We start from the raw sequence: 57,232 nt of genomic DNA on the forward strand, positions 1-57,232 counted from the left end.
ATTTCCACGATGGCTTTCAACTTGAACGGTTTCAACTTCAACCAATCGATTATCGACTCGCAAGGTCGCGTCATCAATACTTGGGCTGATGTTATCAACCGCGCTAACTTGGGTATGGAAGTAATGCACGAGCGCAACGCTCACAACTTCCCGCTTGACTTGGCTGCTGGTGAGACAACTCCTGTAGCAATGGTTGCTCCTTCCATCAACGGCTAAGTTTTAGCTTGAGATAAACAAAAAGCGCTCCTAGAAATAGGGGCGCTTTTTGTTTAGGGATTTTTTTTGAGAGACTTTATTCTGATATTTATTCTGGTAAAATAACGGTTATCCGGTTTGTAGTTATATCAATTCCGGTAACACCGGAATGATATAGAGGAGACCGCGAGTGCCTAAGTCCCTACCATGATTAATTGTAGGGACTTAGGCACTCGCGGTGTCGAAAGCTGTGAGTAATATTAATAATTCCGAGGCTACCGGATTTGATATTATATCCATTCCGGTTGCAATCATACATGATAGGCCAGGTCGGACACGGCAATGCCGTTTCCCTACGCCAAAACAATCCATCACGCTCGCCAGAGATTTAACTATCGCCCGATTAATTTTAGGGAGACGGCAGTGCCGGGTCCTGACTGTGGGTAATATTAATTCCGATGCTACCGGATGTGATCTGAGGACTGAAGTCCGATGCTGCGAACCAATTTTATTCTTGTGGTTCGACGTGCAAATAAACTGGGCTACGGGGAGGGCTGGCGCTTCTTCTCAATATACTGCTGGTGGTAATCCTCTGCCATATAAAACTCACCAGCAGGTTTGATTTCGGTGGCAATATCTTTGTCGTATTTACCGGAAGTTTGCAATTTTTGTTTGGAGGCGCGAGCCGCTTTTTCTTGTTCCCAATTGTGATAAAAAATCACAGACCTGTACTGTTCGCCTCTGTCGGGGCCTTGGCGATTGATTTGGGTAGGATCGTGACAGTTCCAGAATACATCTAGCAGTGTTTCGTAACTGATTTGCGATCGATCGTACTCTAGCAGCACTGATTCAGCATGACCGGTGACTCGGGCGCAAACATCCAGGTAGCAGGGATTCGGCCAGTGACCTCCTGTGTAGCCCGCCGCAGTTGAGACGACACCCGCAACGGCGCGAAATTTGTGTTCGACTCTCCAAAAACAACCGGCTGCAAATGTGGCTTTTTCCATTGTGTGACTCATCGTATTGGGATAAAACTTGGCACTCTTATTATGCTTGACAGATTCCCATTAGCGTGCATTCCCAGACCAATCGCGGCTGCACGTAGTTTAGCAAATATTGCCGCGCTTTTTCCAAGGGCTCTAAGGGCGATCGGCTAATTCCCCCTGCTAAAAATTGCTGCCAGTAACAGTGCTGTAAATAATCGATCAACCACAACTGAGATTCAGTATCTAAAGTTTTATCAATTTCCTTGGCCAATTCCAAAGCAGAGCGCAGATTTTGAGGCAACTGCTTCACCTTTTGCAGCAAATCATCGGGTATTGATTGCAGTTGCTGCCAAATAGCAATTGCTTCCCCCGGACTTCCCTGAGCCATCCCCATTACCTCGGAATGTGACAAAATCTCCCCGAATCCCGCTTGCTGCAAAACTTGTGCCATTGCTTCGGGATTCAACCGAGAAAACTGGATTTTTTGACAGCGGGAAATCAAAGTAGGCAGCAAAGCTTCCACAGTCGGAGCAATTAAAATGAGCGCTGCTTTTCCAGGTTCTTCTAAGGTTTTCAACAAGCCGTTAGCTGCTCCCTCGCCCATTGTTTCTGCCTGTTCCAAAACTACGACTGAACGCGCAGCTTCTAGGGGCGGCCTGCTCAGAAATTCACCGATTTCTCTAACTTGTTCTAAGCGAATTTGTGGCGGTGCTTTCCGCTTTAAACCGGCTTCTTCTGCTTCTTTTGTCGAAAGCCGTTTGCCTTGGTTCATGTAAGTTGGTTCTACCCAGAGCAAGTCTGGATGATTTCGCTGCCGCACGCGATTTTGCACGGCGGTGATTAGTCTGGTTTCGGGAAGATTGGCTGAGAATAAAAGCTCAATGAAACACCTCGCTGCTAAACTTTTGCCGATACCGTTAGAGCCGATAAATAAATAACCGGGAGCAATTCGGTTTCGCTCGACTGCTTGGGTTAGTAATTCTACGGCTCGTTGTTGTCCGATTAATGATGTAAAATAATCCATGTTGGTTAATAATATCAAAACATTATTGTGTTTTAACGGACTGCTAAATAATTGTTTTGAGTTAAGAATGTTAAATTGTAAATTCCCGGAGCCGGACACGGCATTGCCGTGTCCCTATAGATTATGTCACCCTATTTTTCAGAATTGATATTATTTGAATATCCCCAATCTTCTAACTTGCGAGTTACGATAGCTTGAATTTCCTGAGCGACCTCATATTCGGTACGATCGGCATTTATCCGCACAATTCGAGATTTATTTTCCCGGGCTAAGTCCGCAAAACCTTGCTGTACAAGGCGGTGAAACTCCAAATCAGCTTGCTCGATCCGATCGCGCCCTCCCCGATCTCTTACCCTCACCAAACCCGCCTCCACATTAATATCCAGCCACAAAGTCAGATCGCTTTGCAAGCCGCCGGTGGCAATGTCATTTAACTGCTTAATTAAATTTAAGTTAAGACCGCGGCCGTAGCCCTGATAAGCAATCGTAGAATCAGTAAAGCGATCGCACAAAACAATTGTTCCCTTCAATAACTCGGGTTTAAGAAAAGTTTCGACGTGCTGAGCGCGATCGGCCGCGTACATGAATAATTCTGCTCGATCGGATACAGATTCGCCCGCATCTTGTTTCAGCAGCAAATGTCGCAGTCCCCTTCCCAACTCCGTACCCCCCGGTTCGCGAGTAGCCACCAACGGGACTTTCAGAAAGCAAGTTGCTTGCAGCAAATGTATCAACCGCTGCATTTGCGTAGTTTTACCCGCACCTTCAACCCCCTCAAACACGATAAGTTTGCCTTTCATTGCCCTAACTTTCCACCTGAATAAAATAAATCCATATTGTTCTGTGCATCTGTTCTAGGTTCGGTATGATAATAAAGTCTAAATGCCTCACGGCTGGAGTTATCTATGGCTCGCTATACTGGTTTTTTTATCGTTGCCGTTCCGATCGACCGTCTCCGTCAGTCCCTGATTGAAATTTTAGAGTCATGCAATCTTGATATTATCTACAATACAGGAGATTCCCTCATGGCTCGCGAAATTCCCGGTCAAGTTTCGATTCCCAAACTTGTCACCGCAGAAGTCCTAATCGAGAAAAACACGGCCAGCGACTCAGAGGTTCGCATGAACTTCGTGATTAAAAACGAGGAACTGCCCCTGCAAACCAACAATCACTGCCGTCAAATGTTCGAGCGAGTCAGTCGTTCAGTTATGAACAACAATAATTGGCGGCTCTTGGAAAGTATGGCACTTTAGCCATCAGTCAGTCAATTTGAGGTGTGAGATTTTCGATTGACTCTACAGATGAATCAGGGGGTTCTAACTAACGTCGAAACTTCTTGGCTCTCGACTTCTGGTGTGAGGGGTTTGTCACCCTCTTGGGATGAGGTCATAAGTCATTAATTCCTAACTAATGACCGATGACCTCCGACTTTTATCTGTCATCCATACATTTAAGCTCGAAATCCCCGTCGCAGCAGCAAAGAATTTGTCACAACGCTAACAGAACTAAACGCCATAAATGCACCGGCCGCCGCAGGACTGAGTAGAATTCCGGTTGCAGGCAGCAAGATACCCGCTGCGATCGGAATTCCCAGAGTATTGTAACCAAAAGCCCAAAATAAATTTTGGCGAATCTTGTTGAAAGTAGCCCGTCCCAGCTCGATCGACTCAACAACATCCATCAAAGCATTTCGCATCAGCACAATTTGAGCAGTCTCAACTGCCACATCCGTGCCGCAGTGCAAACCGATACCGACATCAGCTTGAGCCAAAGCCGGGGCGTCATTGATACCATCCCCCACCACAGCAACTTTACAGCCTTGGGCTTGCAAAGTCGCGATCGCCCGAGCCTTACCCTCCGGCCGCACCTCGGCCAAAACATCAGCCGCCGCCAAATCTAGCTGCTGCGCCGTCGCCGCCGCCGCCGACGCTGTATCTCCCGTCAGCATCATCACCCGCAATCCCATGCCCCGCAAACGTTCCACCGCCGCCTTAGCATCCGGCCTCAGACTATCTTTTAGCCCGATTACCCCCAGCAAAACGCCCCCAGAAGCCACGTAAACCGCCGTTTTGCCTTCCAAAGACCCCAAAAGTTCCGCAGCCACAGCGACCCCCTGCTCCTTCATCCACTCGGCATTCCCCGCGAACACCCGCCGGCCCTCCACCAAAGCAGAAACCCCGAATCCCGGTTCCGTGCAGAAATCCTCAGCAGCTAGCAGCGGCAAACCTTGCTGTTGAGCTTCCAGCAAAATCGCTGCGGCGATGGGATGACAAGCGCCCCTTTCCACCGCCGCCGCAATTTGCAGCAGTTTTGAGTCAACCCTGCCAGAAACTCCATCAATTGTGGAACAGGCATCTTGCCTGTTGCCAGAAACCCCATCAATTGTGGAACAAACATTTTGTGTTTCTCCAGAAACCCCATCAATTGTAGAACAGGCATCTTGCCTGTTGCCAGAAACTCTATCAATTGTGGAACTAACATCTTCTGTGTTTCCAACATTAATATCTGAGTTCAAATCCCACTCCGAATTCTGGAAAATCGGCAAATAATCTGTGAGTGTGAGATTTCCGGTTGTCAAAGTGCCAGTCTTGTCAAAAACCACCGTATCTAATTGATGCACCCGTTCTAAAACATCGCCACCGCGAATTAAAAGTCCGCGCTCCGCCCCGATGCCAGAACCGACTAAAATTGCTGTTGGGGTAGCCAGTCCCAAAGCGCAAGGACAAGCAATAACTAAAACTGCGATCGCCAATTTCAAACTTAACAGCAAAGGCGATTGATAATGGATAATAGGCAATTCATTTCCCATGCCCAATGCCCAATGCCCAATGCCCGATGCCCATTGCCCCATATTCATTGCCCCGTGTCCCATATCCATTGCCCCGTGTCCTAAAAGCACAGAAGGCCAAATATGAGTCCCGGCAAAATACCAAAATAGGAAAGTTAAAAGCGATATCCCCATTACCCCATACACAAAATATCCCGCGACAGTATCAGCTAAATTTTGAATCGGCGCTTTGCGAGTTTGGGCTGCCTGCACCAAAGCCACCATTTGAGCTACAGTTGTTTCCTTACCGGTGCGAGTTGCCCGCATCACAACTGCCCCGGATTTATTGATAGTTCCCGCCGCAACTGTATCTCCTGGTTGCTTCAAAACCGGCATTGATTCGCCAGTCAGCATCGACTCATCTATGGTTGTTTTGCCTTCGCAGACTTCGCCGTCTACCGGTATTTTTTCCCCGGGCAAAACTTGCAGCCATTCTCCCACTCGGACGCGATCGGCTGGAATTTCAATGTATTGTGGATCGTAGACCGCAGATGTCGAGTTTAAAGGCAATTCTTCCGATCGCAAATCTAAACTCGAAAGTTTAAAATCAACTAAGCGGGCTTTCGCCGGTTGCAATGCAATTAAAGCTTGCAAAGCTGATGCAGCGCGCCGTCTGGCTTGCTGTTCGAGAGTTTTGCCCAACAAAATAAAGCCCAGCAGCATCACCGGTTCGTCAAAAAAGCACTCCCATCCCATCCGTGGAAACAGCAGCGCCGCGTTGCTAGCGGTGTAAGCTGTAACAGCACCTAAAGCTACCAAAGTATTCATGTTGGGTGCATTTCGCCACAAACTGCGGCACCCGTCAACGATAATCGGGCGGCCCGGTAGCAGCAAAGCTAGGGTGGCGAGTCCCCAGTGAAACCAAATATTGCTGAGAATTGGAGCTTTTGTGCCGAGTACGTGACCTAAACCGGATAGAATAATTAGGATTAGGGCGATCGTCAATTGCTTGATTTGCTGTCGAATTTCTTGCCGTCGCCGTTCAATTGTTGTCGCTTCTGCTTCCTGCTGATTTTCACCTGAACGAGACTGAGAGGGAAATCCATTATCAGTCAACTTTTTCGCTAAAGCTTCTGCATCGACAGTCCCCGGTTGACACTCAACCGTCGCGACTTCTACGGCCAAGTTAACGCAAGCTGAAATTACGCCTGAATACTGCATGAGTTGGCGTTCCACAGCTTTCGCGCAGCCGGCACATTTCATCCCGCCGACATCGAAAGTAACAAGTTCTGGCGGTGATTCGTTAACTGGTATGATTTCTGATTGAATTTCGGGGATTGTTTTGGGCAAAAATTGCATGGTTTTTTTGGTAGGGATTAGAATATTTCGCCACTTCTGAAAGGATTTAATGCACTCTTCAGACAAACGTCTATATTTTTATCATAAATAAATATTGTGGCATCTTCCGAAAGTGTTAGTTTTTTTTAATTCTTATTAATTCCCGGCGGTTAAATCCGCAGTCCGGCAGGGGTTGAAACCAATGTGGGACTGCGGGTTTAATGCTAAGACAGGCTTTGGGCACGGTAGTGCTGTTTCCCTATTTGATATAATGAGCAAATTGCCTAGTTAGTATCCAGCTTTTATTTGACGAATTGAGCTATGACAGAAACACCCAAATTTTATATTGTCAAACGTCCTGCCGGTAATTGCGAGATTTTGCCGTTGGCGGAGCCCTCGCAGAGGAGCGCGCAACTCGAACAACAAAACCCCACTATTATTGAAAAGTGGGGCCCTTACGATTCGCCCGAAGATGCCATAGCCCGCCGCATCGGATTAATTCGCGCCGGCAAATGCCAGCCGCAATGACGGATTGCCAAAAATAGCGAAGCATTCGAGTTTAAAATCTTGGCTTTTAGCCGTAATTCTTCCCCCGAATGCTTTTTTTTAACTGAAACCCTACACAGGTTTTCTACCTAGATTTAGAAGGTGCTGCACTCGGTTTGGCTTGCGCCGCATTCGGTTTAGGTGGCGCTGCATTCGGTTTCGACTCCGCCTTATTGTTCCCTGTTTTACCAGTAACTTGCTGTGTCAAAACTTCCATAGCTTTTGCGTACTGCGGATCGGCCGCTGTAGCAATTTTATCGCGATCGCGCCTCAATTCCTGTTTTTGAGCGTCGGTGAGTTCTACCTTAAAATCCGGTTCAATTCCCAAGTGGTTGATATCGCGCCCGCTGGGAGTAAAATACTTGGCAATTGTCACCGCCAAACCGGAACCATTTCCCACGCCGCGTACTGACTGCACCAAACCCTTACCAAACGTCTTTGTTCCCACTAAAACCGCGCGCTTGTTGTCTTGTAAAGCACCGGATAGAATCTCGCTAGCACTTGCTGAACCGCCGTCTACCAGTACAACTAATGGTTTGTCTGTGATCTCTGCCTTGTTTGCAGTTTGTCGATCGGCTTCACCTACTCGATCGACCGTCGAGACGATCGTACCTTCTTTGAGCCACATCCGAGCAATTTCAATACTTCCGTAGAGCAACCCGCCGGGATTGGAACGCAAGTCTAAAATATAGCCCGTCACCTTTTTCTGTTCCAAATCCTTAATTGCCGATCGCATTTCCGATGCAGCATTGGCACTAAACTGATTTAAGCGAATATAGCCGATTTCGCCGATCGGGCTTTTCTGCACCGACTTCCGCACGGGATGAATTTCAATTTTAGCGCGTTTCAGCTTAAATTCTATTTCCTTTTTGTCGCGCAAGATAGTCAGAGTCACCTCAGTATTCGCCTGGCCGCGAATCAAACTTACCGCTTGATTCGTATCCATGCCTTCGGTGCTCTTGCCGTCAATCTTACTAATGATATCTTTTGCTAGAATGCCAGCGGTAAAAGCAGGGGTATCTTCGATGGGAGAAATCACCACCAACTTCTTAGTTTTTTCATCTTGAGTCAACTGAATCCCCACTCCTGTGAGTTCTCCAGAAGTTTCAACCTGCATATTCTTGAACTCTTCAGGGTTCATAAACCGCGTGTAAGGATCATCAAGCTTCTTCAGCATTTCCCGAATTGCTTTGTAAGCTTCATCGTCGCTGGTATAAGTGCGGTTCAAATAATCATTTCGCACCGCTTTCCAGTCAACCTGGTTAAAAGTGCCATCAACATAACTTTTGTCAATAATCTGCCAAACTTCATCAACCAATTCTTTAGGACTTCCCCGAAAAGAAGCCAGAGATTTAGAACTGCAACCAGTGTTGACAAGAGTTACAGCAGTGAGTGCAACTGCTGCAGCACTTAGAATAAGGCCTCGTTTTGTTATAACCATTTGTCTGACACGCCGGAGCAAAAGATTTCAGAATAATCACGCCCAATCTAACACAGGCAAGGCTTGGTCGGATTTTGGATACATATTTATTCAACTTTGCCGAGTTGTATTCCCGAAGCGGAAGCTGCCGCGCCTGAACGCGGACGCGGGTGTAGGAAGTTGATTTGCGAATGCCTAAAATCCTTTGTCTGCTGTGTATTCGAGGCTAGATCCCCCTAAATTTCCCTGAAAAAGGGGAACTTTGAATACTCTTGTCCCCCCCTTTTTAAGGGGGGCTAGGGGGGATCTGGCCTCAGATAGAAGCGAGATTTTTCAAAAGTTGGAGTCTTTGTGTTGACACCAATCGCATCGTGCCCGCCCCAAACCTACTCAGGTTCGACCCAGCGATCGTCCGACTTAATCAAATCAATCAATTCTGCCACACCCTGAGACTCAGGAACCTTCTTAATCTCATCCCGGCCGCGGTACAGAGAAATATAACCCGGTTGCTTCCCGACGTAGCCGTAATCAGCATCAGCCATTTCTCCAGGGCCATTGACAATACAGCCCATTACTGCTATATCCAAACCCGTGAGGTGCTTCGTCGCCTCTCTCACTTTGTGGAGCACTTCCTCTAAATTAAACAAAGTGCGACCGCAGGAAGGACAAGCGACATATTCAACCATCGTTTTCCGCAGTCCCAAGGCTTGCAGAATGCTGTAGCAGACGGGAATCTCCTTTTCCGGCGCCTCTGTCAGCGAGACGCGGATGGTGTCGCCGATACCCTCAACTAACAGCGGTGCGAGGCCTGCGGTGGATTTGATGCGGCCGTATTCGCCGTCTCCAGCTTCCGTGACGCCCAAATGCAGCGGGTAATCCATGCCGAGTTCGTCCATCCGGTGCACCATCAAACGGTAAGCAGCAACCATGACGGGCGCGCGCGAGGCTTTCAGGGAAAGTACGATATTTCGGAAGTCGAGGGATTCGCAAATTTTGATGAATTCCAGGGCAGATTCTACCATGCCTTCGGGGGTGTCGCCGTAGGTAAAAAGCATCCGTTCGGCGAGGGAACCGTGATTGACGCCGATTCGCAAAGCTTTGCCTTGGTCGCGCAGGGAAACCACCAAAGGTTCCAAGGTTTCGCGGATTTTTGCGCCAATTTCCGCGAATTCGCTGTCGGTGTATTCGGTTCTGTCGGCTTTCGGCTTCTCGAACACGTAAAGTCCGGGATTGATTCTCACTTTGTCTACGTGTTTGGCGACTTCCAAAGCAATTTTCATACCGTTGTGGTGGACATCGGCCACGAGGGGCACGGGTTGGTAGGTGGCGTGCAGTTTTTGCTTGATTTCGGCTAAAGCTTTGGCGTGGGCCATGCTGGGCACGGTGACGCGGACGATTTCGCAGCCAATCTCGTGCAAGCGCCGAATTCCTGCGACTGATCCGTCGATGTCGAGGGTGTCTTCGTTGATCATCGATTGCACGACGATTGGGTAGCCGCCGCCGATGGTGACGCTACCGACTTTGACGGGACGGGTTTTGCGGCGTTTGATGGTGGTGTCGAAGGTGGGTTCGGTGGTGAGGGTTTTAGTGGGGTTCGGCAGAGTTTGCATAACTGGTTGCTAGGGTTCTGTAATTAGAGTTTATAAAATTGTGTCTGCTGTTTTTTAGGTTTGCACAGAAAGGGTCTGTTTGGGCAATGAGGTTTTGGGATTTAGGATTCTTAATGAGATTGCTGCGAATTTGTCGATCGAATTATGTCGGAAAAGGGCGATCGAACTAAAAGCCAACCATCACCGGGAAGGCGAACTGAAGTTGGGCTGGTGGAACTAAACCCAACCTACAAAATACAGTTAAAATACAGGCTAGGCCGAGATAAAAATTAATATTGGTTGGCGGTGAGGAGAATGGTTTGGACACTGGGGCAGGGGTTAAATGGCGATCGGTATATTATTGAGCGCAAGATAGACAAGGGCGAGGGCGGTTTTGGGGCCACGTACCTAGCGCAGAAGGCGCAAAACAGGCAGCGGGTTGTCATCAAAACGCTGAAAGACGACTTATTGAGCGATCCAAATTTTGGCTGGTATCGGGACAAATTCCGGGATGAGGCGCTACTGCTATCTTTGTGCAAACATCCCAATATTGTGCAAATAGACAACTATTTCATTGATGGTGATTTGCCTTGTATTGCGATGGAATATGTGGCAGGGAAAGATTTGTGGAATTTGGTAGAAAAGCGCGGTATCCTGTGGGAAACAGAAGCTTTAAACTACATCCGCCAAGTGGCAGAAGCGGTAATAGTAGTTCACGAAAAAGGTTTGCTACATCGGGATATCAAGCCACAAAACATTATGGTACGCGACAATTTTGATGCAGTTTTGATTGACTTTGGTTTGGCACGGGGTTTTATTCCAGATCGCACTCAGCAAATGACTTTGGGGCTAACACACGGTTTTGCACCTCCCGAACAGTACGGGGAGATTGGCAGATTTGCTGAGTATACAGATGTTTATGCTCTGGCAGCAACGCTATACTATTTGCTAACGAAAACACCACCAACTCCTGCATTTATGAGGGCTTTAAATTATCCTTTAAAGCCGCCGTTTCAGATTAATCCTAATATTAGCGATGGGGTGCGTCGGGCAATTATGAAAGGGATGGAAATGGATGCAACAAAGCGCCCTCAGTCGGTTCAAAAATGGTTGGCTATGCTTCCCCAATCCCCCGGCAATCGGGGGCAAAGAGGGGGTGTTTCACCAACGATTCCTAGCCCGCAGCCACCGCCACAACCTGTAAAATTGATTTCAGCAAAAGGAGTTGATTATCGTCAACTGGATCGGCTGTTAGCTAGCGGAGAATGGAAAGAGGCGGATGGGGAAACGGCAATAAAAATGCTGGAAGTAGCGGGGAGAACAAAGGATGGCTGGCTGAGGGCTGAAGATATCGATCGATTCCCCTGTGAAGACTTACGAACTATTGACCAACTTTGGGTACAATACAGTAACGGACGTTTCGGCTTTTCGGTGCAGAAACGCATCTATGAAAGTCTGGGGGGAAGCAGAGAATATGATCGGAAAATTTGGGCAGCTTTTGGCGATCGGGTAGGTTGGCGTGTGAATAGTAGTAAATGGTTGCACTATAATGATCTAAAATTCAACACCAAAGCACCTATAGGACACCTCCCGTGTGTGAAGGGAAAGTTAACTGATGGGGTGGTTGGTGGGGGGCTTGTTGTGGGGCGTTCTCTTCTCTGGCGTCGAGACTTGTAGAGTGTAACATCTAAGCGTCGAGCGAGTTTCGTGAAGATTTATAACAGAGGCTTTAACCACGAAACCGCGCCTGTTCTACGTTTCCGATACCTGGCACATTCAATTTACCAAATTACTAAAGAGTAGAAACTAGCTATTTTTTGATCGGCTGTAATAATAGCAGCTTGACTTCTTTTGGCAACTGCTACAACCACTCTATCTGCTGGATCTCGGTGTTCCCATTCTAATTTGACACTTTCTAGCCAAATGTCCTCATCAATTGGAACGATCCGAATAACATTAGACTTTTTTAAAGTAGCGATATAGTCATCAATACTTACTCCTAAATCTAACTTATGATTTTTGTTCTTGATAGCTATTTACCAGATTGCCGTTGATGGAACTAAACCATTTTTTTCTTGTTCCATCTGCTGACAAGCATCTTTTGCCGATTGAGAAAGTTTCTCTGGATCTAAACTCCACCAGATGAGAGCGCAGGTATCAAGGACAACTGTCCTACTTCCTGCTATTCTTCAGTTGTTGGCCTAGTTAAATCTTCAAAATATTTTACTTTCCCCCGCATATCCTTAAATAATTCTTCAGTTGAAAGAGACTTTTCATACTGAGAAATTATCACAAGTGGTTTAGTCCCATCCATCACTAAAATTTCTTCGCCTTCAAGCTCGACAAGTCGCAAAAATTCTAGTAATTGAGCGGTTAATTGACTTTTGTCTATGGTTTTCATAGGACAATGATTGGTGTTGTGTTAAAACTCTATTATATCTTAAGACGATTCACTTAGCTAAGCGTGTCATTGTGCTACGGGAAAGCAATCGCCGAGACTTTGCTCAGTTCTCAATTAGCTGAGGTTCGCGATCGAGTAATTACTTTTTTAAGTCAATCATATTGTGTTACAATAAATCAACCTGAGTGTTAACATCGCAAATGTATGACAGCTAAAATACACATCAGCAAATTAGGTAATTCCTTAGCTTTGCCAATACCAGACTACATAGTAAAGTTTCTCAACCTTAAAGCCGAAGATTCAGTAATTTGCAGCATAGAAAATGGGAAACTGGTTATAGAGCCTGTAAATAATAAAATATCAAAATATACCCTAGATGAATTATTGGCAGGCGAAATAGAATCTAGCGAAGAAGTCTCTTGGGGAAAACCAGAAGGAGAGGAAGTTTGGTAAACTATATCCCCGAACGAGGTCATTTTATTCGCCTCAATTTTGACCCTCAATCAGGACACGAACAAATGGGGACTAGACCTGCACTGGTTGTGAGTCAAACTAAATTTAACCTAAAAATGGGGTTTGTGTTTGTTTGTCCCATCAGCAACACACAACGCAAAAATCCGTTTTATGTTCCCATTCCCGAAAGTGAAGCGATAACAGGTGTAATTATGACGGATCAACTCCGTTATGCAAGATTATCGGGCAAGGCAAGCAAGTTTTCTTAGTGAATGTCGATCAGATATAATTGAGGAAGTTTTGAGGCGAATTCAACCTATTTTGTTTGAGAATATGAATGTTGATGAATAGTTAATCAAATTATAAACTAGATTTGTAGTTGGCATTAAGCATCAAGAGTATCCAGAAATCTCTCTCGCGGATGATGCGATCGCCCCTCCTCCCCAGCAAAACTGAAAAATGTACTTGCAAATCTCTTCACAGGCTACGGCTCAGCATTTAAAGGATGTGAGGTTTTCTATTGGACGATCGCACAAACTCACCAGCCACCGCTGTTAACAACCGCCGACCTCTAATTATCGCAGGAATTCTCCTCGGTATCGGTCAATCCGGCTTTTTTGACGGCATTGTGCTGCACCAACTCCTCCAGTGGCACCATATGTTTAGCAGCGTTAAAACCGATGCTACTGTGGCCGGTTTAGAATTAAATACCCTCGGAGATGGATTGTTTCACGCTGCGGATTGGTTGGTAACAGTGGCGGGAATCTTCTGTTTGTGGCGTGCAGTGAAGCGCAAAGATGTTCCTTTGTCAACTCAAACTTTTTTCGGTTCAATATTAATTGGTGCTGGATTGTTTGACTTTGTTGAAGGCATTGTTGACCATCAAATTTTGGGAATCCACCACGTCAAACCCGGTATCAACGAGTTAGCTTGGGATTTAGGATTTCTCGCTCTCGGTCTTATTTTAGCCCTGTTAGGTTGGATGCTGGTACAGAGGGAAGTTTCCGCAGATACTAAAGTTTAAATGAATGCAGAGATTGAGAATTATATCAAATCCGGGCTTAAAATCCTTGACTGTCTGTTTAACTCCTCAGTTCATCCCGCCGACTCCAACCACGCAATCAAATCCTCTTGACTCCTAAAATCCAACAAAGCTTCTCCCAAATCATCTAACTTTTCCCCAGATAACCCCTGGATGCGAGTTTGAACTTCCTGTGTAACATCACCCACCCGCCGCACTATCTGACGCATAATTAATCCTATTTCCCCCTCAATTTTACCCCTTTCGATTCCCTGTTCGATTCCTTGTTGTATTCCCTGTTCAATTCCTTGTTGTAGACCAATTTCTATCCCTTTCATCACAGACCCGATTTGGTCTTGGATAAACATTTCTCGTTTGTCTACATCATTCAATTCGTCTAGTGTCAAATTTGCTCGGTTGGCAATTCCCAGCGCGGTATTAATCTCTTCAATAGACCCCAATGTATCTGGTACTACTTCCAAAGAGGGCGCGTTTTTCATAAAGTAAATCCATTTTTCCGGCAGAGTTTCAAGTTCGTTTAATTCTTTTTTAAATTTTGGTAACTCGACAAACACTAACTTTAACTCGCAGTTGGGATAGACAAATTTCTCTTCGGTTTCTGTGAACTCAAAGTTAGAGATTAGTTTTTCGGTGTTTTCAAATAAAATAAAGTCGGTGATGGTTAAAGCAATAACCGGATTTAACTTTAAATAACCTTCTCCAGCTTTGAGTTGAGTAGAATAGGTTTTGGCTGCATTGTACACTACCCGTTTTTCAAAGGCGGCGACGTTGAGTACCTGCATTTCCACAATCACCGTTTTGTTGCCGGTAATCTTGGCTTTGACATCCAGGTAAGTGTCTTTCAATCCTGTAACGCTTCCGGCTGAATAAGGGTCAATGATTTCTATTTCTTGGATGGTGGGTTCTCCGTTATACAGCATTGCATTTAGGAAGCTGATGAGAATTTCTGGATGTTCGGAAGAAGCGAATATTTTTTTGAATGCAAAGTCTGTTTTGGGGCTGATGAAACGCATATATTTTATAGGAGTTTTTGTGAAATTAACCGCAGAGGGCGCTGAGGACACAGAGGAGGAGAAAAGAGAGGAAGATGGAGATTGACAAATATTGGAAGGGTTGGGTTTTGTTTTCTCAACCCAACCTGTTATCTGAATGCTTTTATCAGCCTGTGGCTTGAGTAGTTGCAGGTGACATAACTAGCTTTCCAGCTATATCCATCGTCGCCAGCTTCAGCACTTCATTAAAAGCTAAACCCCGAATTTTGAGTTCCCACCGAATGCCTTTTGCTTTCATTCGCTTGGCTTTCCGCATATCGACATCACCAGCTTTTTGATGCAAGAGCAAATATTTCATTGCTGCTGTAGCTTCTACTTTTGTGGGAAATGCAATATAGGTGATAAATCCGCCCTCCCAGTGATTGGCGTTGCGGACGCTGCTGATAGTCGCCACTCTCGGACTAAAGCGGTTCCAGTAAAAGTCGCTGTAGGCGATCGACTGTGTATTGACTTGGAGTTTATTTGCCATTTGACTTAACTCCTCTAACCTTGTATGCGGGGGTAACAGCAGGGCTTTGATTCTGCTATTTATATTATAGCATTGGGAAGTGGGAATTTGGAGCGAATGCAGGCTGTTGTTTTACTTCCCTGACTGCTTCTGTGAAGTCGCGAAAGTAAAATTTCTCCAATACCTTTAGTTCTTTTTTGTCTCGAATACAACTGCATCAAAAAGCTCTACAAGCTTTAAGTCTGAATAAACCGATAAATACAAATATTTTTCCAGTTTCTGCCGATTTCTAGGTAAAAATAAACCTAAACCTGATAAATTTTTATACTTATGTCTAATTCTTGAGTCAAATAATTCACCATTCTGTTGCACTCTCTGAATGAGAAAATTATTTAAAAATAACAATAAATCGTTACAAGCTGACGGACTTGCACCTGATAATTGGGTAAGTTGTTGTAAAAAATTTGCGAAATCCACAAAGGTTTCTCCAGAACTCTGATAAACTACTACAGTATTGTTATTGGGAAAATTGACTTCAGGCGATAAAATTGAGGATATAAAAACTTTCACAGGCGCAATGTCTGCTTGCAAAATAGAATCAATTACAACATTAACTTTTTCGGAAAAATAGCGAAAATAACGATTGTTAGTCAATGTCAAACTATGGTACATATCCGGTCGTTCATAATCCATAATCTTTTTAGCTAGCTGAGAACCATCAATGTCTGGATAATCGCTCAAATCACTTAACAATTTCTCGTAATAGTAATTTGGCGCTCCAAGTTGGAGTTGAGATGAAAGCGTATACTTAGCAGTCTTTTGGAAGGTATGGTGTACTTCAATATTTCCTTTATTACAATTTTGGAAAAATAATAATTCTAGATTTCCCTTTACAGATTGGTTAAAATTAAATATAACTTGATTGATTTTTTCAAGGTTCATCCATCTAATTTCTGAAATTGAAGGGGACGTGGGATGTTCGTCGGGGCTGATTTCCATAAGCGTTCCACTATGACCTAAAAACACAATAGCCCAGCGTTTGGCTTGAAATTGAGATTGTGCCCAAGTCAGATACTCAGCCAAGACTTCTGCACTACTACTATCTGCTGTTTCTAAGTATTGGGTATCCACTTTATCTTGGCTAATGATGCTTCTAGAAACTTGTGCTGCTCCACTAAAGTCTGATTGTACTACTACTAAAACTTTGTCATTTTTTACACCTTTACTTAGCATTTGAATAATGGGTTGCCCGAATCTTGAGAGATTATTGTCATAGGGCATCCAGTATAGTAATATCCAGTCATAATGATTTTTGACCGTACTTCCAAGCATATATTGGTCTCCCGAGTATATTGTCTCTATTAAAGAACTCATGCTTACTGTTATCAATTTGAGTGCTTTTCTTCTTTTCACATTCTCTGCTCCTGATTGAGGATATTCAGCTTTTTGTAGACTGTATTTTTTGCTAACTAAAACCTCAATTCATATTCCGCAGTGACGCGGTTGTCTCCTTGAAAATTACTTGAACTTCTGAGTAAAATTTTATCGCTCAATCGATAGCGCACAGTAAATTCAGTCGGTTGATTGGCTGACAAAACTCGAATGATTGATGCTGAAATATTGCGCGTGATGTCAAACCCAACTTCTAAACCTAAACCGAGAGAACCCGCAGCAGAACTGGAACTAGCAGTTTGTGCTTCGTTGCCTCTAATTCGAGTGGGAAATAAGCGAAATTCGCTCAATCCCGTGGCGTTAGTAACCGCAGATTGAAGGTTGTTCAATAAACCCGCACCGGCTAAATTTGCGATCGCCAGTGTACTGTCTCCCTGTCCCAAAGTCTGCACGAAACTGCCGCCCAATAGCGCTACAATCTCTGTGGACGATCGACTCGGAGAGCTCCTCAACTCCAGACTTTCGGCCAACTGAGAAGCCCTTCCCTGCACTAACGCTTGAATTCGGACACTCCGCACGCTGCCGAAACTTGTCGGTTCGTCTGCTATTTCAGAGGCTACAGATGTGCCGGGAGTGCGGAACCTCGTTACTTCCTGCACCGAAGTTGCTAATCTCACATCCAGCGTCGGATCGAGTCCTTGTCCTGGTACAAAGGTAGCAGTCTGCGGGTATCCTCGATCGAGTCTAAACTGCGTTGTAAACAAATTCACCGACCCGGAAGTCAACCGAATCGTACCCTCCGGGCGAAGGTCATCTAAAGTTCCGTTCACCGTCAAGCCCCCAGTCGCCTGAAAACTCAATATCGGCGCACTCGTTACCCGAATTCCCCGCCCCAAATTCAGCCGCAAATCGTTCAATCCAACTTCAAAGGAAGGGGAAGGAGAAGTCGGAGTCGCAGGAGAAGAAGCAGAAACCTCAGTTGTAGGGGAAGCAGAAACATCAGTCGCAGCGGAAGGAGAAGATGTGGAAGCAGAATCAGAAGCAGAAGAGGCAGAAGCTAACTCAGTTCTGCCGCCGCCGGCACTGGGCAGAAATACTTCGCCGTTGTACAGTTCAATATTACCGCTCAACTGCGGGCGCCTAGCCGTGCCCCTTGCTTGCACTTGACCGACAACGCCGCCGCTGTACAATCCTTTGAGATTTAGGGCTAACTTGTCGAGATTTACAGCCAGGGGATTAGCCGCATCGACATCGCCCTCCGCGAAGGGCACAGACAGCGGAATCACGCCCTGGGCCACAACTTGTCCCTGACTCAACTGTCCCCGAATTCCTTCTACCCGAATACGATCGCCCTCAAAGCGCACCGTCCCAGTCAGCCCTGTCAGCGGTTCTGGGAAGGCGATCGCCCGGACGGTTGCATTTTCAAAATTCGCAATTCCTTGCGCTACAGGGTCTTGCAGCGTTCCTCCGACGCGAATTTGCACCTGTCCCTGACCGCTGACCCACGCAACTTGCGGAGTCAATACATTAATAATTGCTAAACCTTCATTTTTCAAATTCGCCCTCAAATCGATTCGATCGCTGTCAGCCTTCACCGCTGCAAACGGCAACTCAAAAGGCAAACTTCCGGCGACCTCAATCGGTTCAGTTTGAGTTACCAAAGCGCTGCCGCCAAAATTCAAGCGGGCATTGCTGTAACTGAAACTGCCGTCGGCTTGTTTAATCGGTTCTCCGTTTAGCGTACCTTCCAGCAAACTCAATTCCCCGGTGGCTTGCGGGTTTTCCAAACTGCCGGCCAAATTCGCCCGCAAATTCAAATTTCCCGTGACATCCACAAAAGGCAATTCCACCAGTTTTGCTAACTCTTCCACCGGCACATTTTCTACCCGCAACTGCCCGGATTGAGCTTTTTGCCCGAGTTGTCCCGAAAAGCCGATCGCACTTTTGCCCGATCGAATTTCCAAAGGCAAAACAGTTAAAATCCCGTCCTGAAAACTGCCTTCAATGCTGAACTGTTCGGCGACATATTTTCCCCACTGCCAGTTATCGCCTTTGACGTTAAATTGAGCTTGCACGCCCGTTTGCAAAGAACCTGCGACAGCAATTTCCCCGCCAAAAGTTCCCTGCAATTGAGATAAGGGAGGCAATTTTTCCGAGGTTTTAACTGCCTGCTGCTGCTGCAAAATTACTTCGATTTCTGCCAAGCGGCGCAACTGTTCGATTAGCGGGGCCTCCGGTTCTCCGACTGCTACAGTTTGCACGTCGCCACTGTCACCGTAAACAGGAGTTTTTATGCCTCGGGCTAAATCGCCTAAATTGAAATACTGCAAAGCGGTTAAAACTTGCTGCAAATTGCCTTGCTGGATGTTAACTTTCCCGGCAAATTCTGGGTTGGCGCCTGTTTTAACATTGCCGGAAATTAAGTATTGACCGCTGCCTTGGCGGAAGATGCCGTTGGTGAGAGTGGCGCTGCCGTTAGCGTAGCTGAATTCGGCTTGGAAACTGTCACCTTTAATGTAGCCGATCGCCGGTTGGGCGATCGCAATTTGTCCGGTTGCTTGCAAAGTCGCCGGATTTAACGGCATCTTCCAACCGGGCACGTTCACTTGTCCCGAAACCGTGCCAGTTATCGGCCCCAAACCAGCATCTTTACCGGGTGATAGATTCAAAGCAGCTAGGGGAAAATCGCTTAAATTGACTCGCAAAGTTTCGCCCTCTGTTTGGCCGCGGGCTACCGATTCCCCGCGTTGAACTAAGAAAGATGTCGGCAGGAACGATCGATTTAAAGCTAATTCGATTTTGTCGCTTGCGCCGGCCAAACGCAAATCTACACTTTTGTCGGAACTCGCAGTCACTTTCCCCGCCAGTACCGGGTCAAAAGCGATTTGATTTACTGCTAAATTCCGCACTGCCACGTCGCCAACTAAGCTGAGGGCGGCGAGGGTTCCGGTGAGGCTGCCGGTAAAATCGACATTGCCGCGCAGGGGAAGATTATTCTCTGAAGCATTTTTGAGACCCATGGGTCTCAAAAATGCTAGTTGTTCTGCCGGCAAGGCTTCCAGGTTAAAGTTGGCGAGTTTGACATCCAAATCTAAATTGGAAATTGAGGGCCCTCCTTTACCTGCGAGTTCGACGTTAACAAAGCCGTTTGCCGTCAAACCGGGAGTTGTGGCGTTCTCAATTTCCACCCGTTTGCCGTCCCAATTAAATACTGCCTCAAAAGGTTGTTTCAAAAATGGCAATTCCGAGATGCGGAAACTGCCGCCGGCGCGAACTGTTTGTGGGGAAGCGGCAATCGGGCCGGATAAATTGATATTGCCGTTAAACAGTCCTCGAAGCTGGGGGAGATTTTGGGTACCAGAGACTAAACCTTGGCCTTGCAAGCTTTGGCGCTGGGCTTCAAAGGCTTGCTGGAAGCGACTTAGAGCAATTTGCTCGCCCTCGATAGACGCGCGCCAATTCCCCGATGCGGCGCTGCCTTTAGCATTGACAATTCCTCCGCCGTTGGCGAGTCGAATTTGTCCGTCGCCGTTGGCGGTGATGCCGTTGGCGGTTAGATTATCTACTGTTCCCAAAATGCGGACTTGGCCGTCGAGGGTTCCGTTAATTTCTGGCGGTAAATCCGCTGTCAGCAAACCTGTTTGTTTGAGGGTTTGTTCTAAATTACTGACGGCAATTCCGTTCGTTTCCAGCAAAGCTTGCAAGTTGCCGTTTTCCAATTTTGCCGTAGTGTCGATCGCCCCGAGTCGATCGACCAAAATCCGCCCTTCTCCGCTAGCACTAATTCCCTTCGCTGTCAAGTTATCCAAACTGCCCGCTGCTTGGAATTGGCCGTTAACTCTGCCGTCAAATCCTTTAGGCAAAGTCGCCGTTAGGGTAAACAGTTGGAGATTGCGAACAGTTTGTTCTAAGCGGCTGAGAATAACTCGATCGGCATCGGCGAAAGCTTGCCAGCGTCTGTCTTCTAATTTACCTTTAAAAGCAACAGTACCGTCGGCAATATTGAGTTTGCCGCTGCTGTTGACAGAAATATCGGCGGCGGTTGAATTATCTAGATTGCCCCTGGCTTGAATTTGATTCGATATTTGTCCGTCAAGCGATTTTAGATTTTGGATTTTGGATTTTAGATTGTTGATATTGGCGACTGTTTGGGGATTGTCAGCAGTGAAAGCCAAGCCAACATCTAACAGCGGCAATCCTAAATCTACTAAACGGCTGATGGAAGTGCGATCGGTTTCTGCTGTTGCTTGCCAGTTTCCGGCTACTAATTCTCCTTTAAAATTAACATTGCTGCCGGCAAGATTGAGTCTGCCGCTGCCGCTGGCATTGATGCTGCTAGCAGTCAAATTGTCAAGACTTCCCGATGCTGTAAATTGACTCGATAGCTGTCCGTCGATCGATTTTAGATTTTGGATTTGGGATTTTAGATTGTTGAGATTGGCCGCTTGCTGATTTTCGGGATTGAATGCTGAAGCCACATCTAAAATCGGCAGTGTCAAATCTACCAAGCGGCTGATGTCAGTGCGATCTGTTTGTGCTGTTGCTTGCCAGTTTCCCGCTACCAATTCTCCTTTGAAATTGACATTGCTGTCGGCAATATTGAGCCGACCGTTGGCGCTAGCATTGATTGCGCCAGCAGTCAAATTGTCAACATTTCCCGCAGCTTGAAATTCACCTGCTAGCTGTCCGCCGAGCGATTTTAGATTTTGGATTTTGGATTTTAGATTTTCTAGATTTGCGGTTGAAGTGTTAGAATTAGCACGTTCTAAAAACGGCAAGCCAATATCAATTAATTGATTTACAGCTACTTTTTCAGTGTTGCCAACAACTTGCCAGTTCCCCGATTCTAGTTCGCCATTAACATCAACAATACTGTCAGCAACATTCAGCGTTCCTTTGCCCGTCGCAGCGATCGCATTTAAACTCAAATCGTCGAGAGTTCCCGCAGCTTCGGCAGTTCCGCTGAACAAACCCGCTAGTTCAGGAGGCAAATTAAGCCCAGGCACGACTTGCTGTAAAGTGTTTAGGGCCAAGCGTTCGCCCTCGATCATAGCTTGCCATTGACGGTCTTTTAGCGCAGCATCCACCTTAACAGAAGCGTCGCCAATTTTCACAACTGTATTTTGCAAATCCGCCGAATTGCGATCGGCTCGAATTTCGCCCGCTGCGGGGAAAGTACCTTGCGGTGCTTGCCATTGAACTCTAGCTTGAATGTTGTCTAACGGGCCGAAAATTTGAGTTTTTGCGGAGACATTGCCAATTTTAACAGTAGCAGGAATCTGGAGAGCGTAAATTTGGGCGAGGTTATCTGCGGGCAAGTTTTCAGCTTGCAAATCAAACACCAAACCCGATCGCGAATTCTCACTTCCCAAAGCAATATCAACTTCACCTTTCCCGCCAATTTTACCGCCCGCCGCCGGCACTACCAAAATATCGCTCAAAGTCAAAGCTAAAGAGGAAAACGGGGGAATAGAAGATTGAGCATTGGGATTTGGGGTTTGAGCCATTCTCCCCCGTTCCAATTTGAAATTAGTGCTAATATTGTTTAATTGCAGTCGATCGACCGTAGCGGGTTTTGTCGAGGCGATCGTACCTGTCAGCACCGGCAAAGCAAGGGTTCCAGTCAGCTTAGCATCCGCCTTCACTTCCCCCGCAACAGCAACCGGCAATACTACTTTCTGCCCTAACTCTGTCTCCACCGCACTGACAACACTTGCAAAAGCGACTGGTTGCACGTTAGTTGTGAGATTGAAGCTAGCTTGTTCGAGATTAAAATTAGTTCCAGTTGCAACTGTTCCTGCTATTTGAAGGGGAATTAGACCGTAATTTGCCGTCAAACTATCGACAATCAAATTAGTTCCCTGAAACCGCAACTGACCGCTGCTATTTTGTACGAGCTGTTTCAGCGGATTGATGCTTGCCTGCACTCCGGCAAAACTAGCGGTTCCAACAATTCCCGATACTTTATTGTCTCGCAATTGCACGGTCAAATTGCCATTAGCCAGACCTTTTTGTAAATAAATTCCGGGAAGTTTCAGCAAGCGAGCGAGGTCGGCTAAAGGCAAATTTTGACCGTGCAACTGCACGTTAGTTTGAGCCGCAGGTAACATAGAATCAGCTTTAACTATAAAATTATCGCTAGTCGTAAACTGACCGTTTAGTTCGTAGAGAACGCGCTGATTTTGGTCGCGAAATAGAGCGCTGCCATTTTTCAGACTTACAGAAATCGGAGCCGAATTTTTCTGTCCGACTGCGGGACTCGGTACCAAAACTGCGGCGACATTTTCAACTCGAACTGCATCAACTTCAGTTTTAAATAAACCAGGAGGTTTTTGCTCGCTAGTGGGAATATTAATCCAGCGGCCTTGAGTATCCTGTTCGATATAAGCGCTGGGTTTAACTAAGGTAATATCTAATTTGAGAGTGCGGTTGAACAGCAGTTGCCAGATTGAAAATTGTACTTCTACTGCTTCTGTAGAAGCATAATCTGGATCGGTAGCAGTTGCAGGTACGGTCGATCGGCCAAACCGCAAACTCGTCGGAGAAAATCGCTCCAAACGTCCGATTTGCACGGGCCTCTTCAGTGTCTGACTGACCTCAGATTGCACAATCGGAGCTAACTTGTCCCGCACCCACGCCTGAGCTGCCACCGCCCCAACCAAGGCGAGAATGCCCGCTCCCGTACCGCTAAGCAGCAGCAGACGCCACCAGCGGCGGTGGGGGCGGGGTGGGAGTTGATTTTTGTCATCGTCCGAGTTAGTCATGGGTGTTTCTCAAAAATCAGAGAATTCAAGAATTAAGGGAATCAGCCGATTTTAGACAGGTATAATTTCTGTGATTCGCCGCTTCGGGCCTTCTGCCTTTAGTAGACTCAGAAGTGATGCCCGAAGTGCCGATCGCGCGAAGCGCGAAGCTTGCAGCAGAGGATCGAACGAAAGCTGATTCACGCCTCCCACTCCGGGGCAGACTCCAGAAACCTTTACCAAAATTAATCAAAACACGCGACACCACCTAAAACCAAGTCCTCCAACTCCCCCAAATCCTTTCGATCCCGCCAGTGCAGGATCGGTGGTCAATCTAAAATCTAAAATATAAAATCTAAAATCGGTTGCCCGATCGCTTCTAAGATAAAAAAACGGTGGTTAAGAAGGTCTTTAAAACTTATGCGAGTGTTCGTCTTACTCTTCAATGCCCGCACCGAGAATGAGGGAATTCATACCATTCAACTCGGCGATCGCAACAAAGTTCTGATGTTTGAGTCAGAAGACGACGCCACCCGCTTTGGCGTGATGTTGGAAGCTCAGGATTTCCCCGAACCCACTGTCGAGGCGATCGACGATGAGGAAATTAAGGAGTTCTGCGACAGTGTTGACTATGATTGGGAACTTGTGCCGGCGGGCGCGCTAGCCATCCCGCCAGAAGACAATGTAACACAGACTCAGTGGCAGGCCCAGGGGGAGCCGGAGTCGGAGCCGGATTCTGACGTTTCCCAAAACGAACTGGATTCTATTCGCCGCCGACTCGAAGGACTTTTGTAATTGGGCATGGGGCATGGGGCATGGGGCATGGGGCATGGGGCATGGGGCATGGGGAATCGGAACCAACAAATAACCAATAGACATCTCCTAAAAAGCCAGCTTTGAACAGGCAGGATGCCTGTTCCACAAGAATTATGGGAGATGTCTAATTACCAATTCCCAATTCCCAATTACCATTACCCGTTACCAATTCCCAATTCCCAATTACCCATTACCCGTTACCGATTCCTCATTCCCAATTCCCAATTACCAATAACAAATAACAAATAACAAAGCATGAAGAATTTAGAAGAACGGGGCCATCTGCTGACGGAACAGGTGAATGCCAACAGCGAGAATTTAGACCAACTCAGTTCGATCGAATTAGTGGATTTGTTCAACCGGGAAGACGCCCAAACCTTAAGCGCGATCGCCCGCGCCCGCGAACAGTTGGCCCGAGCGATCGACATCGCCGCCGAGTCTCTGCGTCAAGGAGGCCGCCTGTTTTACGTCGGTGCGGGTACTTCCGGGCGTTTGGGGGTGCTGGATGCGGCCGAGTGTCCCCCCACCTTCTGCACTGCGCCAGAACTCGTACAGGGCATAATTGCCGGGGGTGCGGGGGCTTTGGTGCGGAGCTCGGAGGATTTGGAGGATCGGGCTGAGGATGGGGCTGAGGCGATCGCCCACCGTCACATTACCAACTTAGATGTGGTTGTCGGGATTACGGCTGGAGGTACGACGCCCTTTGTAGCCGGTGCTTTGCACGCAGCGCGCCAGCGGGGGGCGAAGACTGTGTTTGTGGCCTGCGTACCCGTCGAACAAGTGAGTTTTGAGGCTGATGTTGATATTCGCTTGTTGGTTGGCCCGGAAATAGTGGCGGGTTCGACGCGCTTAAAAGCGGGTACAGTGACAAAAATGGCTTTGAATATTCTTTCGACTGGGGTAATGGTGAAGCTGGGGAAGGTATACGGAAATCGCATGGTTGACGTGGCGGTGACAAACAAGAAATTGCGCGATCGGGCTGTGCGGATGTTGCAGGATTTGACTGATTTGAGCCGGGATGAAGCGGGTTTTTTGCTCGAAAAAAGCGGCAAGTCTGTAAAATTAGCTTTGATGATGCACTGGACTAATTTGGAGAAGGAAGAGTGCGATCGAATTTTGGGCGAATTTCAAGGCAATTTGCGATCGGCTGTAGCATCAATTAGTCAGTAGTCTGCACCGTCAGCAGTCATTAGTCAGTTGTTATTGGTTATTGGTTATTGGTTATTGGTTATATAGCAGTCCTAAATCAGTCGCAAAATCGATCGAGATCAGAATCCTTGTAGTGCGAGCATCTTGCTCGCGTACTATTTTTCAAATCATTTAGGATTGCTATATCATGGACGGTTGCATCGGAATAATATATTTGAATGATATCAGTGCGAGCGTCTCGCTCGCGAGCGAGACGCTCGCACTACATAATTCCGATGCTGCGGATTTGATATTATTCCCATTCCCCATTCCCCATTCCCCATTCCCCATTCCCCATTCAGTTGTCAACTGTCATTTGCGATATCGATTCCAAAAATTGTGCAATCTCTTTAGTGGATCTGATGTGATAAACACTTTTGGTATTTTGAGCGCGATCGACATACTCCCGATATCTGGGAGTCAAATACTTGTGACACAACCAAAGAGCGCGGTAACTATTAATTGAACTCTTCAATATCGGACTGTTTTGGGGCCAGCCTTCTGGCGGTATAAAGCTACCTGAAATCAGCCGTTTAGTCACCCACCAAAAATGCACGTATAGCGGTAAATCGACAAAAACCAGACTATCGGCCTCATTGAGTCGCGGCCAGAGGGTTTCCATGCAACCAAACCCGTCAATAATCCATCGATGGGTAGCTAAAATTTGATCGTGGGTACGCTTGTATTCTGCATAGGGAACTTCAGCACCCCCAGATTGATATTGAATCTTATCCAAGATGTAAAGTGGCAAACCAGTGATTTCCGATAATCTCTTGCTGAGAGTTGATTTACCGCCTCCAGCATTGCCAAACACGGCTACTTTTTTCATAGTTACCCTTTTAGTAATTTAGTTATTAGTCATTAGTCATTAGTTATCAGTAGCGGACTAAAAGCTGAAGGTCTATCTAATTTGTAGCTTTCAAAAAAGTCAATTTCGGTGATTTTGGGTGCGATCGTTGACGTTTTTGAGAAAGGCGATTAGGGTCAGTATATATACTTGTTGTTTGGCGATCGCTTGGATATTTTATCACACAAGCGATCGCGGCCGGGTATTGTCGATCGATTTGTAAAATATCGGTCAAATCTAAGGCGATCGCTCCTTAGTTAAAAAAGCCGTTTCTGAAGCCAACGCACTTAGTACGAGACTGCTGGATACTTTACCAACTTTAAATTCTCAAACCGAGTCCTATGCAACCAAAGCCTAACCTTAACCTATACTCATCCTTGGGGCATCTCCCCTGGCTGAAAAAAAGCTACACTGCCAAAATTATGGTGGTTGCATTTTTAGGCACGCACGTTCCTTTGCTAACCTTAATGGTCTGGTTTCTTACCTCAAACGCTTACTCTGTAGAGACATCAGTCCGGGTTCTGCTGGTTGCTCTGCTGGCGACATTAGCGGGTACGGCAGCAACGCTTTATACGCTACGCCACCTCCTGGTTCCGGTAATCTTAACCTCGGAGGCTCTACAAAACTACCTCGATACAAGAACATTGCCGAACTTACCCACAGAGTTTGATGATGAAGTCGGTACGCTGATGGCAAATTCCTCACAAACGCTTTACAAACTAGATGAATTGATTCATTACATTACCCACTACGATGAACTGACTGGATTGCCAAATCGTGACTTATTCTGCGATCGCCTGAATCAAACCCGATCTCAAAATCACTCACCCTTGGTCGCAGTTCTGGTATTGGGTATCGATGATTTCACAGGGATGCGCCATGCGTTGGAGCCTGGGATATGCGCCTTACTAATTAGAGCCGTTTCCCAACGGGTGGTACAGTGCATGGATCGGTCAGATATCTTGGCGCGTTTGGGCGACGGTGAGTTTGCGATCGCTCGCAGCGAACTCTCCTCGCTGGAGAGTGTGGTCAAGCTATCCCAAATGCTGCTGAGTACGCTGACCAAACCTTTCTCTATCAAGGGCAACCCGATCCACATCACCGCCAGTCTTGGCATTACATTGAACCATCTAGAAAATACGAATTCTGTAGAGAAACTTCTTCAGCAAGCCGACCTCGCACTTCATCAGGCAAAGCAGCAAGGGCGGAGTCACTATCAGTTTTATTCACCCGAAATGAACGTTCAGTTACAGGAGCGACTGGCCCTAGAAAATAGCCTGCGCGGAGCGCTGGAGCGTAACGAACTACTGGTTTACTATCAACCGCTGATCGACCTGCACGGCGGACGGGTGACAGCAACGGAGGCGCTGGTTCGCTGGCAGCATTCTACAGAGGGTTTGGTCTCTCCGGTAAAATTTATTCCGATCGCCGAAGCCAATGGCGAGATCGTTCCCATTGGTGAATGGATCTTGCGAACGGCTTGCGCTCAAACCCGTAGCTGGCAACTGGCTGGGCTGCCAGCGCTGCGGATTTCGGTGAATCTGTCGGCTCGACAATTTGAGCAGGCGAATCTGGTTGAGATGGTTCGCCAAATTTTGGCCGAGACGGAACTCGAAGCTGCGTATTTAGAACTGGAAGTGACTGAAAGTGCCTTGATGACTGACATTGAGCGATCGGTCAAAACCTTAACGCAACTGCGAGAACTTGGCGTGTCCCTCGCCCTAGACGACTTTGGCACAGGTTATTGTTCCCTCAACTACCTGCAACGGTTTCCGGTTAACATGCTCAAGATCGATCGATCCTTTGTCAAAGATGTACTGTCTAACCCGGACAGCGCCACCATTACTGATGCCATCATTGCTCTGGCAAAAAGTCTGCGGTTAACGCTCACCGCAGAAGGCATTGAAACCAAGGAGCAGCGTGACTACCTGCAAGCGCGAGGCTGCGATGAAGGTCAAGGGTTTTACTTCAGTCGCCCTGCTAACGCTGACACGATCGCCAAACTGCTAAACGAGTCCTTTCAGTCTGAGGCCGCACCTATCCCTCTTGCCAGCCACTTTTAAGCGGAACCATTGGCTGTTACTGGGAGCGCGATCGCAAACTCGGTACCCATGCCTGCGGTTGAGTTGACGGCGATCGTACCGCCGTGTTTTTCCACCACAATTTGACGGGCGATCGCCAATCCCAATCCCGTCCCTTTCCCCACACCTTTGGTCGTAAATAAATGGTCAAATATCTTTGATTTGACTGATTCATTCATCCCTTTGCCGTTATCTGTTATGGCAATTTTTACTTGCTCATCTTCTCTGAAAGTTGTCATTGTAATTCGGTTGGGATTTGCTTTAATTTCGGCAAAACTTCGCCCAATGTTTGATTCATCTATTGCATCGATCGCATTCGCCAGAATATTCATAAATACCTGATTCAGTTGACCGGGAAAGCACTCAATTGGCGGTAAATCACCGTAGTTAGTAACCACTTCAATCGCCGGACGTTGTTCGTTCGCTTTCAGGCGATGCTTGAGAATTAAAATCGTGCTATCGATACCTTCATGGATATTAAATAGCACTTTTTCATCTCGGTCGGCACGGGAAAAAGTGCGGAGTGAAGTGCTGATGTTCTTCAAACGTTCGCACGCCATTGTCATGGAATCCAGCATTTTGGGCAAGTCTTCTAAGCTATACTCCAAGTCAATTTCTTCGGCATGGTCGAGAATTTCATCACTGTTGTTGAGGAGACTTTCTTGATATAGTTTTAAGTGGTCAAAGATGTCGGCAACAGTCGGTTTAGCTTGTTCGATACTGGCAGCTATAAAACCTAAAGGATTATTCATTTCATGAGCGACACCTGCAACTAGATTGCCCAAGGCTGACATTTTTTCACTTTGCACGATTTGTAATTGTGCTTGCTGTAAATCAACCAATGCTTGCTGTAAATCCAGAGATTTTTGCTGTAGGGCAAGTTCGGCTTTTTTGCGATCGCTGATATCCAACAACAATCCATCCCAAACCATTGAGCCATCAGCACGCTGTTCGATTCGAGCTTCTCCATAAATCCATTTCACAATCCCAGAAGGTGTAATAATTCGACCTGACCACTGCCAAGGAGTCAGTGTTTGAATTGAATCTGCAATAGAGTCTTGGTGACTTGCAGTATCATCTGGATGTATTATTTCCAAAATCAACTGCACATTAGCGATCGCTTGCTCTGAATGAATTTCGTATAGTTCATAACATTCTCCACTGATGTAGGTGAGAGACGTTGCACCATCAGCAGATATCTGATACTGATAAACCACCCCAGGAACATTATCTACAAGTTTCTCAAAGCGAGAGTTACTCGCACTCAATTCGGCAAACGATCGCTCTAACTGTTGGGCATATTCTAAGGAACGTTCATAAAGTTGGGCATTTTCCAGAGAAATAGCCGCTTGAGAGCAGAGTAAGTTAAGTAGTTCAACGCGATCGCTTGTAAATGCCCCCGTTGCTAAATTATTCTCTAGATATAAAATGCCCATCAACTTACCTTGATGCAAAATCGGACTACACAAAATACTCCTAGGTTGCTGACGGATAATATAGGGATCGTTAACTAAGGTGGGATCTGCTGTTGCATCCACTAAAACAACAGTCTGATTGTTGTGCTTGACTTTGTAAATGAGCTTCAGAGGAATGTCCTGGCTTTCCTCAACGGGAATCCTTTGTAACACTAATGGTTGCGTTCCCTGGATAATTGAGCCTTTAATTAGCAGGCGATTGTCTCGCAACAGCATCAACACGCATTTATCAGCCCCCGCATTTTCGATGACGATAGAAAGCAACGATGAAAGCAGTTTTTCCAGTTCGATTTCACCAGAAAGAGTTTGGGAAGCTTTGAGAATCGCTTTTAAATCTAGGCTATCTGAGACACTACTGCTAGAAGTGGCTCCACTGGTGGAAGTGACACTCCCCAAGGCGAAGACAGTTTCATTAGTTGAGAGGGGAGAACGGGTTTGCTGTAATATGGGAGCAAGTAGTTGGGGATAGCGTCTTTCCAAGTCAGCAACCTTGGCTTTCGCACCCCAGCGAGAGTATGCGTAATAGGCATTCGTCATGTATTCCCCAGCTATACGCTGTTTACCCCAACCTAAGTAAAATTTAGCCGCCAGTTCGTTAGCAAGTGCTTCTTCTTGGATATATTCGTTGGCTTTGGCTCCAGAAATTGCCTTGTCATAAAACTCAATTGCTTCGGCTGTTTTTCCTAACACTCGATATTTTTCGGCTTCTACCAAATCAACTTTATGTTGATAATTCATCGGGGCATGGTGCGCCCAAAATTGTAATTTAGCTTGATTTTCTTGTACTCGCTGTTGTTGTGTTGCCAACTCAGTTTGAGACTCAGCCTTAGTAGCTAAGGCAATGAGGGAGTCATAGAAATCCACAACTTGGACAATTGCTCCTGCACCTCCCGCTATATATTTTTTAGCTTGCACAACATCGGCGTTGGCTAAATCAATATCTCCCAGCAGAAATTTCAAAATTGCCCTACAGATGTAGAACGTAAATACTCGCATCAAATCGTTAGCAGATAAAGCCCGATCAACTAATTGCTCCTCATAACTTGGCTGTTCAAATAACAGTTTTTTCTGCTCTGGATTACCTAGTAATAACAACATTGTCTCCCAATAAATTGCACAATAATTTGCCGTTGTTAATTGGTTGAGATCGAGCAAATGCTGATAATAAATGTGGATTTTGGGTGCTAATTCTGCTAAAAGTTGACCGCAACAGTAAGAACTCAAACAAAATCCATGTGCGTTGTATCCGACATACTCTAAGTTGCCTGTTTCTAATCCAGCTTCATAGCCAGCTTGAAAAATAGCTAAAGTCTCCTGTAAATGGGATTTGTAATGGTGTAACGATAAGCCAATAATCACAAAAGTTGCCGGACGAATATGTTTGCTATCTGCTTGTGAAGCTAGACGATAAGCTAAATTACCCCACTGAGTAGCCGCCGTCATATCTTGTAAAATAGCGATCGTCATAGCGCCATAAATTCCATAGCTGAAGGCAGAAGTGGGGCTATTGCCATACTGGAGAGATAATCTTACTTGGAGAGCGATTACTAGCACATATAATGGTGAACCTACTAGATGACAAGCTGGGAGAATGCTTGCTGCTACTTGCATTATGGCCAGCTTTTTGGAATCTACCATTGCTGGCCGATCAAATAATTCTTCAATCGGTCGATTTACTGTCAAGGCGTTAATTTCTTGTACAGCCTGCTGAATATCATCGAAGGTTGGGGAATCGGGAAACTGAACTCCCAATTCATCAAGAATTGACTGAGCAAGAGATATTGCTTCTAAAAGCTGATTTTGTGAAGTTAATACCTGAATTTTAATCATATAAACCCCTGCTCGTTCTTGGGGAGTTCTGGCATGGAAAATGACAGCTTCAATCCACTGATTCATCTGGTCAAAGTCTCCACAGAGGGACGTGACTTCTGCACCAAGTTCATGCAATTTCAAAGTCATCTCATACTCTATTTGCCAAGGGTTACTACCTAGTAAATTTAGTCCAATCTCAGCATATTCACGAGCTGCTTGATACGCGGTAGCGGCTTTAGCTTTGCGACAAGCAAGAAGGTTAAGTTGTGCCAGATCATGGCGTTCGGCTTGATTCTCAATTAATACAACACCATAATTTAGCTGATTTACTAAAACAAAAATCTGCTCTTCTCTGACTTCAGGTGCAATTTGACTGAGTAGTAATTTCCCAATTTGATAGTGAGCGATCGCTCGCTCTGTTTCGGGAATTAAAGAATAGGCGGCTTGTTGAACGCGATCGTGTAAAAACCGATAAATCGGATTAGCTGCTGCATCAGAAACCGAGGCACTATCAGATTCAATAAAGAACTTATAGACTTCCGTATTCGGAATAATCAAACCTTCTTGCAAAGCTTTCCACAAATCAGTTGCCGTTGCTTCAGGTGACTTTTCGCTCACGATCGCCAATGTCTGCAAATCAAACTGCGCTCCAATACAAGCTGCTAATTTGAGAACACTTTGAGTTGCATCGGGTAACTTCTGCAATTGCAGTGCCATAAACTCGACGACATCCGAAGTGAATGCCAATGCCTTGACCTCTGCAAGATCGCACTGCCAACCCCCCCTTGCCCCCCCTTGGTAAGGGGGGGTTGGGGGGGTAAAGTCAAAGCTAATCAGACGATCGTCATGCAATGCTTTGAGGAATTGGGTGGCAAAAAATGGGTTGCTTTGAGTTTTTTGCACCACCAATTCGGTGAGAGGTTGAGCAAGAGATAACTCGCAATTGAGCGTATCTGCCACCAACTGATTCATATCTACTAGACTCAAAGGTTTCAGCGTAATCGTATTCACCACTGCCCCTGTTTTGACAATCTCATCTACGGTGAGGATGAACGGGTGAGCCGATGACACTTCATTATCTCGATACGCACCCAATACCAATAAATGTCCGGTTTCTGCCATCAACAATTGCAGCAATTTCAGCGATGCGGAATCTGCCCACTGCAAGTCATCTAAAAACATCACTAATGGATGTTCAATACTTGTGAAGACTTGCACGAATTTTGGCAAGAGGAGATTAAAGCGATTTTGGGCGGCAGTTCCTGATAATTCTATGGCTGGGGGCGGTGAGCCAATAATGTTTTCTAATTCAGGAATTACGTCAATTAAGACTTGTCCGTTGTCTCCCACTGCTGCGAGAATCTTTGTTTTCCATGTTTGCAATTGCTCATCTGATTCACAGATAAATTGCCCCATTAAGTCGCGGAATGCTTGCACGAATGCACTGAAGGGAATGTTGCGTTGGAATTGGTCGTATTTACCTTTGATGAAGTAGCCGCGCTGACGGGCAATCGGTTTATGGACTTCATTGATGACAGCCGTTTTGCCGATGCCTGAAAAGCCTGCAACTAGCAACAGTTCGCTGTCTCCGGCGCTGACGCGGTTAAAGGCGGTGAGCAACTCCATCACTTCGGTTTCTCTGCCGTAGAGCTTTTCGGGGATAATGAAGCGATCGCACACATCACGCTTTGCAATTTCAAAGTCTTCAATCTCACCAGTTGCTCTTAGCTGCTGTAAACAAGTTTCTAAATCAAATTTCAATCCTAATGCACTCTGATATCTGTCTTCAGCATTTTTTGCCATCAATTTCTGGACTATTTTTGATAGCACTGATGGAATAATGGGGTTGATTTCACGTACAAAATCTGCTGTTTTTGCAAGATGACAATGGACTAATTCTATTGCCTCATTTTTGGAAAATGGCAATTTTCCTGTGAGTAATTCAAAGAAAGTTACACCCAAAGAATAAAAGTCTGTCCGATAATCAATTCCCCGGTTCATTCTCCCGGTTTGTTCGGGGGAGATATAAGCGAGCGTTCCTTCTAACACATTGGGATTGATTAATGTTTGCGTTTCTCGCGGTAGTAGTGAGGCAATGCTAAAGTCAATTAATTTAACTTGTTTGGTTTCGGGATTAATCAGAATATTGGCGGGTTTGATGTCTTTATGAATGATGCGCTCGCGATACAGTATATATAAGGTATTGCAGAGGTCGATCGCTATGACTAAAAAATCTCTCAAATCGAGTGCATTTCCCCCTTTCATTGCCCATTCGTGAAGAGAAATCCCCCCAAAGTCTTCCATTACTAAGGCATAGCCATTTTGATAAAGTTCCAAGCTATAGGTTTGTACGATATTAGGTGAGTTGAGATTTTTGGCAATGGTGTATTGATTGCGAAACTGTACCAGTTCGCTAAAGGTGGGATAGTCGTTTTTCAGGAGTTTGATGATGACAGGTAATAGGTCTTTGTTACGGATGGCTCGATATACTAAGGTGCGATTTCCTGAATAAACTGTTTCCACAATTTGATAGTCGAAAATTTGAACTGTCTCAGTATTGCTGTTGTTTTCGGAGTTATTCATAGTCTTTTTTGTTTGATAATTAATCGGTGAAGAATGGGTTAAATGAGTCTGAACTATCGGGGGAAAATTAACTTGTCATTTTGCCTTGATGGGTAAGGTGATGACAAATTCTGTGCCTTTTCCCAGTATAGAGTTGACTTGGATGGAACCGCTATGTTTTTCTACGATAATTTGCCGCGCGATCGCCAATCCCAAACCAGTCCCTTTCCCCACTGCTTTGGTAGTGAACAAATGGTCAAAAACTCGCTGTTTTACTGCCTCGGACATTCCCATTCCATTGTCTCGAATGCGAATAATTACTTGTTGACCAGAGTCATCCAATTCTGTTTTGATTTCAATTAGGTTCGGATGGGCTGCGATGTCTCCAAAAGTGCGTTTCTGACTGGCTTCTTCCAGTGCGTCGATCGCATTTGCCAGAATATTCATAAAAACCTGATTCAGTTGTCCGGGAAAACATTCCAGGATGGGGATGTTTCCATAGTTAGTGTCAACTTCGATCGCAGGTCGAGATTCCGAAGCTTTGAGGCGGTGTTTGAGAATCAGAATCGTGCTATCGATGCCTTCGTGAATGTTGAACGGAACCTTGTAGTCTTTATCGGCTCTAGAGAAGGTGCGGAGGCTGGTGCTGATGCTGCAAATGCGATCGACTCCCAGTTGCATCGAACCAATAAGTTTGGGTAAATCTTCGCGCACGTACTCCAGATCGATCGCTTCCATCTCCTCTTGAATTGCAGCACTAGGAGTGGGATATTCTTGCTGATACAGATCGATCAATCCAAAAGTATCTTTAACATAATCTAGAGCGGGTTGCAAATTGCCAGCAATAAAACCAATCGGGTTATTGATTTCGTGCGCCACACCTGCCACCAAGTTGCCCAAGGCAGACATCTTTTCACTTTGAATTATTTGGAGTTGGGCTTGTTGTAAATTAGTTAGCGCGTCTTCCAACGCTTGCGATTTTTGCTGAATGGCAAGTTCAGCGGCTTTGCGATCGCTAATATCTCGCATCGCCACTACTGCACCAATTTTGTTGCCCGCAGGATCGAAGATAGCTTGCCCGCTAGCTAACAAAAATCTGCTAGAACCTTGCTTCGGCGCAATAATCATTTCTGCATTTTCGACTATTTCCCCTTGCAAGGCACGGAACAGAGGAACTTCCGTTTGTGATAAGAGTGTTTTGCCATCCGGTTGATAGAGATCGAAGTGTTCTGCCCATTGTTCCGGTGGTAACGATGCTACTGGTAAGCCATGAAATTCGCGCGTTGCATTGTTGAATAAGATCAATTTACCGCTGGCATCGCAGACAACAATTCCATCTGTAATATTGTGAATTATCGCATTCAAAAACTCTCGTTCTTTGGCTAAAGAGGCTTCGGCTCGTTTGCGATCGCTAATATCAATCGTCATCCCATCCCACACAATTGATCCATCGGCTTGCGATTCGGGTCGGGATGCGACTTGAATCCATTTCACATTGCCAGATGGGGTAACAATCCGCCATTCGTGTTCAAATGGCGTTAGGGTTTGAGCAGAATGTATGAATGCTTGGGTGATACCTGGACGATCGTCGGGGTGTTCCATCGCCCGAAAGTTTTTCGCTCCCGTCATCAACTCTTCGGGTGTCACCTCATAGAGAGCAGCGCAACCAGAACTAACATAGGGTGTTGAAGTCGAACCATCAGGAGCGAGCCGAATCTGGTAAATCATTCCAAGCAGGTTATCCGCCAATTTCTGAAAGCGGGCTTCAGTCAAACGCAATTTTTCTAGCGATTGTTTTAACTCTTGCGCGTATTCCTGCGATCGCTGGTAGAGTCGAGCATTTTCGAGGGAAATGGCGGCTTGGGCGCAGAGCAAGTTGAGGATATGCACGCGATCGCGAGTGAAAGCACCGATCGTCAGATTGTTTTCCAGGTAGACAATACCGAGCAACTTTCCCTGATGCAAAATGGGACTGCACAAAATACTTTTGGGTTGTTGTCGCCGGAAATAAGGATCGCTGGCAAATTCAGTGCTAGCAGCGGCATCCATCAACACGACAGGTTCTAAGCGGTTTTTGACAGCGTAAATCAGTTTGACGGGGATGTCCTGGCTTTCTTCTACGGGAATGCGTTGCACAACGGCGGGCTCTGCTCCGACGGTGGCAAGCCCTTTGACTAACAGGCGATCGGATTGCATCAGCAGCAGCACGCACTTGTCGGCTCCTGCATTTTCGATGACGAGTTGCAGCAGAGTTGAGAGGAGTTTGTCTAATTCTATTTCCCCAGAAAGGGTTTGGGAGGCTTTGAGAATAGCAGCTAAATCGAGGGAGTCTGAAATGCTGCTAGAGGAAGTGGCGGAAGTGACTGTTCCCGTGGCGAAGACAGTTTCATTGACTGAAAGGGCAGCACGAGCTTGCAGTAGGATAGGAGCCAGCAGTTGAGGATAGCGGGTTTCTAAGTCTGCCACTTTGGCTTTAGCGCCCCAGCGAGCATAGCAATAGTATGCCTCCTCCATATAAATTTGAGCGATTTTCTCCTTACCCCAGTCAAGATAGAACTTTGCCGCCAGTTCGTTGGCTAAGGCTTCTTCATTGACAAATTCGTTTTCTTTGGCTCCAGAAATAGCCCGATCGTACATTTCTATTGCTTCGCTGTTGCGTCCCAAAACCCGATAGCGTTCTGCTTCGACTAAACACCATTTATGCTGGTAATTCATGGGGGCAAAACCTGCCCACTTGTGCAATTTCTGCTGATTTTTAGCGATGTGATCTAGGATTTGCCGTTGCTCTGATTTTATTGAATGGGAATACAATCCTAGCCTGGATAAAGAATCGTAGAGGTACAATGGCACATTGAGATATAAGGCCGTACCACCGTCTGCATATTGCTTGGCCAGAGTCGCTTGCTGGCAGGCAGTGGCAACTTCACCAAATAAGTAACTTAAATAGGTTTGGTTGACATAATAGACAAATAACCCTGTGCGATCGGCCGCTGCTTTTTGACTAGCGTTTTGCGTTGGCGAATAAGCTGAACCATCAAGTAAACTAGGATTACTAGATTCTCCAATTAAGTTTAATGCGATCTGATGATACATACTGGCATAAACCAAAGTATTATCCTGCTTGGCTTGCCTAATCATCTCTACGTAATAGTGCAGCGTTTGGGCTAAACTTAAAAGCTCAGATCCACACCAGTATAAATGGCTACCCATGTTCGCAGCACACGCAGAAGCAGACTCTAGGTCGCCGTTTTCCAATCCAATTTGATAGCCTTCCTGAAATCCCAATAAGGTGGAACGGAGGTGCTGTTTCCAATGGAAAATGGTGCAATTTACGGCGGATAGAACTTTGGGTCGAAGATCCTTGGCATTGAACTGATCTAAGAGTTGTAATGCCAACTGACCAAACTTATAACCCTGATTAATATCGCCTAAAACTCCACATAAAATAATCCCATAGCTACTATAAGCGGCGGCAGACAGGAGTGCATTGCCGAATCGCACCGATAAATTTACTTGTTGGAACATCAATAAAGGAAGTAGTTTTGATCCACTAAGAAAAGCCCCACTTAGCGCCATGGTAAGTATCCGCATAGCCGCTAATTTTTCCGGACTTGACATAATCGGCAGATTTAGTAAATCAGTCGTTTTTTTGCCGGCTAGGATGAGTTTGGTTTTAGCTAACCCTAGTAAAACTTGCGCCATATTTGGGGATTTGGGCAACTGAATCCCGAGTTGGCTGAGGACATTCAGAGAAGTCTGCATTGCTTCTGCCAGATAATTCTGTGCCAGATATACCTGAATTTGAGTTTCGTAGGTGGTGATTTTATCTAGCAGGGTTTTGGCAGATTTCAAGGTGATGGCGGCGATCGCCTGAAATTGCTCAAACTGCCCACTAAGATAAGCAACTTCGCCAGTTGCATCATGAAGAGCAAGGGTTAGTTCATAATTGGAGTTCCAGCAATCTTCAGGCAATAATTCTATCCCCAGGATGAAATAGGCGATCGCCGCATCATAGGCAGTAGATAACCTTGCTTTCTTTCCGGCGGCAAGATTGAGTTGGGCGAGTTCTGTTCGTTCTCCAGTTTGAGTAATCAGAGATTTTCCAATATTCAAATGCCCGACAATATCAAATAGTTTTTCTTCCCTTTCTATTTCTGAAGAATTTTCCTGAAGCAACCGGCCAATTTTCAGATGAGTTGCTTGTTTTTGGTCATCAGGAATGAGGGAATAGGCGGCTTGCTGGACGCGATCGTGCAGAAACTTGTAGGAAGCGATCGTTTGTTGTTGACCTTCTACTAAGCATCGATCGCGGCTGATGGATGAGGAATCCTGATAAAACTTATAGACTTCGCTTTGTGGCAGGACTAGCCCTTCCTGTAACGCCTTCCACAGATTGGCTGCGGATTCGGTTTCCGATTGTTCTGAGACGATCGCCAACGTATCCAAATCAAACTGATTGCCAATACACGCGGCAAGTTTGAGGACATTTTGAGTGGCTTCTGGCAACTTTTGAAGCTGAATTGCCATAAACTCTACAACATCATCCGTGAGCGCGAGCGATCGCACCTGCGACACATCGCACTGCCAACCCCCCCTTGCCCCCCCTTGGTAAGGGGGGGTTGGGGGGGTAAAATCAAAGCTAATCAGTCCATCTTCATACAACGCCTTGAGAAACTGCGTGGTAAAGAACGGGTTGCCCTGAGTTTTTTGGTAGATTAATTCAGTTAATGGCAAAGCCATTTCTGCTGAACAAGTCAAGGTATCGGCAATCAAACGATTCACATTTGCTTGACTTAAGGGAGCCAGCGTTATAGTGTTGACGATCGCCTCTGTCTTCTGTATCTCTCCTAGCGTCAGCATCAAAGGATGCACGGGCGACACCTCATTATCGCGGTATGCCCCAATCAGCAGCAGATAGCCCATTTCACTCTGGCCGATCAACACCTGCATCAGGTTCAGTGATGCCGAATCTGCCCACTGCAAATCATCCAAAAACATCACCAGTGGATGCTCTTTGGTCGTGAATACCCCTATGAACTTCTGAAACAGCAAATTAAACCGATTCTGCGCGGCACTGCCTGAGAGTTCAGGAACGGGCGGTTGAGTGCCAATGATGCGCTCTAATTCTGGGATGACTTCGATCGCCACTTGCCCGTTTTCACCCAATGCCTTCAGGATGCAGTTTTTCCACTGCAACAGTTGCTCGTCGCTTTCACACAGCAACTGTCCCATCAAATCCCGCAGGGCTTGCACAAACGCAGACAGGGGAATGTTGCGGTTGAACTGGTCGTACTTGCCCTTGATAAAGTAGCCCCGTTGACGGACGATCGGCTTGTGTACTTCATTCACAACTGCTGTCTTGCCGATGCCCGAAAAGCCCGCCACCAGAAGCAGTTCAGTCTTGCCGTCACTGACGCGGTTAAACGCACTCAGCAGCTCGACGACTTCGGCTTCTCTGCCGTAGAGACGTTCGGGAATCAAAAAGCGATCGGATATGTCGCGCTGTCCCAGCGTAAACTGGGCATTGTTTCCCTTGGCTTGATATTGAGTCAGACATAGTTCCAGGTCATGCTTCAGCCCTAATGCACTCTGATAGCGGTCTTCAGCATTTTTTGCCATCAACTTGGCGGCGATTTCAGACAGAATCGGTGGAATAGCGGGATTGAGGCTGTGGATGGATGGCGGTTGCTTTGCCAGATGACAATGCACCAATTCCATCGGATCGCGGGACTCAAAGGGCAGTTGCCCCGTCAGCAGTTCAAAGAACGTCACGCCCAATGAGTAGAAATCGCTGCGGTAGTCGATGCCCCGGTTCATCCGCCCAGTCTGTTCGGGGGATAGGTAAGCGAGAGTACCTTCGAGAATGTTCGGATTTTGAATCTCTTGGGTTTCGCGCGGCAGCAGCGAGGCAATGGAGAAGTCAATCAGCTTGACTTGCTTGGTGTCTGGGTTAATCAGGATGTTGGCAAGTTTGATGTCTTTGTGGACGATCCGGTGCCGGTAGAGCTCGTGCATGATGTCGGCGATTTGCAGCGCGATCGGGCAGAATACATTCAGGCCCAGGGGTTTGCCTTGCGCGAACCGGTGCAGCGAGATGCCGCCAAAGTCTTCCATCACCAGAGCGTAGCCGTTACGGTAGGGTTCGAGACTGTAGGCTTGAATGATGCCGGGAGCGCGAAGATGTTTGGTAATGGTGTATTGATTGCGAAACCCCACGAGTTCGCTGAAGGTAGGATGCTCCTGCCTCAGCACTTTGATGACTGCGGGTTCTTGGTCTGCTGTTCTCCGTGCCCGGTATACGAGCGTGCGGGAGCCGGAGTAGAGTTGCTCCGTGATGTCATAGTTGTCAAGGGCGATCGCGCGGAGCGTAAGCATAAAACCCCTCAATTTATCTAAATGATCGGATCGATCCCCGTCGTAGGGACACGGCATTGCCGTGTCCATTAGTGTCACCTTAAGGTCAAACCCAGTCAGAGAATGCTGTTTGACTATTAAATCTACATCCCCCCTAGCCCCCCTTGAGAAGGGGGGGACAAGAGTCTTTTCAAAGTCAACCCCTACTCGCCTTCTTAAGGGGGATTTAGGGGGATCTAGACTTTGCCTAAAAGCTACATTTATATGGCTTTCAGGCTTAAGTTGACACCAATGAACACGCTTGAGTGTCCCTACAGCATTTCATAAACCAGGGATATGCTCTATTATCCATTAATAAAAACGCTCGATGCAAGCTGACTTTGACTTACACCCTGCACGATTCCCAAATAATTGCTACCAGATTTAATCGCCCCAGAAGCGATGCTTGCACCTCCATCCAACTGCAAACTCACAGCTTCAAAAGTCAAATTAGCAAACCCGATACCGTCGGTTAAACCAATTTTATCTCCAGCAACAAAATCGGTAATAACATCAGCATTTGTTAAAGTAGCTGAAGCAGACAAACCTCCTGCTAGAATAAACGTATCATTTCCGCCGCCGCCTGTGAGAATATCTTGACCGCGATCGCCCGCCAACAAATCATCGCCGTTACCGCCAATCAAGACATCATCTTCTTTGCCGCCGCGAATAGTATCGTTACCGTCTCCTCCAATTAGTCGATCGTTATCGTTGTTACCGCTGATAAAATCGTTTCCAACACCCCCATCTATTGAATCTGATTCTTTGCCTCCCGATAAACTATCATTACCTTCGGCACCGCTAATTGTATCTGCACCTTGCATTCCATTAATAATATCAACCCCCGCTCCACCGATGAGATTGTCTTTGCCGGAAAGGGCAAAAATTGGCAATCCAGCAAAATTTGTCGGCAACAGAGTATCCCCACTATCTGATAGGAAATAATTGCCGCCGCTGGCTGTATTTTTGGGTGCTGTCGTCGGGTTGCCGTCCCCTGTAGCATTGGGTATTGGCGAAGTAATCGATACCAATGTGTTGGGAGTTGGTGTGGGAGTCGGTGTGGGAGTTGGAGTTGGAGTTGGTGCGGGATTGACACTACCGTCAAGAGAAGTAGCAAAAACTTGTGTCCAATAGTGATTCCAATTTTCTGTGCCAGTATCGTTGGCTAAGAAATAGTAACCAATCCCAATTTCTTTGAGATTGGGGTTGAGAATGTTCGTCCGGTGACCGCTGCTGTTCATCCACGATGATACAACTTGTTCGGGTGTAGAAGATCCAGCAGCGATGTTTTCTGCCGCCGCTGAGAATTTATAGCCCGTTGCAGTCACCCGACTTGCTAATGACGAACCATCTTTTCCGGTATGAGAAAAGAAGTCTTGCAGTGCCATGTTTTGGCTGTGAGTTTCCGCCGCATTTAGTAACTGAGTATTTAAGGTTAGCGGGGACAAACTCAATTTGCTGCGTTCTATGTTGGTAAGTTCTAAAACTCTATAAATAAAGTTTTGATTGGTTGGAGTTGGTGCGACTTGAGAGGCCGATCGCTCTCCTGTTAAAATGTCCGAGGACTGAGAACCTGAATTTTGTAGTTGTTCAAGCATGGGGATGATAAATAGTTTTAAGACTTGGCTTTGCTGGTAGATGGCTTACCGTCTTAACGATAGTTTCCCCGATCGCTAGCTGGTTGGGTACAATTCAATAATTGTGTTAATCCCTATCGCTGCTTTATCTATTTTGATTATAGCTGTTCTCAAAGTGCGGATGTCAAGATACCGGCTCTGGTTGGGAAAGGGAAAAGTGCGATCGACTTTGAGGAGATTTTATAGGGAGTTTGCGATCGCCCGTGACATCAATACAATTTGAGATTTGAGATTTTAGATGTGAGATTTTTCCTGATTAGTAAGGTTTGGGCTACGCACCCAGCCCGCTGGCTGGCGGGCTAGAAACCCGGTTTCTACGAGTTTTGCGGACAAAAACGAGAAATATAGGAAGAAACCGGGTTTCTGAATTCTGTGTGCGATCGCGAACAAAGTTTTTAGTAGAATCCCCACAAAAAATTCTAAATTAATTCAAAATTCACACCTCAAAACTCACAACTTCAAAATATTTTCTTGTCCGGCTGAGGCCTCGTGAGCAACTTGCTCAACCTGATCTTTGGCGAGAATTTCCAAAGCCGCCTCTGCTTCTGCACCGCCCAACCGCCCGAGAGCTTGGGCAACTCTGTAACGGATCTGCCAATCTGCATTGGAAGCATAGGGAAGCAGCAGCGGCAGGGCCCGTTTATCTCCCAATTCACCGAATGCGCTGATGGCAATGGTTTGGATCAATTCGTTTTCAGAAGTGAGGGCATTTTCTAACATTGGAAAGGCTTTCGGATCTCCCATTTCTCCCAAAGCAGCGACGATGCTGAGTTGAACCAGCCATTCAGATGTACTGCTGTAAACTTGCTGCAAATCTTCTAAAGCATCGGTTAATTTCAATGCGCCCAAAGCATCGGCTGCTGCTGCTTGCACGTCGGGTTCGGGGTCGTTGTTCAGGCTGTTTCGCAGTACCTCTAAAGCGTTCGGCAGATTCTGCGTGCCGAGGGTTGATATTTGGCTGACTGCTGCGTAGCGAACCCGGACGTTTTTGTCGCCGATCGCAATTTGAATCAGTTTATAGGCGATCGCGGGTTCTAGTTGCCGCAGTTGGTTGACTGCTCGCAGCCGATCGCCAAAATCCTCGGAATTCAGCAATTGTTCGACAGACTCAGGGGTAATGCTCATCGGATTTTAGATTTTAGATTTTAGATTTTAGATTTGGTAATTGGCAATTGCCAAAAGTGAGCGAGATTGAAGGAGCGATCGACTTGTTTTGTGATAAATTCCTTCAACTGCAACAGTTAATTAAGACTCGGCCGCCATCGCTCGGATAATATCTCCCCTAGTGAGGATGCCGATTACTTTTCCCGCAGTATCAAGCACCGGCAATCGGTGGATGCTGCGATCGTGCATCAGTTTGGCAGCTTCTGGGAGAGATTTGTCGGGCTCGATGGTAACTGGCTCTTTACTCATCGCTTCTCCTACTGTTTGCCCTAAAGCCTTGTGGAGTTCTCGCTCGTAACGACCTGGATTTTCTAGGTAAATCACGCTGTCGAGCACCATGATATAAGCGGGAGGAGTCACGCCGGTTTCGCGCCACATCAAGTCGGTTTCGGAGATGACTCCTACCAACAAGTCATTCTCATCTACGACGGGAAGACCGCTAATGCGTCGATCGGCTAAAATTTTAATCGCTTCGTTCAAGGGCATTTCGGGTCGCGCCAAAATCGGCTCGCGGCTCATTACATCGGCTACTGTTTTGGGCATGATTGGCGGTTGATTGAGTTGTTGCTCTAAATCGATCATATAGGGAAAGCGCGGCACAGACTGAAGAAAGGCAGCTCTGCTGAAAGGATTGGTTTGAAGGTAGAAACAAGGAAAAATTTTGAGTGCCAGAATTTTTGCTGTTTTTTTCATCGCCTGTGTGAAATTCTGCCGTTTGTCGATCGCACGCGGGCGATCGGGCTGACAAGATTGTTAAGATATATTAAAAAGCCGATAAATCCTTACCGATGTCAGAATCTCCAGCCCCAGAACCAGACTCCCAACCAGAAGCGCGCTGTGTATTGGTTTGCCAGTATCAATCTTGCCTGAAAAATGGTTCAGCAGCAGTGCTAGCTGCTTTTGAAGCCCAACAAGTTGCAGGGGTGACAGTTGAGGCCAGTACCTGTCAGGGACAGTGCAACACCGGCCCGACTGTACGAGTTACCCCAGACGAAATTTGGTATTGTCGAGTTAAGCCGAGTGATGTGCCGTTGATTGTGGAAGAGCACCTCAAAGAGGGAAAACCTGTAGAGGCGCTGTTCAATCCGAGAATTCATATGCGTTATTATTATTAGTTTTGACTTGATGAAAGTGCCAATTTCCCACTCTCGCGCATCTAATTTGAATAGTTATTACAGCAGATTGCAAGTTTATGAAGTACACCGAGCTATCCCGTAGGGACACGGCATTGCCGTGTCCCTACAAGGGCTAATTTGAATAGTGATTATTATGGAAATTGCGCTTTGAAAATCCAAGGAATTGCAGTTAGTTTGTTAATGCTAGTATTGGGGCGCACTCCGGCGGTAGTCGCTCAAACTGCGGCGGTTGCTGGGGATATTTGTCCTGGGGAATTGGGGGCGCAAGTAGATGCGATCGCCAACCGTCCCGAATTTAGCCGATCGCGCTGGGGCATTTTGATTCAACCTCTCTCTTCTACTGCTACTCTTTACAGCCGCGATGCCCAAAAATATTTTATTCCAGCATCAAATGTCAAGCTGCTAACCACAGCCGCTGCTTTGCAGAAACTCGGTGCAGATTTTCGGATTAAGACATCGGTTTACAGCGGCGAAAATGGGAGTTTGTACGTTGTCGGCAGGGGAGATCCGAGCATTGCTGAGCCTCAATTGAAATCCTTGGCGCAGCAGTTGAAGCAGCGGGGAATCAGTCAAGTTAACGAGTTGATTGGCGATGACAGCTATTTTCAAGGCAGTGGAGTCAATCCGAATTGGGAATGGGAAGACGCGCAAGCAGGCTACGGAGCGCCGATTAACAGTTTAATTTTCAATCAAAACGCGATCGAACTTCTGTTGTCCCCGCAGGCGATCGGGCAACCTCTGAAAGTTACTTTTGCCGAACCAAAGCTGGCAAATCAGTGGCAAATTCAGAACAATTCAGTAACAGTCGCCCAAAATGAATCCGAGTTTATTGAAGTTGGCAGGGAGTTCGATCGACCTGCAATTCGAGTTAGCGGACAGTTGAAAGTTGGTGCAGAATCAGAACCAGCTTATGTCGCAGTTGTCAATCCTGCTAATAATTTTGTGCAGCATTTTCAGCAAGTTCTGGCGGCTGAGGGAATTGCTGTTAAACAAACTTTAGTTGCATCTGCTTCTCGCAATTTTAATCGAGAATTAGCGACCGTTGAATCGCCCCCGATGGCGGAATTGGTGAGAGAGACTAATCGGGAAAGCAACAATCTTTATGCAGAAGTTTTATTGAGATTGCTGGGAAAAGTTACAGACAATATGCCCCGGCAGCAAACACTCACAGGCAAGATGCCTGTGCCACAAGAGGATACAGGTGAAATGGGTTTGAAAGAGTTAAAAACAGCTTTAACTCAATTAGGGGTAAATCCAAACAGCTACATATTAGCCGACGGTTCGGGACTTTCCCGCCACAATTTAATTAGTCCAGAAGCCTTGGTGCAAACTTTGAGATTTATGGCCAATTCACCTGCTGCATCTGTTTACCGCGCGTCACTGCCGATCGCTGGCGAGAACGGCACTTTAAAAAATCGCTTAAATATTACACCAAACCGCGTAATTTTGCAAGCTAAAACAGGAACTTTGAGCGGAGTTTCGGCACTGTCGGGATATATCGAAGTTCCGAATTACGAGCCGCTGGTGTTTAGCATTATCGTCAATCAATCTGACCTGCCGGCTGCAAAAATGCGATCGGCAACTGACGAAATTGTGCTATTATTGAACCGCCTGCGCCGCTGTTAAAACAACAGATTTAAGGTAAGAAAGTTGACCTCAGTAATTACACCTAAAAAACAGGACACCGCAAAACCCTACAAGTTTTAAGTTTAATCCGATCGCAGCGGCGGGGATCGAAAAGCAGCTACAATAAAAGCAGAAACATTAAAACCATTGGGCCGTTTCAGCCTGCTACCAGTCGGCGGGTTCTATACTTCCCGAAAATAAGTTTAACTTTCCAATTATGAAGTCTTTAGATTCCGAACAGCAACACATCTTTGTCGAAACCAACAACATCCGCCTGCACTGCGTTTCTCAAGGAGAAGGCGAGCTCGTTCTGCTCCTGCACGGGTTTCCAGAGTTTTGGTACTCTTGGCGCCATCAAATTCCTGCCTTAGCGCGTCATTTCAAGGTTGTGGTGCCGGATTTGCGGGGCTACAACGATTCCGACAAGCCGGCAAGCGGCTATGATTTAGATACGCTGAGCGCCGATATTCGGGGTTTGATTGCGAGCTTGGGCTATACAAAAGCTCACATTGTCGGTCATGATTGGGGAGGCGCGATCGCGTGGCATTTAGCTCAAAAATTCCCCGAACAACTCAACCGCTTGGCAATTTTAAACGCTCCGCACCCGCAGCGATTTGTGCAGGAAATGGCGAGTAATTTAGATCAAATCCGCCGCAGTTGGTACGTTTTTGCTTTTCAGGTTCCCGGTATTCCCGAATGGTTTATCCAGCAAAATTTGAAAGATTTTGTGCACAATGTCTTCCAAGGACAAGCGATTCGCAAAGGAGCTTTTAGCGCTGAGGAAACTAAGATTTATCAGACTGCTTTAGAAAAGCCGGGAGTATTAGCCGCCGCTATCAATTATTACCGGCAGATGTTTCACCCGCAGAGGCTTTGGAATTTGGGGCAGAAATTAGAACCTGTGAATGTACCTACTTTGGTGCTTTGGGGAGAAGAAGATGCGTTTTTGAGCCACAAACTTGTAGAAGGTTTAGACCGATTAATTTCGGCTCCGTTTAAGTTGAAATTAGTTCCTAACTGCGGTCACTGGATTCAGCAGGAAGCGCCGCAAACGGTGAATCGAGAATTGCTGAGTTTTCTCAGAAATTCTTCTCCTTCTTTGGCTTTGAGTTAGACAAAAATTAACGCTTGCAAATAAGAACGGGCTCTGGGGCCCCTTTTTGAGTTGTAGGGTGCGTCAGATTTGAGATTCTCAATTTGCACAGAAAGTATTTTTCTGACGCACCGATTTTTGCAAGGTGCGTCATATCAATTCCGGTTGCACGATCGACATGATAGGTCGGACACGGCGCCCTACCCTTGGACTACCCCGATTAATTGTAGGGACACGGCACTGCCGTGTCCTGACTGTGGGTAACTAGCTGACGCACCCTACTTATTTATCAGTCCCAGAGCAAATTTTCTTGGATCAGCAGTGCAATCATGGCAGTTCTGGAACAAACACCGAGTTTGGTAAAAATCCGCCTCACGTAAGTAGCAACCGTCCAGTGACTGATCTTTAAATTTTTGGCAATACATTTGTTTGGCAGGCCTTGGGCTACTAATTGCGCGATCGCCCTTTCGCGGGGACTCAGGCTAAATTCCGGTTTGTAACTTGTGCTTTGCATACTTTTGCAATGAGGTAACGAGTTAAAATCTAATCAATTAAGGCTAGAATTCCGAGTTTTTCTCGAACTTCAGATAAAGGAGTTTCCCAATCAGATTCAGGATTCCAGTCAATTAGTCGAGTGGCTAGTTTTCCGTGTTTTAAGCCTTTGATAATTTGTCCGATCGCGCATTTGCCTCCGATCAGTCCAACTAATACTAAAATCGCACAGGAAGGACGAAATACTTGAGCGCGAGTAAACGCTTGAAGTACAAATTCATCTTCTGTTGAAGCTGAAAGACCGGTCAGAACGTGCCAAACGTCGTGGTTTCGCTGAATCCAGTCTCCCGATGCGATCGGCTCAAAGCCTTGTTCGTCTAGAAACCGCGCCACTTCGCACCCTAATGTTCCTGCTGGCAGTTGGCGCAATTTTGCCAAGTCTATTTCAAAAGGTCGATCGCTCTCAATTTGAGGATTAATTGTTTGAGCCATCTTTAAGATAACTGCTAATTGAGAGTCAGCCATGATTTATTCTCCCTGTAAAAACGGTAGATGTTTCTTCGCACTTTAAACCGCGTTTGTAAAGTTGCTGCGTTCCCCCAAAGCCCCCGCCGCTTCTAGCTTGAAAAGCCAGAAACTCCTAATTACTGTTAGAGAAATCGGGTTTCCGGAACTTTTACTTTTCTTGACAAACCGCATTGGCTGTGCTGGAATCCCAGTAAAATCCGCAGTATTTAGCGGCGATCGCAACTCCTTACTTACGTATATAAATTTATTCTGCTGCTGAGTATTTGCACCTGCAATGAGTCAGAAGTTGCAGAGTGCAAAAGCGGCGAGGCGGGCGATCGCACCTGAAGAGAATTGAAGCGATCTGAAGTAAGGTGAAGTAAAAGCTGAGTAATAGGTAAAATGAGTGACACTCGATCGATCGACTGGCTCTGTTAACGAGTAAAACCAGTAAACCAGTAAATTCGATCGCGCCGAAGCATAATTTACTGGTTTTACTGGTTTACTGGCTGTATTACTGGTTTACTGGTTTACTGGCTGTGCTTCTTAACCCATGTAAGCGACAAGCGAGCCTCGATCGCGAAAATTAAATTCGAGGCTCGCTTGTCGCTGTTGAGCGTTACTTTCGTTCTTAACGAAAGTAACGAGTAAACAACCAGTAAACGAGTAATAATTGAGGACTAAAAAACTTAGATTTCTTCGTCCAAATCATCTACATCATCTACATCATCTACATCATCTACATCATCTACCTCATCTACATCATCTACCTCAATAGGAGCGACAGAATTAGCAGAAACCAGAGCACCCGTCTCAAGTTTCTTTTTAACTAGCTCCTCAATTTCATTTTTGAAATCGATGTTTTTCTCCATGTGCTGGATCACTTTGTCTCGTCCTTGAGCGATGTTCTCTCCGTTGTAGCTATACCAAGAACCTTTTTTCAAAATTACTCCCATTTCGTCGGCCAAGTCGGTCAGACAGCCTAAAGTAGAAATGCCTTTGCCAAATACAATGTCAAATTCGGCAATGCGGAAAGGTGGAGCAACTTTATTTTTAGCAACTTTAACTTTCGTGCGGTTGCCGTATTCTTCGGTACCTTTTTTCAAGCTTTGAATGCGGCGAATGTCGAGCCGCACGCTGGCATAGAATTTGAGAGCGTTGCCGCCGGTTGTTGTTTCGGGGTTGCCGTAAGTTATGCCGATTTTCTGCCGCAATTGGTTGAGGAAAATGACGGTACAGCCGGATTTGCCGATGTTGCCGGTGATTTTCCGCAAAGCTTGGCTCATCAAGCGGGCCTGCAAACCCATGTGGGAGTCGCCCATGTCGCCTTCGATTTCGGCGCGGGGGACGAGGGCGGCTACGGAGTCAATGACTACGATATCGACGGCGACGGAACGCACGAGTTGATCGACAATTTCGAGGGCCATTTCGCCGGTATCCGGCTGGGAAACTAAAAGATTTTCAATATCGACGCCTAAAGCTGAGGCGTAGGTGGGATCGAGGGCGTGTTCGGCATCGACGAAGGCTGCGATACCGCCGGTTTTTTGGACTTCGGCGATCGCGTGGAGGGCTAGAGTGGTTTTACCGGAACTTTCCGGGCCGTAAATTTCAATAACTCGACCTTTTGGCAAACCGCCGCCCAAAGCAATGTCCAGTGTCAAGGCTCCGGTGGGAATGGTTTCTACCCTCATGCGAGTGGAGTCTCCCAATCGGACGATCGCCCCTTTGCCAAAGCTGCGCTCGATTTGGGACAGTACGGAAGTTAGGGCTTTTTGCTTTTCTGAGTTTTCAGGTGAAGTTTTTATAGACGTTTCTTTTTTTGCCATTTGCGGTACGCGGGTAGACCCCTTGCGGAGCTTGTTGATTAACTGTACAACACGTATGTTAGCAGTTATTTTTGGGGTCTGGAGGTTCTGGGAGGATTTGGTTGAAGATTCTTGATTTTGGGGTGGTTCAGCCTGCTCCCGGCTTCAGAAGGCCCAAGATGTAGAAGGTATTTAACTGGTTCCCAGGCTCTGTCTCGGCACCGATGTCCAGAGGCTCTGCCTCGAAAAGCTTACATTAAAATTGGAGGCTCTGCCTCCGGATCTGTGTTACCAGGCAGAGCCTGGTAACAAGTAATCGCCACAATTAGGACAAGCATGGCATCTACAACACATCAAGACACATCTGTTAATACCAAAAATTCCCGCTGGTTGCTGGGCTTATTGGCGATCGGCATCTTATTAGGTATCGGATTTCGATTCTTCGATCTCGATCGCAAAGTTTACTGGCACGATGAAGCTTACACCTCAATCCGCGCCGCTGGTTTCACCCGCGAAGAAATTGACGACAAACTATTCCAAAACCGGATTGTTCCCGCACCAGAATTGCAAAAATACCAGCGGATTAAACCGGGAAGTACAGCAGCAGACACAATTCGTTCTTTAGCACTAGAAGACCCGCAGCATCCGCCTTTATACTTTCTCATGGCTCGTTGGTGGATGCAGCAATTTGGCAGTTCTCTAACAGCATCCCGCAGTTTGCCAGCACTATTGAGTTTGCTATCTCTGCCTTTGATGTACGCTTTAGCTAAAGAACTTTTCGCTTCAAATTTAACTGCTACCTTCGCAACAGCACTTTTAGCTTTATCTCCTTTTGATATCTTATTCGCTCAAACAGCAAGGCAGTACAGTTTGCTGACAGCCGCAGTTATTGGCAGCAGTTGGCTGCTGCTCTTAGCAGTGCGGTTGAGGGGTTGGCAAAATTGGGTATTTTACTCGCTGGCGATCGCCCTTGGTTTCTACACTCACCCTTTCTTCAGTTTAACACTCCTCGGACACGGAGTTTTTATAATTGCTTACTGGTTGTTTGTCAAAAAAACAAAATTGCCGGGTCACGTAACTAATTCCCAATTTTTCTTAGCAGTAACAGCAGCTTTAATCTTTTATATTCCGTGGATTTACGTGCTGGCGACCAACCTGGAACGAGCATCACTTACGACAGATTGGACGCGAGTATCTCCTGGTTTGCTGTCTCTTGTCAAATTGTGGACGCTCAGTTTTACAGCATTATTTTTTGACTTCGACTTCGGCTTTGATAATATTTGGACTTATCTGCTGAGATTGCCATTTTTGCTGTTAATTGCCGCAGCGATTTACAAAATCTGCCGCTGGACTAGCAGTTCAAGTTGGCTGTTTATTGTAACATCAATTTTTGTACCTTTTTCGATCCTGGCGTTACCGGATCTAATCCTAGGCGGCAAACGTTCCGCCGTCAGCCGCTATCTGATTTCCTGCTTTCCGGGAGTGCAGCTAGCAGTTGCTTACTTGCTCGCAAGTAATGTGAAAACTCAGCAGCGGTTTTGGCAAGTCATTTTAGCCTTGGTATTTACAGCAAGTATAGCATCCTGTACGGTCAGCGCTTTTTCTGATACTTGGTGGAGCAAAGACTTGAGCTATTTTAATGCTGAAGTGGCGAAAAATATTAACAAAGAGGCGATAGCTAACCGCTCGATTAAAGATACAATTGTAATTAGCGATCGCGGCAACGATTTTACTAACATGGGAGATTTGCTTTCTCTGAGTTATTTGCTTGACAAAGATGTACGACTGATGCTGATGAGCCAGTCGCCCGATATGGAGATGCTGAACAAATATTCGGCTCCCCTGGTGTTCCGCCCTTCGGAAAAATTGCGATCGGCACTCAAGCAAAATCAACGCCGGTTAGAGCCTATATTGGAATATGCCAGACTTTTTCGAGTGCGGCGAGCTTCTTAGAGCAATTCTGAAAAGTGATACAGATAGTAGGGACACGGCAATGCCGTGTCCGGCGCGGGGATTAGGACACGGCAATGCCGTGTCCGGCGCGGGGATTAGGACACGGCAATGCCGTGTCCGGCGCGGGGATTAGGACACGGCAATGCCGTATCCGGCGCGGGGATTAGGACACGGCAATGCCGTGTCCCTACTGTTCGCTTTGACTTTTAACAATTGGTATAAGATTGATAATTGTAGTCAGAAAAAAACAGTGTGAGTTGTCTCAAGTATTGGGGCTGACACACCTGACATCATCAGCAATAATTATTTGAATACTTAGGATTAAACACAATGCAAGAGTTAAATAATTCATCTTCGGAATCCGCACAGCAATTTCGCAATCTTCAGACAGAATTACGCGAACGTTGGGGAGCTATAGAAGACTTCGACAGCGGAGATTGTGACATTATCGTCATTCCTTCTCTCAGCTTAGATCAGCAAGAAATGCTGAAAATTGAGGGGGCTTACCACTACGAAGAGCGGCATTTATTTTCATTGATTCGCCTGCGAAATCCCCGCACGCGCTTAATTTACATTACCTCCGAGCCTTTGCACCCGATGATTGTGGATTATTACCTGCAATTGCTGCCGGGAATTCCATTTTCGCACGCGCGCGATCGGCTTTTGCTGTTCTGTGCTTACGATGCTTCTGCCAAATCCCTCACCCAGAAAATTTTAGATCGTCCCCGCTTGATGGAGCGCATTCGTCAAGCAGTGCGGCCGACAAAATCTTATATGGTTTGTTACAACTCGACGCCCTTAGAACGGGAGTTATCTGTTAAATTGGGGATTCCTTTGTGGGCGAGCGATCCCGATCTGTTATACTGGGGAACAAAAAGCGGTAGCAGGCAAATTTTTAAAGAATGTGGCGTGCCTTGTCCTGACGGTTCCGAGTTGGTTTGGAATGCGGAAGATTTAGCAGAATCTGCGGCCGGGCTGTGGGAAAGGCAGCCGCATTTGCAGCGGATAGTAATTAAGCTAAATGAAGGTTTTTCGGGGGAAGGAAATGCAATTTTAGACTTGAAGCCGATCGCAGGTAAAGCACCTACAGAAAGAGCGAAGGCAATTGGCGACAGCTTCCATAATTTACGCTTTCAATCCACAGGCGAAACCTGGGAAAATTTTAGCAGCCGCATTCCCGAATTAGGGGCAATTGCCGAAGCATTTATCGAAGGAGAAAAAAAGTTCTCGCCCAGCGTTCAAGGCAGAATTGTCCCCAGCGGCGAAGTAGAAATTCTCTCAACCCACGACCAAATTTTAGGAGGCCCAGACGGTCAAATTTTCTTGGGCTGCCGATTTCCGGCGGACGAATCTTATCGAATAGCCTTGCAGGAATTGGGATGGAAAGTAGGGCAGAACTTAGCTAAAAAAGGTGCTTTAGAGAGATTTGGAGTAGATTTTCTCGCGGTAAAGCAATCCGATGGGAAATGGGATCTTCAAGCAATAGAAATTAACTTACGGAAAGGAGGCACAACTCATCCGTTTATGGCTTTGAAGCTGTTAACAAACGGTCGGTACGAGCGTACTACGGGATTGTTTTACAGTCAGCAGGGCCGTCCGAAATATTATGTTGCTTCCGACAATTTGAAAAAAGAGCGTTATCGGGGATTGTTGCCGAACGATTTGATGGATATTATTGCTGACAATCAACTGCATTTTGACAGCGGTACTGAGACGGGGAGCGTGTTTCATTTAATGGGTTGTTTGTCGGAATTTGGCAAATTGGGATTGACGAGTATCGGCAATTCGCAGCAAGAAGCTGAGGAGATGTATAACAAAGTTGTGAAAGTGCTCGATCGCGAAACGTCTTATTAAATATGCTGGAATGATATCAATTCCGGTTGTATCGGAATGACAAGCGAGGACACGGCAGTGCCGTTTCCCTACCGCGATCAATGGTAGGGAAACGGCACTGCCGTGTCCTCCGTTTATATCATTCCGATCTCACAGGAATTGATATCACCCATCAAGCCACAAACCCCGGCGGTTGAAACCGCGTCTTGTCAAACAAAACCCGCCTCCGCAGGTTGAAGAATCGATCGCACATTGCTCTCAAATTCCATATTTCTTAGTCTGCGGAGGCGGACATGGTTTGTGTAGATGCGGTTTCCAACCGCCGAGGATTTGAATGGTAGCTAATTTTTAGCGGGATAAAGCGGCGTGGGGTCGATCGAGCCTGTGCGGTTGAGCGGCCAAAAACGGACTATCGCCCTACCGATGATATTTTGCTTCGGCACAAAGCCCCAATAATGGCTGTCGCAGCTTGCGTTGCGGTTGTCGCCGAGCACCAAGTAAGAATTTTGAGATACAACTACAGGCCCGTAGGGATAATTCGGAATTTCTTCAATATACTTTTCCTGTAGCGGCTGCTTGTTGATAAAAACTTTTCCCTCTTTGACTTCCACAGTATCCCCCGGCAGTCCGATCACTCGCTTGATGTAGGCATCTTTGATCGGCGGTGGCTGTCCCGTGCACAAACTAGCCGGATCGGGGGGCATAAACACTATCACATCTCCTCGGTGGGGGTCTTGGAATCGATAGCTTACCTTATCTATAATTAATCGATCGTTAATTTGCAAGGTTGGCAGCATCGAGCCGGTGGGAATGTAGCGAGCTTCGGCAACCAGGGTGCGGATGCCAAAGGCCAAGAATGCTGCTAAGCCGATCGTCTTAATTCCTTCTATCCAAGGATTTTCGGTATCTTGCGGGGGTTTTTCGTCGGCTGACTTGTCTAAACGAGTCATAGGGTATTGTAGTGACTGAGCTGGATACAAATTATAGACTTAATAATGTTTCCATGCTAGCACGCTGTCTACTCAATTAATGATATATTATGACTCCCAAATCAAGTTTGTTAATCCGCCGCGCTCGCATTCTGTTACCCGACGGCGAGTTTTTGGTAGGGGACGTGCAAATCGGCGATGGCAAAATTGTTCGGCTTGCTCCTGAAATTGCCGCATCGGGCGATCGCGAAATAGATGCGATCGGCTTAACTCTGTTACCCGGAGTAATTGACCCGCAAGTTCACTTCCGGGAACCGGGTTTAGAACACAAGGAAGACTTGTTTACAGCTAGCTGTGCTTGCGCTAAGGGCGGCGTGACATCGTTTCTGGAAATGCCGAATACGCGACCTTTGACCACAACCCAAGCTGCTTTAGATGATAAACTAACTCGCGCTGCCCAGAAGTGTTTGGTCAATTACGGCTTTTTTATTGGGGCCACGCCCGAGAATTTGCCGGATTTGTTGGATGCGAATCCGACTCCGGGGATTAAGGTGTTTATGGGTTCGATGCACGGGGACTTATTGATGGATGATGCAGCAAATTTAGAAGCCGTGTTTGCTAAGGGCGATCGACTGATTGCGGTACACGCAGAAGACCAAGTGAGAATTAATCAGCGTCGTCAAGAATTTGCTGGTGTTACCGATATTGCAGTTCACTCACAAATTCAAGACAATCAAGCTGCTTTGTTAGCTACTCAGCTAGCAGTAAAACTTTCTAAAAAATATCAGCGCAGACTGCATATTCTGCATCTATCTACAGGAGAAGAAGCGGAGTTTTTGCGTCAGGAAAAACCGAGTTGGGTAACGGCAGAAGTAACGCCGCAGCATTTGTTACTCAATACCAGTGCTTATAAAACCATTGGCAGTTTAGCTCAGATGAATCCGCCTTTGCGATCGGCACGAGATAACGAAATACTTTGGCAAGCTTTACTCGACGGCGTAATTGATTTTATCGCCACCGATCACGCGCCGCACACATTAGCAGAAAAAGCTCAAGATTATCCAAATACGCCGTCGGGAATGCCCGGAGTCGAAACTTCTTTGCCTTTGATGCTAACGCAAGCAGTCGCGGGAAGGTGTACGGTTGCGCAAGTTGCTAATTGGATGTCGGCGGCTGTTGCTAAGGCTTATAAGATTCCGAAGAAAGGGTCGATTTCTCCGGGGTTTGACGCCGATCTGGTATTGGTAGATTTGGACAACTACCGCCCGGTTGTGCGAGAAGAAATCGTGAGCAAATGCGGCTGGAGTCCTTTTGAAGGTTGGAATTTAACTGGCTGGCCGATTGTGACAATTGTGGGCGGAAAAGTTGTTTTTGAGAAGGGGAAATTGGATACGAATGTCAGGGGAGAAGCCTTGAGATTTGACGCCTCGCCAGCCTGAATATAGGTAAACTGTTATAATCAGATTGAGAATTTGCTGCCGAGCCAGGGTGACAGTAATGGCAAAGTTGTACCAATATGTAGGCTCGAATGAAATTCGGCTTTCTGTTGCTGACTTTCCTATTGGTACTAGGATTAATTCAGTCAGTCAGCTAGAGAAATGGATTGCTAAAAATAGCCGGAAGCCGAATATTTTGAGTTCGATCGCAGCCACTTTTGTAGTAGATTTCAAAGGCGATCTTTGCATCGCCGATCGCCACTCAGAACATATAGCTTGTGCGGGCGGATTTCCTGTACTCTCGGCGGGAGAAATATTTTTTGGAAGCGGCAATCGCGGCTGGGAAGTGCTAGAAATTACCAATCAATCAACAGGCTTTTGTCCCGAACCAGAGTCTTGGTTTCAAGTAGCGGAATCTCTCGATCGCATACCGATCGATCGCCCCGATAAATTTACAATAGAGTTTGTATTTCGCCGCTGTCCTGCGTGTCGCCAACTGAACATTATCAAAGAAAACTTATTTGTATGTTCGGTCTGCAATACCGACTTGCCCCATCTTTGGAATTGCGACAATTTTTGAGCCTAATTCAAAAAAATTTTGCTAAAATAACTGTATATTATCCTATTGCAAAGGCGATATTACCCATGCTTCTCAAAGAACTAGAAACACAACTACTGGCCTTAACTCCCAGCGAAAAAGCCGAAGTTCTACGGCTTTTAACTCAAAGTTTAAACAATAGCTGGCCGGGAATTACGAAAACTCCCGATGTGTGCGGTGGCGATGCTTGTATCGCCAAAACTCGCATCCCAGTTTGGCTGCTTGAAAGTTTTCGCCGTGAAGGTTCAAGCGATTCTGAACTTCTACAATTTTATCCCCATCTCAGCGCTGCCGATATAGTGAATGTTTGGACTTATGCTGATGCACATCTGGAGGAAATCGAAGAAGCAATCTGCAAGAATGAGGAAGCCTGAGTCGGGAGCATCCCGGTTTTGTAAATATCCGAATAAGTGTAAAATAGTTAAAATCAATAAAAGCGTCAAAAAAAGTCGA

Annotated in this window: 42 protein-coding genes and 1 pseudogene; 20 read left to right on the plus strand and 23 right to left on the minus strand. The window is 46.3% G+C overall.

Features of this window, described 5'->3' with window-relative positions:
* Positions 1-216, plus strand: a pseudogene (locus tag QUA02_RS20400) (photosystem II q(b) protein); the annotation flags it as partial.
* 521 nt (positions 217-737) lie between these two features.
* Here QUA02_RS20400 and msrA read toward each other — a convergent pair.
* The 3 genes from msrA to tmk form a co-directional block, all read right to left on the minus strand.
* Positions 738-1,214, minus strand: coding sequence for a peptide-methionine (S)-S-oxide reductase MsrA (gene msrA / locus QUA02_RS20405; RefSeq protein ID WP_445305188.1), 477 nt, complete (start codon positions 1,212-1,214; stop codon positions 738-740).
* A 28-nt stretch (positions 1,215-1,242) separates the two neighbouring features.
* Positions 1,243-2,205, minus strand: a complete 963-nt coding sequence (locus QUA02_RS20410; protein ID WP_333030254.1) for a DNA polymerase III subunit delta' — start codon at positions 2,203-2,205, stop codon at positions 1,243-1,245.
* A gap of 131 nt (positions 2,206-2,336) precedes the next feature.
* Complete coding sequence (gene tmk / locus QUA02_RS20415) at positions 2,337-3,005, minus strand: dTMP kinase (protein ID WP_333030208.1); 669 nt, start codon at positions 3,003-3,005, stop codon at positions 2,337-2,339.
* 105 nt (positions 3,006-3,110) lie between these two features.
* Here tmk and QUA02_RS20420 point away from each other — a divergent pair, with 105 nt between their 5' ends.
* Positions 3,111-3,458 (plus strand): hypothetical protein, encoded by a 348-nt coding sequence (locus QUA02_RS20420; RefSeq protein WP_333030209.1) that lies wholly within the window; start codon positions 3,111-3,113, stop codon positions 3,456-3,458.
* 197 nt (positions 3,459-3,655) lie between these two features.
* Here the strand turns inward: QUA02_RS20420 and QUA02_RS20425 are convergent, their stop codons facing one another.
* The gene (locus tag QUA02_RS20425; RefSeq protein WP_333030210.1) at positions 3,656-6,331 is read right to left on the minus strand and encodes a heavy metal translocating P-type ATPase; all 2,676 of its coding nucleotides are present in this window, start codon (positions 6,329-6,331) and stop codon (positions 3,656-3,658) included.
* Positions 6,332-6,631: 300 nt separating this feature from the next.
* On the opposite strand from QUA02_RS20425, the gene QUA02_RS20430 reads away from it, so the two are divergent.
* A complete protein-coding gene (locus QUA02_RS20430; RefSeq protein ID WP_333030211.1) occupies positions 6,632-6,838 on the plus strand; it encodes a DDE transposase family protein in 207 nt (68 codons plus the stop codon).
* Between the two features lie 103 nt (positions 6,839-6,941).
* Here the strand turns inward: QUA02_RS20430 and ctpC are convergent, their stop codons facing one another.
* Positions 6,942-8,297, minus strand: a complete 1,356-nt coding sequence (gene ctpC, locus QUA02_RS20435) for a carboxyl-terminal processing protease CtpC (protein WP_333030212.1) — start codon at positions 8,295-8,297, stop codon at positions 6,942-6,944.
* A 365-nt stretch (positions 8,298-8,662) separates the two neighbouring features.
* Entirely contained in the window at positions 8,663-9,886 is a 1,224-nt protein-coding gene (ispG, locus tag QUA02_RS20440; RefSeq protein WP_333030213.1) for a (E)-4-hydroxy-3-methylbut-2-enyl-diphosphate synthase, read from the minus strand.
* Positions 9,887-9,965: 79 nt separating this feature from the next.
* On the opposite strand from ispG, the gene QUA02_RS20445 reads away from it, so the two are divergent.
* Complete coding sequence (locus QUA02_RS20445) at positions 9,966-10,106, plus strand: hypothetical protein (protein WP_333030214.1); 141 nt, start codon at positions 9,966-9,968, stop codon at positions 10,104-10,106.
* A 74-nt stretch (positions 10,107-10,180) separates the two neighbouring features.
* Positions 10,181-11,542, plus strand: coding sequence for a GUN4 domain-containing protein (locus tag QUA02_RS20450; protein WP_333030216.1), 1,362 nt, complete (start codon positions 10,181-10,183; stop codon positions 11,540-11,542).
* Positions 11,543-11,646: 104 nt separating this feature from the next.
* Here the strand turns inward: QUA02_RS20450 and QUA02_RS20455 are convergent, their stop codons facing one another.
* Both QUA02_RS20455 and QUA02_RS20460 read right to left on the minus strand, forming a co-directional pair.
* Entirely contained in the window at positions 11,647-11,901 is a 255-nt protein-coding gene (locus QUA02_RS20455) for a type II toxin-antitoxin system VapC family toxin (protein WP_333030255.1), read from the minus strand.
* A 146-nt stretch (positions 11,902-12,047) separates the two neighbouring features.
* Positions 12,048-12,266, minus strand: a complete 219-nt coding sequence (locus QUA02_RS20460; RefSeq protein ID WP_333030218.1) for a prevent-host-death protein — start codon at positions 12,264-12,266, stop codon at positions 12,048-12,050.
* A gap of 204 nt (positions 12,267-12,470) precedes the next feature.
* On the opposite strand from QUA02_RS20460, the gene QUA02_RS20465 reads away from it, so the two are divergent.
* From QUA02_RS20465 to QUA02_RS20475, 3 genes are all read left to right on the plus strand, one after another.
* Positions 12,471-12,719, plus strand: a complete 249-nt coding sequence (locus tag QUA02_RS20465) for an AbrB/MazE/SpoVT family DNA-binding domain-containing protein (protein WP_015174616.1) — start codon at positions 12,471-12,473, stop codon at positions 12,717-12,719.
* Complete coding sequence (locus tag QUA02_RS20470; protein ID WP_333030219.1) at positions 12,713-12,988, plus strand: type II toxin-antitoxin system PemK/MazF family toxin; 276 nt, start codon at positions 12,713-12,715, stop codon at positions 12,986-12,988. Before QUA02_RS20465 ends, QUA02_RS20470 begins: the two co-directional genes overlap by 7 nt.
* 251 nt (positions 12,989-13,239) lie before the next feature.
* The gene (locus QUA02_RS20475; protein ID WP_333030220.1) at positions 13,240-13,743 is read left to right on the plus strand and encodes a DUF2243 domain-containing protein; all 504 of its coding nucleotides are present in this window, start codon (positions 13,240-13,242) and stop codon (positions 13,741-13,743) included.
* Positions 13,744-13,814: 71 nt separating this feature from the next.
* Here QUA02_RS20475 and QUA02_RS20480 read toward each other — a convergent pair whose 3' ends face one another.
* The 5 genes from QUA02_RS20480 to QUA02_RS20500 form a co-directional block, all read right to left on the minus strand.
* The gene (locus QUA02_RS20480) at positions 13,815-14,774 is read right to left on the minus strand and encodes an Rpn family recombination-promoting nuclease/putative transposase (RefSeq protein WP_333030221.1); all 960 of its coding nucleotides are present in this window, start codon (positions 14,772-14,774) and stop codon (positions 13,815-13,817) included.
* Positions 14,775-14,919: 145 nt separating this feature from the next.
* Positions 14,920-15,282: a hypothetical protein gene (locus QUA02_RS20485; protein ID WP_333030222.1), complete on the minus strand. Its 363-nt coding sequence runs from the start codon at positions 15,280-15,282 to the stop codon at positions 14,920-14,922.
* Positions 15,283-15,447: 165 nt separating this feature from the next.
* Entirely contained in the window at positions 15,448-16,674 is a 1,227-nt protein-coding gene (locus QUA02_RS20490) for a clostripain-related cysteine peptidase (protein WP_333030223.1), read from the minus strand.
* A gap of 56 nt (positions 16,675-16,730) precedes the next feature.
* Entirely contained in the window at positions 16,731-23,417 is a 6,687-nt protein-coding gene (locus QUA02_RS20495; RefSeq protein ID WP_333030224.1) for a translocation/assembly module TamB domain-containing protein, read from the minus strand.
* Between the two features lie 51 nt (positions 23,418-23,468).
* On the minus strand, positions 23,469-23,639 hold the full coding sequence (locus QUA02_RS20500) for a hypothetical protein (protein ID WP_333030225.1): 171 nt from the start codon (positions 23,637-23,639) through the stop codon (positions 23,469-23,471).
* 177 nt (positions 23,640-23,816) lie between these two features.
* Between QUA02_RS20500 and QUA02_RS20505 the strand changes: the two genes are divergently transcribed.
* On the plus strand, positions 23,817-24,191 hold the full coding sequence (locus QUA02_RS20505) for a DUF3110 domain-containing protein (RefSeq protein ID WP_333030226.1): 375 nt from the start codon (positions 23,817-23,819) through the stop codon (positions 24,189-24,191).
* A gap of 276 nt (positions 24,192-24,467) precedes the next feature.
* Positions 24,468-25,382, plus strand: a complete 915-nt coding sequence (gene murQ, locus QUA02_RS20510) for an N-acetylmuramic acid 6-phosphate etherase (RefSeq protein ID WP_333030227.1) — start codon at positions 24,468-24,470, stop codon at positions 25,380-25,382.
* Between the two features lie 316 nt (positions 25,383-25,698).
* On the opposite strand, the gene QUA02_RS20515 is transcribed toward murQ, so the two are convergent.
* On the minus strand, positions 25,699-26,229 hold the full coding sequence (locus tag QUA02_RS20515; RefSeq protein ID WP_333030228.1) for a P-loop NTPase family protein: 531 nt from the start codon (positions 26,227-26,229) through the stop codon (positions 25,699-25,701).
* A gap of 359 nt (positions 26,230-26,588) precedes the next feature.
* On the opposite strand from QUA02_RS20515, the gene QUA02_RS20520 reads away from it, so the two are divergent.
* Positions 26,589-28,310: a putative bifunctional diguanylate cyclase/phosphodiesterase gene (locus QUA02_RS20520; RefSeq protein WP_333030229.1), complete on the plus strand. Its 1,722-nt coding sequence runs from the start codon at positions 26,589-26,591 to the stop codon at positions 28,308-28,310.
* Here the strand turns inward: QUA02_RS20520 and QUA02_RS20525 are convergent.
* The 3 genes from QUA02_RS20525 to QUA02_RS20535 form a co-directional block, all read right to left on the minus strand.
* On the minus strand, positions 28,307-34,198 hold the full coding sequence (locus QUA02_RS20525; RefSeq protein WP_333030230.1) for a trifunctional serine/threonine-protein kinase/ATP-binding protein/sensor histidine kinase: 5,892 nt from the start codon (positions 34,196-34,198) through the stop codon (positions 28,307-28,309). The two genes, QUA02_RS20520 and QUA02_RS20525, sit on opposite strands and share 4 nt — an antisense overlap.
* A gap of 75 nt (positions 34,199-34,273) precedes the next feature.
* A complete protein-coding gene (locus tag QUA02_RS20530; RefSeq protein ID WP_333030231.1) occupies positions 34,274-40,552 on the minus strand; it encodes an ATP-binding sensor histidine kinase in 6,279 nt (2,092 codons plus the stop codon).
* 323 nt (positions 40,553-40,875) lie between these two features.
* Positions 40,876-42,168 (minus strand): CAP domain-containing protein, encoded by a 1,293-nt coding sequence (locus QUA02_RS20535; protein ID WP_333030232.1) that lies wholly within the window; start codon positions 42,166-42,168, stop codon positions 40,876-40,878.
* A gap of 103 nt (positions 42,169-42,271) precedes the next feature.
* Between QUA02_RS20535 and QUA02_RS20540 the strand changes: the two genes are divergently transcribed.
* Positions 42,272-42,430: a hypothetical protein gene (locus QUA02_RS20540; RefSeq protein ID WP_333030233.1), complete on the plus strand. Its 159-nt coding sequence runs from the start codon at positions 42,272-42,274 to the stop codon at positions 42,428-42,430.
* 227 nt (positions 42,431-42,657) lie between these two features.
* On the opposite strand, the gene nblB is transcribed toward QUA02_RS20540, so the two are convergent.
* Together nblB and QUA02_RS20550 are read right to left on the minus strand one after the other, a co-directional pair.
* Complete coding sequence (gene nblB / locus QUA02_RS20545; protein WP_333030234.1) at positions 42,658-43,332, minus strand: phycobilisome degradation protein NblB; 675 nt, start codon at positions 43,330-43,332, stop codon at positions 42,658-42,660.
* Between the two features lie 120 nt (positions 43,333-43,452).
* Positions 43,453-43,914 (minus strand): CBS domain-containing protein, encoded by a 462-nt coding sequence (locus QUA02_RS20550; protein WP_333030256.1) that lies wholly within the window; start codon positions 43,912-43,914, stop codon positions 43,453-43,455.
* 245 nt (positions 43,915-44,159) lie between these two features.
* Here QUA02_RS20550 and QUA02_RS20555 point away from each other — a divergent pair, with 245 nt between their 5' ends.
* The 3 genes from QUA02_RS20555 to QUA02_RS20565 all read left to right on the plus strand — a co-directional run bounded on the left by QUA02_RS20555 (position 44,160) and on the right by QUA02_RS20565 (position 47,247).
* On the plus strand, positions 44,160-44,486 hold the full coding sequence (locus QUA02_RS20555) for a (2Fe-2S) ferredoxin domain-containing protein (RefSeq protein ID WP_333030236.1): 327 nt from the start codon (positions 44,160-44,162) through the stop codon (positions 44,484-44,486).
* Between the two features lie 174 nt (positions 44,487-44,660).
* Positions 44,661-46,133: a D-alanyl-D-alanine carboxypeptidase/D-alanyl-D-alanine endopeptidase gene (gene dacB, locus QUA02_RS20560; RefSeq protein ID WP_445305189.1), complete on the plus strand. Its 1,473-nt coding sequence runs from the start codon at positions 44,661-44,663 to the stop codon at positions 46,131-46,133.
* 217 nt (positions 46,134-46,350) lie between these two features.
* The gene (locus QUA02_RS20565) at positions 46,351-47,247 is read left to right on the plus strand and encodes an alpha/beta fold hydrolase (protein WP_333030240.1); all 897 of its coding nucleotides are present in this window, start codon (positions 46,351-46,353) and stop codon (positions 47,245-47,247) included.
* A gap of 268 nt (positions 47,248-47,515) precedes the next feature.
* On the opposite strand, the gene QUA02_RS20570 is transcribed toward QUA02_RS20565, so the two are convergent.
* The 3 genes from QUA02_RS20570 to recA all read right to left on the minus strand — a co-directional run bounded on the left by QUA02_RS20570 (position 47,516) and on the right by recA (position 50,051).
* Positions 47,516-47,740, minus strand: a complete 225-nt coding sequence (locus QUA02_RS20570) for a response regulator transcription factor (RefSeq protein WP_333030242.1) — start codon at positions 47,738-47,740, stop codon at positions 47,516-47,518.
* A gap of 29 nt (positions 47,741-47,769) precedes the next feature.
* A complete protein-coding gene (locus QUA02_RS20575; protein WP_333030243.1) occupies positions 47,770-48,243 on the minus strand; it encodes a Coq4 family protein in 474 nt (157 codons plus the stop codon).
* Positions 48,244-48,914: 671 nt separating this feature from the next.
* The gene (gene recA, locus QUA02_RS20580) at positions 48,915-50,051 is read right to left on the minus strand and encodes a recombinase RecA (protein WP_333030244.1); all 1,137 of its coding nucleotides are present in this window, start codon (positions 50,049-50,051) and stop codon (positions 48,915-48,917) included.
* Positions 50,052-50,366: 315 nt separating this feature from the next.
* On the opposite strand from recA, the gene QUA02_RS20585 reads away from it, so the two are divergent.
* The gene (locus tag QUA02_RS20585) at positions 50,367-51,983 is read left to right on the plus strand and encodes a glycosyltransferase family 39 protein (RefSeq protein WP_333030246.1); all 1,617 of its coding nucleotides are present in this window, start codon (positions 50,367-50,369) and stop codon (positions 51,981-51,983) included.
* A gap of 330 nt (positions 51,984-52,313) precedes the next feature.
* Positions 52,314-53,837, plus strand: a complete 1,524-nt coding sequence (locus tag QUA02_RS20590; RefSeq protein ID WP_333030247.1) for a peptide ligase PGM1-related protein — start codon at positions 52,314-52,316, stop codon at positions 53,835-53,837.
* 320 nt (positions 53,838-54,157) lie between these two features.
* Here the strand turns inward: QUA02_RS20590 and lepB are convergent, their stop codons facing one another.
* Positions 54,158-54,766 (minus strand): signal peptidase I, encoded by a 609-nt coding sequence (lepB, locus tag QUA02_RS20595; RefSeq protein ID WP_333030249.1) that lies wholly within the window; start codon positions 54,764-54,766, stop codon positions 54,158-54,160.
* Between the two features lie 89 nt (positions 54,767-54,855).
* Here lepB and QUA02_RS20600 point away from each other — a divergent pair, with 89 nt between their 5' ends.
* From QUA02_RS20600 to QUA02_RS20610, 3 genes are all read left to right on the plus strand, one after another.
* On the plus strand, positions 54,856-56,184 hold the full coding sequence (locus QUA02_RS20600; RefSeq protein WP_333030250.1) for a dihydroorotase: 1,329 nt from the start codon (positions 54,856-54,858) through the stop codon (positions 56,182-56,184).
* A gap of 58 nt (positions 56,185-56,242) precedes the next feature.
* Complete coding sequence (locus QUA02_RS20605; protein ID WP_333030251.1) at positions 56,243-56,761, plus strand: hypothetical protein; 519 nt, start codon at positions 56,243-56,245, stop codon at positions 56,759-56,761.
* A gap of 65 nt (positions 56,762-56,826) precedes the next feature.
* A complete protein-coding gene (locus QUA02_RS20610) occupies positions 56,827-57,153 on the plus strand; it encodes a DUF433 domain-containing protein (RefSeq protein ID WP_333030252.1) in 327 nt (108 codons plus the stop codon).
* Positions 57,154-57,232 lie beyond the last annotated feature (79 nt).

The sequence above is a fragment of the Microcoleus pseudofavosus SVA1_A4 genome, assembly GCF_036700565.1.
GTDB lineage: Bacteria > Cyanobacteriota > Cyanobacteriia > Cyanobacteriales > Microcoleaceae > Microcoleus.

Coding starts and splice junctions, on each gene's coding strand:
- msrA (WP_445305188.1), bottom strand. CDS start 1,214: ATGAGTCACACAATGGAAAAAGCCACATTTGCAGCCGGTTGTTTTTGG.
- QUA02_RS20410 (WP_333030254.1), bottom strand. CDS start 2,205: ATGGATTATTTTACATCATTAATCGGACAACAACGAGCCGTAGAATTA.
- tmk (WP_333030208.1), bottom strand. CDS start 3,005: ATGAAAGGCAAACTTATCGTGTTTGAGGGGGTTGAAGGTGCGGGTAAA.
- QUA02_RS20420 (WP_333030209.1), top strand. CDS start 3,111: ATGGCTCGCTATACTGGTTTTTTTATCGTTGCCGTTCCGATCGACCGT.
- QUA02_RS20425 (WP_333030210.1), bottom strand. CDS start 6,331: ATGCAATTTTTGCCCAAAACAATCCCCGAAATTCAATCAGAAATCATA.
- QUA02_RS20430 (WP_333030211.1), top strand. CDS start 6,632: ATGACAGAAACACCCAAATTTTATATTGTCAAACGTCCTGCCGGTAAT.
- ctpC (WP_333030212.1), bottom strand. CDS start 8,297: ATGGTTATAACAAAACGAGGCCTTATTCTAAGTGCTGCAGCAGTTGCA.
- ispG (WP_333030213.1), bottom strand. CDS start 9,886: ATGCAAACTCTGCCGAACCCCACTAAAACCCTCACCACCGAACCCACC.
- QUA02_RS20450 (WP_333030216.1), top strand. CDS start 10,181: ATGGTTTGGACACTGGGGCAGGGGTTAAATGGCGATCGGTATATTATT.
- QUA02_RS20460 (WP_333030218.1), bottom strand. CDS start 12,266: ATGAAAACCATAGACAAAAGTCAATTAACCGCTCAATTACTAGAATTT.
- QUA02_RS20465 (WP_015174616.1), top strand. CDS start 12,471: ATGACAGCTAAAATACACATCAGCAAATTAGGTAATTCCTTAGCTTTG.
- QUA02_RS20480 (WP_333030221.1), bottom strand. CDS start 14,774: ATGCGTTTCATCAGCCCCAAAACAGACTTTGCATTCAAAAAAATATTC.
- QUA02_RS20485 (WP_333030222.1), bottom strand. CDS start 15,282: ATGGCAAATAAACTCCAAGTCAATACACAGTCGATCGCCTACAGCGAC.
- QUA02_RS20495 (WP_333030224.1), bottom strand. CDS start 23,417: ATGACTAACTCGGACGATGACAAAAATCAACTCCCACCCCGCCCCCAC.
- QUA02_RS20505 (WP_333030226.1), top strand. CDS start 23,817: ATGCGAGTGTTCGTCTTACTCTTCAATGCCCGCACCGAGAATGAGGGA.
- murQ (WP_333030227.1), top strand. CDS start 24,468: ATGAAGAATTTAGAAGAACGGGGCCATCTGCTGACGGAACAGGTGAAT.
- QUA02_RS20515 (WP_333030228.1), bottom strand. CDS start 26,229: ATGAAAAAAGTAGCCGTGTTTGGCAATGCTGGAGGCGGTAAATCAACT.
- QUA02_RS20520 (WP_333030229.1), top strand. CDS start 26,589: ATGCAACCAAAGCCTAACCTTAACCTATACTCATCCTTGGGGCATCTC.
- QUA02_RS20525 (WP_333030230.1), bottom strand. CDS start 34,198: ATGAATAACTCCGAAAACAACAGCAATACTGAGACAGTTCAAATTTTC.
- QUA02_RS20530 (WP_333030231.1), bottom strand. CDS start 40,552: ATGCTTACGCTCCGCGCGATCGCCCTTGACAACTATGACATCACGGAG.
- QUA02_RS20535 (WP_333030232.1), bottom strand. CDS start 42,168: ATGCTTGAACAACTACAAAATTCAGGTTCTCAGTCCTCGGACATTTTA.
- nblB (WP_333030234.1), bottom strand. CDS start 43,332: ATGAGCATTACCCCTGAGTCTGTCGAACAATTGCTGAATTCCGAGGAT.
- QUA02_RS20550 (WP_333030256.1), bottom strand. CDS start 43,914: ATGCCCAAAACAGTAGCCGATGTAATGAGCCGCGAGCCGATTTTGGCG.
- QUA02_RS20555 (WP_333030236.1), top strand. CDS start 44,160: ATGTCAGAATCTCCAGCCCCAGAACCAGACTCCCAACCAGAAGCGCGC.
- QUA02_RS20565 (WP_333030240.1), top strand. CDS start 46,351: ATGAAGTCTTTAGATTCCGAACAGCAACACATCTTTGTCGAAACCAAC.
- QUA02_RS20570 (WP_333030242.1), bottom strand. CDS start 47,740: ATGCAAAGCACAAGTTACAAACCGGAATTTAGCCTGAGTCCCCGCGAA.
- QUA02_RS20575 (WP_333030243.1), bottom strand. CDS start 48,243: ATGGCTGACTCTCAATTAGCAGTTATCTTAAAGATGGCTCAAACAATT.
- recA (WP_333030244.1), bottom strand. CDS start 50,051: ATGGCAAAAAAAGAAACGTCTATAAAAACTTCACCTGAAAACTCAGAA.
- QUA02_RS20585 (WP_333030246.1), top strand. CDS start 50,367: ATGGCATCTACAACACATCAAGACACATCTGTTAATACCAAAAATTCC.
- QUA02_RS20590 (WP_333030247.1), top strand. CDS start 52,314: ATGCAAGAGTTAAATAATTCATCTTCGGAATCCGCACAGCAATTTCGC.
- lepB (WP_333030249.1), bottom strand. CDS start 54,766: ATGACTCGTTTAGACAAGTCAGCCGACGAAAAACCCCCGCAAGATACC.
- QUA02_RS20600 (WP_333030250.1), top strand. CDS start 54,856: ATGACTCCCAAATCAAGTTTGTTAATCCGCCGCGCTCGCATTCTGTTA.
- QUA02_RS20605 (WP_333030251.1), top strand. CDS start 56,243: ATGGCAAAGTTGTACCAATATGTAGGCTCGAATGAAATTCGGCTTTCT.
- QUA02_RS20610 (WP_333030252.1), top strand. CDS start 56,827: ATGCTTCTCAAAGAACTAGAAACACAACTACTGGCCTTAACTCCCAGC.